Genomic DNA, 57,671 nt, shown 5'->3' with positions numbered 1-57,671 from the left:
CCTTCGTCAACATCTATCGTCTGCTGGGGGTCTACAACCGTCTGCAGTACGGCGATGACGTCCAGGCGCTGCTCAAGGAAATGGTCGCGATCCCGACCGCCAAGGTGGGGGAGAAGCCGCAATTCGAGAACCCGGAAATCGCGCGCTTCGGTGAGTTGATCAAGGCGCGCGCCGAGGCGTTCGGCCTGACATTCCGTAACGTCGACAACCGTGTCTTCGAGGTTGAGCTTGAGGGAACTGGCGATGACGTGTTCGGCATTCTGACCCACGGCGATGTGGTGCCGGCAGGCGAGGAGGGCTGGACACTCGACGACGGCACCCATCTCGACCCGTTCGCGATGACCGAGATCGACGGCAAGCTCTACGGGCGCGGCACCGAAGATGACAAGGCCTCGATTGCCGCGGCGCTGTATGCCATGAAGTCGCTCAAGGAGAATGAGGTGCCGCTCAAGCGCACCATTCGCCTGATGATCGAGACCACGGAAGAGACCGGCGGTGATGGCTTCGAGTACTACAAGGCCAGAAATGACCTGCCGGAATACAACATCGTGCTCGATAGCGGTTATCCGGCGATCACGGCCGAGAATGGTTTCGGCACCATCGATGCGCGCTTCCCCTTGACGCCCAAGGCGGGCGAGGCGTCATCTGATCAGGCAGTCGACGCTCTGCCGACGATCACCGACTTCCAGGGTGGCCTGGCGACCAACCAGATTCCGGAGCGCTCTACCGCCACGCTGCACGCGGCTGACGCAGCGGGCGCCAAGGCGCTCAGCCACAAGCTTGAGACGCTCGGCAGCCGCTACGTCAAGGAGCATGGCCAGGACTTCAGCGTCGCCAGTGAGGTGGAAGGCGAAGAGGTCAGCGTGACGGTGACCGGCAAGTCGGCCCACTCCTCGGCGCCGGCCAACGGCATCAATCCTGTCACACGGCTGGCGGGCCTGCTCGCCACCTCCGGCATCGATTTCCATGACAATGCCTATGAAGATGCCATCCATTACCTGAACGACAACTACGGGCTGGACTATCACGGCAAGCAGCTGGGCATCGCGTATTCCCATGATTTCATGGGGCCGCTCAAGGTGACGCCGACCTTCTTCGCCAAGGAGGACGATGCGCTGCGGGTCGCGGTCAATGTGCGTGCACCCGCCGGAGAGAAATCACCTGAGGAATTGAGCCAGACGATTCAGGACAAGCTGAGCGCCTATGCCATCGAGCAGGGCATGGACATGACGCTGAACGTCGAGATTCGCGACTGGATGCTGCGTGATCCCAGCGGTGCCTGGCTGCAGACTCTGCTCAATATCTTCGGGGATACCACCGGCATGGAGGCTGAGCCGCGCTCCTCCGCGGGCAGCACGACCGCCAAGCTGTTGCCCAATGCGATCAACTTCGGCCCGTCCATGCCGGGCGAGACCTATACCGGGCATACCTCCGAGGAGTTCAAGCGGGTCGATAACCTGATGCTCGACATCCAGATGTTCACCGAGATGATGGCGCGTATCGGCAATCAGGATTCGCTCAAGTAACCGGGGCGGCTCACGGGGCCGCGTTAATGTGAATCGCCTTTTGCAGGGCGTATTGAAATAGCCCTGTGAAATAGCCTCTTGCCTGGACGACAGGCATCACGGCCAACGCCCGCCACCGCCCTGATGAAGGGGCAGTGGCGGGCGTTGTCGCATGTGAAGGCCGCCGGTCAGACAGTGCGGCCGCGCGGCCTCATCTCGGACGGTAGGGCGCGGCGGGATGCGCGGTAGGGTAGGCATCCATATAGGCGGCGGCGGCCCGCAGCAGTCGCACGTCATCGTGCTTGCCGCCTGCCAGCTGAAAGCCGACGGGCAGCCCCTGAGACGTGAAGCCACAGGGCACTGATGCCGCAGGTTGGCCGCTCAGGTTGAAGGGATAGGAGAACGGCGCCCATTCCTCCCAGTCATGCATCTGGCTATCCGGGGGTACCTGGTGATTCAGTGCGAAGGGGGTGACGGCGACGCTGGGTGTCAGCAACAGGTGGAAGTCCTGATTGAATTGCTCCAGCGCCTGAGTGATCCGGTAGCGCTCCTCGAGTGCCTTGAAGAGATCCAGCGACGACCATTCGCGTGCACACATGGCATTCTCGACCAGCCCGGGGTCGAGCTGTTCACGCTGCTGGGCATCGCAGTCATCCCAGAGTCCCAGCGAGGCGGTGAACCAGATCTTGCGAAACGTCTCGAGGCTTGTCGCGACCGGGGGATCGACTGTCACGATGTCCGCGCCAAGGTTCGTCAGACGCTGTGCGGCGCGCTCCACCAGGCTTGCGATCTCGGGGTCGACCTCGACACACCCGAAACATGGCGAGTAGGCGATGCGCAGTCCTGCCAGCGACTTGCCGATATCCGCGCCCCAATCCTCGGGTTGGCCGCGGTTGGCGTAAGGGTCCTGGGCATCGTGACGGCCGATGACATTGAGCATGGCGGCGGCGTCACGGGGGCTGCGGGTCATGGGCCCGATGCTGGACAGAAAGGCAGCCTTGGAGGGTGGCCACTGCGGTGTCCAGCCGAAGGTGGGCTTGAAGCCGAAGATGCCACTGAAGGCGGCAGGGATACGGATCGACCCGCCGGAGTCACCGCCCTGATGCAGCACGCCCAGATTGAGGGCGGCGGCGGTAGCTGCGCCACCGGAAGAGCCGCCGGGCGTCAGTTCGGTATTCCAGGCATTGCTGGTGGTGCCATGCACGAGGTTGTCGGTGACGGCCTTCCAGCCGAACTCGGGGGTGTTGGTCTTGCCCAGTAGAATCGCGCCTGCCTCACGCAAGCGCCTGACCGGCGGCGCATCCTGCTGGCATGGCGTGGCCGGTGTGATCAGGGAGCCTGCTCTCGCCGGCATGCCGGCAACATCGGTCAGGCCTTTCAGTGAGGTCGGAATGCCATCGAGCGAACTCAATGGCTTGCCGGCCTGCCAGCGCTGAGTGGATTCACGCGCCTCCTTCAGCGCCGTGTCATGCGCGACATGCACATAGGCATTGACGAGCGGGTTGAGTCGCTCGATACGATCGAGCACCGCTCGGGTCACCTGTAGCGGGTCGAACTCACCGGATTGATACCCGCGTGCCAGTTGCTCGGCGTCCAGCGCCGTCAGGTCATCCTTGGCAGTATGGGGTGAAAGATGTTGAGGAAATTCGACGTCACGCATGGCGGCTCTCCTGCTGCTGGATGGCGATATTCTTGTTGAGGACAGTCATCTGTCTCTCCTGCATGGCCTTGGGTCAGAGAGGGGAAACTCAAGGCATCGCGAGGCTTGAAAAGGGCGAAGGAGGGCCGCATGGCCTATGGAGAGTGACAGCAAGCGGCATGGTCGAGCTCATGGCAGCCGACCATGGTTCACGATATTTGCCCAGAGGGAGGACAATCATGCCAGCCAAGTCCAAGGCACAGCAGATGGCAGCCGGGGCAGCACTGTCAGCACGTCGTGGCGAGCAGAAGGTCAGCGAACTGGATGGGGCCGCCCGCTCGATGTATGACTCCATGAGTGAGGAGGAGCTCGAGAAGATGGCCTCGACACCACGTGAAGACAAGCCGCGACACGACAATCAGAGCTGAGCCCTGCGGGATGCCCATTGCGGCTTCCTGACGCGATAGCTGAAACGACAAGGCGCCTGGCAATTGATTGCCAGGCGCCTTGTCGTAGATGCATGTCGTGGGCGCGTGTCGTGGCTTGTGTCGCTGATGTGCCGCTGGCCTCAGCGGCTGTCGTTCAGGCTCTCATGCGGCGGCTGGTGGGACTCGCTGTCGGGCGGGGTCGGGCCACCGTTGGCCTTGGGGCTGACATCGGGCAGCGGAATCTCGGCGCGTCTCCGGCGGCGCTCCTCGGTGCTGATGCCCAGGCGCTCATCACGGCGCTTCATCAGCTCCTCGTCGATCTGACCGTCACGGGTGAAGGCCATCATCAGCTGCGGGATACCGTAGGGGAAGTCGTCGCGGTCGATCTGCCAGGTGTGGAAGGTCTTGCCGTAGGTCGTGACGAGGTCCTCGAAGTAGCTGCGCTCCGCCAGTTCCGGAATTCCCGGGGCCACCAGGATGCCGGACTTCACTTCATAGTGATGGCTGTGCCAGAGCGGCTTCTCTTCCTCGGGCAGTTGCTCGTAGCGCTCGGCGCTGATGATGTATTCGATCCCGATCAAGCGGGCATCACTGCGATTGGAATCGAAGATCACGCATTGGTGCAGATCATGTTCCAGGTGGATGCAGAAGTGGCTGGCCTCCACCTGACGCCCCATGTCATCGGCGTAATGGTGGAAGCCGTTGAGATAGGTACTCATCGCTTCCATCGGATACTTGCGCTGCATGACCTGCGAGGCCGCATCGAGCACCTGATGCTTCAGCGGATGGCCGCTACTGACCTTGCGAGCACTGTTGAGGCGCCGGCCCAGAAAGAAGGCAGTCGCCGCGGCGGCGCCGGCCAGAAGGCCCGTGCCGAAGCCGGATGAGTGTGAGGGATGTGAACATGTGCGGGAATGGCGATGTCGCATACTTCCTCCTGCATGGGTGTCTTGATAAGGCAAGAATTCCTGTCATGACGTTGCCATTGCAGTGCATTACCCTTGAGCGCGTCAAGTCACCTACCGACAGACTTGCCTCGGAAAATCCTCGCCCAGGTCTGCTGCAGAATGTCGGGATTGCTTTTCAGGTTTCTGCCCTCATCAATGAGGGATATCACTTCTTGTGGCCGCTCAATGCCTTGCGCGACAAGGTGTCTTGTTCATCACGTGTTTCGGCCATCTTTTCTCGAATTGGAGCTCGCATGAAGCAACTTATCTTTGATTGTGACGGTGTATTGGTGGATAGCGAGATCATCGCTGATGGCGTGCTCAAGGAAAAACTTCCCGTCTGGCTGCCAGACCTGGGGAGTGCAGAGCAGATCGAGCATGAGCTGGACCGCTGTCTGGGCATGATGACGCGCGATATCCTGCTGGACCTGGAAGCCCGCAGTCAGCACACGCTGCCCGTGGATGCGCTCGACCAGGTACGTCATCTCGTCGATGCCCGCCTGGCCGACTCGCTCAAGGCCATGCCCGGGGTGCGCGAGACGCTGGAGTGGATTCGCGATCAGCGTCTGCCGTTGGCGATCGTGTCCAACAGCTCTGAGCAGCGCATGAAGATCAATCTCGAGAGTTCGGGGCTGCGTGGCATTCTCGATGAGATTGCCGCGGCCAATGGCGACGAGCAGCTGCCGATCTTCACCTCCGATGAGGTCATGAATCCCAAGCCGGCGCCGGACCTCTATCTGCTCGCCCTCAAGACGCTGGGACGCTCCGCCGAGGAATGTCTGGTGGTGGAAGACAGCCGCACGGGAATGCAGGCAGCCGTGGCCGCGGGTCTCAAGGTCGTCGGCCATCTGGGCGCCAGCCACATCCCGCCGGGCCACGCCGAGGTGCTGCGGACCACAGGCGCCTGGCAGGTCATGCAACACTGGGATGAATTCAGCCGCCTGTGCGCTGATGCCGGTTTCGTGGCCAATGAAGAAGCCGTCAGCCAGTGAGGTGTTGCACTGATATGTGCGCTGACCGCTCAGCTGGCATGTCTTGAAAGACGAATGCTGCTTACGTGGTTTCCTGATTCTTGTCATCGGTGAACAGCTTCATCGATGACAAGTCTTCATTCTCTGTTGCAAGCCCTGTCACAAGCCTTGTCACAAGCCTTGTCACAAGGCCAGGACTTGTCCTCGACTCATCCGGCCTTGCACATTTCCTCAAGTTTTCCCTTCTGTTAGACAATTTTGCAAACTATCGGTATTTTTACGCGATTCGCGTTATTTATCGTTACCTATGCGCTGTCATGGGTAACTAATACCTGGGTTGCCTGATGATCAATGCATTCATTCGAAGCGATACTTTCGAGAACAAGGGCTATTGGCTGCGTAAGCATGTTGCGTGGTTCAGCCATCGCTACAATGCGCATTATGGAATCGCGCAGCTGTCGCCACAGAGTCCACGTTACCAGGTAGCACGGGATTCACTCGCAGAATTGCAGCGTGCGGCGTCATTGGGGCCCGACCCGGGGGCGGCGACTCAGTCACAAGCCCAGCCCAAGATAATCTGGATGTACTGGGATGCTCCGCTGGAATCAGCACCGGAAGTCGTACGTCTGAGCGTCAGGTCTTGGCAGGCGCTGAATCCAGACTACGAAGTGCGACTGCTCAGTGATGACAATATCCAGCAGTTACTTGGCTTTGATTTCCTTGCTGCCTTCGAGCTGTCGACCGTCAGGTTGAACCCTGCCATCAAGGCGGACGTATTGCGGCTGTATCTATTGAGTCGTTATGGGGGAGTCTGGGCTGACAGCACGACGTTCTGCCTGACGCCATTGTCGGAGTGGTTGCCTGTGGCAATGAGTGAACTGGGCTTTTTCACCTTTCGTCAAAGCAAGGCGCCCGCCAGGCCGATGGAGGTCTGGTTCATTGCGGCGGTGCAAGGGCGGGAAATCGTGACCCATACATTGGGCCTGTTTCTGGAACATCTTTTCTTGCCCCGGCGCAGTGCGATCTTCATTTCCAATCGTGCCAAGAATCACGCGAAGCTGGGGGTCGGGCGTCAGCATCCTGAGCTGCTCTATGCGGATTTTGTCCGCCGTGCCGAGCGCTTTGGCTTCATGCCGTATTTTTCGTTCAGCTATTACCTCAATGACAGCTTGCGGGAATACCTGACCTCGGCGGATATAGAGCGCTTCATGTCGCTCGAGAATCGCTACGTAGGGAATGGAGAGGAGTTTGAAGCATTCCAGGAGGCGCTGGTCTCCAAGCAGACCTATAAAAGAGATTACCAACAGCGTCCCGTATTTCTGAAGCGCAAGGACTACCTTCTGTCCCTGCTGGCTGACACCAAAGAGGCTGAGGCTCGTGTCAGCGTGAGCTCTGCTTCAGCGTGAAACTTGGCTGGTTAAAATTCTGGCTAGAGTGAACTCTGGATAGAGTGAGTACCGAATAGGGTAAAAGAACAAGAGCCTGTGGCCATTGGCTGCAGGCTCTTTTGGCTTGTCATCCACCTCCCCCATCATTTGAAGGCCTTCAGCCTGGTGGTCTCTCGCCAAGGTGCCTGTGTCCGTGAAGTCGCAGGCTCTGGTATCTTCCCTGGCATCGTGAGGCTATTCCTCACTTGAAACAGATACGCGTGCCCCAGGCGAGCAGTTCTTCCTGATTGAGGCTGCGCGATTCGACCCCGATCATTTCATCTCCCCATTGATCCGCCCAGGTCAGCACGCCGTGGCTGATGCCGCGTGCGCCCATCAAGTCGCGTATCTCACCGGTGCCCTTGAACCAGAGCGCGCTGTGATCGTTGCGCGTCAGGTCCGAGATGCCGTGGCAATGATGGATTCTCACCTTGTAGATGCCATCCAGTGACATGACCTCGACCACAGGCACCATGCCGTGCTGCAGTGCGCGTGCCAGCGACTCGAGTGTCATGCTGGTCTCGTCCTGGTGGGCGAGCGGTTGATCGGCGAGCTGGCTTGGGGGTAGTGGGGTAGCAGGCGACGCGTGGGTGGGGGTCACAGCGGTGCGTGGCGGATGTGTTGCAGTGGTATGTGCAGGCATCGGGAATACCCTCAGTGGGATGTCATGTCGGCGGTGAATCGCGTTTTATAACTATCGTACAAGTAATGTAGAGGTTATCTGGCGATCTCGCCATCGTGACTGGCCAGCTTGCCCGGGACTTCCCGTCTCTCTGCTCCTTCGTCACTGTCCTTCCAAGGCCTGCGCTGTCCCTCCAAGGTCTGCACTGTCCTTTCAAAGCCAGCACTGACCTTTCAAAACCGGCTTTCTCCTCCCACGCGGAGGCTGTGGCCTGGTTGGGGCAAACGCTTACCTGTACAGGCGGTGACAAATTTTCCTGTGCTGCTGACGTCGTCTGCCCTTGAAGTTCTGGGGAATCAGGTTCATGTCTAGAAGGCACTGCGAATATTCGTTGGCGATACGCTACTCGTTTCTCGCTGGTGCGCGATCCACCTCACCGCTGTCACAGCTCACAGGGAGTAGCGATTTATGACATCTGGAGGAAAGCGCGTATTCAGCGCGTCGGTCATCATCATTCTGGGGCTGGTCGCATTGGGGGCAGGATTCCCCACCCGTTTCGGTGAATTGGCAGATCAGGCGCTCGGCGCCGTGACCAGCATGTTCGGCTGGTTCTATCTGATATCCGTGTTTGGTTTCGTGATCTTTCTCATCAGTCTCGCGTTGAGCAAGTACGGCAAGATCCGGCTCGGCCCGCAGGATAGCCGGCCTTCCTATACCTTCTTTTCCTGGGTCAGCATGCTGTTGGCAGCAGGGTTTGGCGTCGGGCTGGTGTTCTATGGCATGGCGGAACCCATGCAGCACTATCTGAAGCCGCCGTTCGCCGATATGCCGGGCGAGACGCCCGAGTCCGCGCGCTATGCCATTCAATATGCCTTCTTCAACTGGGGCGTCCATCAGTGGGCTGCCTTCTCGGTGGTCGGCCTGATCATTGCCTATTTCCAGTTCCGCAAGGGACAGGCGGGTCTGGTGTCCTCGGTGCTGTCTTCCGTGACGGCCAAGCATCCCAAGGTGCGCCGCTATGGCCCGGTACTGGATGTCTTTGCGGTAGTGGCGACCGTGATGGGGGTCGCGACATCGCTGGGCCTGGGCGTGTTGCAGATGAACGGGGGGCTGCACTTCGTCTTCGGCGTGGAAGAAGGCTGGCAATGGCAGTTCATCATCATGGGCGTGATGTTCTGTGCCTACATGGCCTCGACCTGGTCCGGGCTCGACAAGGGCATCAAGCGCCTGTCCAACCTCAACATGAGCATCTGCATCGCGCTGATGCTGTATGTGCTGTTCACTGGCCCGACGCTGGACATTCTCAAGACGATCACCCTGGGCATCGGCGATTATCTGCAGAACTTCATCGGCATGAGCCTGCGCATGTCGCCCTATGACGGCAATGACTGGAACAGCTCCTGGACCGTCTTCTATTGGGCATGGGTCATCGCCTGGTCGCCGTTCGTCGGTACCTTCGTCGCGCGTGTCTCGCGTGGCCGCACCATCAAGGAGTATGTGGTGGGCGTGCTGATCGTGCCGCCGCTGCTGGCGTGCCTGTGGATCGGTGTCTTCGGTGGCGCGGCGATCAACATGGAGCTGGCCAGTGATGTCGGTCTGGCGGCCGCGACGGATGCCAACATCACGTCTGCCTTGTTCGAGATGTTCGATCTGATGCCCTTCAGCAGCGTGCTGTCGGTGGTCGCGATCATGCTGATCTTCATCTTCCTGGTGACCTCCGCCGATTCGGCGTCCTACATCGTGGCGCAGATGACCGACGGCGGCTCGATCAACCCGCCACTCTACAAGCGTATCGCCTGGGGCGTGCTGATCGCGGCCATCTGCTTGACGCTGATCTCGACGGGCGGTCTCAAGGGCTTGCAGTCAGCCTCGGTACTCTCGGCCTTGCCGTTCACCTTCATCATCTACGGCATGATCGTGGTACTGGTGAAGGAGCTGCGGGCTGATCGTCGCCAGATGCTCAGTCAGCTGTATCGCCGTCATGGTGAGACACCGGTCGGTGCGGATATCTTCGAGGCTGACAGCCTGGCCGAGGAAGATCGCATCCGCCGTGCGCCGGACGTCAAGAATCGTCGCGTGAACCCGCGCGATCATCATTGAGCCGGCTCGAGGCATGAACTTATCGCCTTGAGCTCATCGCCTTGAGTTCATCGTTTTAAGCTCATCGCCTTCAGCTCATGACGTCAATGCATGGCTTCACGGCAGGCTCAGAACGACAGACGCCGCTCACAGGAGATGTGAGCGGCGTCTTGTCTTGGCAAGCCAGTCAGCGTGAAGGGGCTCACGTCATTGACTAGCGTCCGGCGTCCGGCGCCCGGCGCCCGGCGACCTCGGCGAGTATCTCGTAGCTCTTCAGGCGATCGGCATGCTCATAGAAATCCGAGTTGAACATCAATTCGTCGGCCTGGGTTACCTCCAGCAGATGCTCGAGTTCGCTGCGAATGCGCTCAGGCCCACCGATGATGGCAGCAGCCAGATTCTGGCCGACCATGGCTTCCTCGCGTGCTGACCAGTCCAGTGTCTCGCGTGGGGGCAGGGCGCGCGTGCTCTTGCCGCGGATCAGGTTGAGGAATTTCTGTTGCTGGGTGCTGGCCAGGAAGTGGGCGCGTTCATCACTGTCGGCGGCGATCAGCGGCAGGCCGAGCATCACATAGGGCGCATCCAGCACCTCGGAGGGCGTGAAGTTCTCGCGATAGAGCTTGATGGCCTCCAGCATGTAGCCGGGGGCGAACTGACCGGCGAAGGCGAAGGGCAGACCTTTTTTCGCTGCCAGGCGTGCGCTGTAGTCGCTGGAACCCAATAGCCACAGGGGGACATGAGTGCCTTGCCCTGGCATGGCCTTGACGCGCTGACCGGGTGAGGCTTCGCCCAGATACTGCTCGAGTTCGGCCAGGCGCTGGGGGAAGTCATTCACGCCGGCGGAAGGGTCGCGGCGCATCGCCTGCATGGTGATGCCATCGGAGCCCGGCGCGCGGCCAAGCCCGAGATCGATCCTGTCCGGGTAGAGCGTGGCCAGGGTGCCGAACTGCTCCGCCACCACCAGCGGGGGATGATTGGGCAGCATGATGCCGCCCGAGCCGACCCGCAGGCGGGAGGTCTTGCCCGCCACATGGCCGATCAGCACCGAGGTGGCGGCACTGGCGATGCCATCGATGTTGTGATGCTCGGCCAGCCACAGGCGATGAAAGCCCAGCGCTTCGACATGCTGGGCGAGACTGACGCTATTGTGGAAGGTTTCAGCAACACTGCCGGTATCGCGGATGGGGGCAAGGTCCAGCACCGAGAGCGGGATCGTGCCCAGGCGTGAGGTAGGGGCTGTCGTCATGTGCGCTCCTGATAGCGGATTGGCGTGCAGAGAGCAGCCGGGGCGTGGCCCCTCAACGGCATGTGGCTGGTCTGCTGGATGGCGTCCAGCATAGTGGACAGCCGCGTCTCTGACAGCGCCTCGCCCTTCATTTCACTGTTTCTGATATGGCATATATGAGGCGGTCGATACGTCATGCCATTCACGGTGGTCAGTCACCCTGGGGCAGGTGAAGCCCAGGGCAGGCGAAGCCCGGGGCAGGTAAGGGCCTGCAACGTGTACAGGAGGCGAACATGAACGGTTTGCAGCACAAGCAGCGCCGCAAAGGCATGGGGCTCATGTTGATATGCCTGGTGCTCATCGGCCTGGGCGTTGCGCTCCAGCGCGACATCATCGTGCTGGAGCGCTGGATACCCGCTCACTATCTCCCGTGGGAGCCACTGCAATTGGAGGACCCGCCCGGCATGGTGACCGGCTGGAAGCTCTCACGCTTGAACGAGAACCCGGCCGCCTGTCGCGCATTTCTCGAGCGGGAAGCCCCGCAACGGGTGACCTTCCTGCCGGACCGCCCCAGCGACAACGGCTGTGACCTCATCAACAGCGTACGCATGCATTCGGCGTCAGGCGCGAGTGGCGAGCAGGGTGTTCGCTTCAACCAGTCCTTCATTGCCAGCTGCCCGCTGGCGGTGAGCTGGCTGCGCTTCGAGCGCCATGGGCTCAAGTCAGCGGCGCAGGAAGTCATGGGGAGCGAGGTGACGCAAGTGTCCCATGTGGGCAGCTACGCCTGCCGCAACATCTACGGACGAGAGAACGCACGCCGCAGCGAACACGCCACCGCGGATGCGCTGGATGTCACAGGCTTCACGCTGGCGGACGGCCGTCAGGTTCGTTTGCCGCGCGACTGGACGGCACCCGAGGATGAAGATGCCCCGGGCCGCTTCCTGCGTGCCGTGCAGGACGCCGCCTGTGAGAGTTTCGGTACCGTGCTGGGCCCGGATTACAACGCCGCCCATCGTGATCACTTCCACCTCGGCACGCGGGGCTGGCGATTCTGTCGCTAGACGTCGTGTTGCAGTTCGTGTGTTGCAGTTGCTGCGTCTCAGCCACTGTATCGTCAGTCTCTCACGACATTGAAAAGGTTCTCTTCAAGGCTGCCCATATTCACTAAAGAAAGGCACTGATGCGACCCGCACAGTGCTTTTTTGATTGTCATTTTCCCACTTATCACGTGCATATCTTCAGCATCACGAAAGCCTCGCCTTGCCTTTTCTTGTTCCGGACACCCTTGATGTGACATTTATCGACACATTGGTTTGCAGTTGGATTTCAAAAAAACGATTAGTCTTCAATTCGTGGACAGTAGGTGCAGACAAGTCGCTGCTTGTGGCCACGATCCATTGAACGGGAAAGTGCAGCTGTCGAAGATATCCTCACTGGAGATTCACAGATGAAAAAGACAACCAAGAAGTCCCAGGCAGGTTTCGTGATGACCACCGAGCTGGTGCTGATCCTCTCGGTCATGGTGATCGGTATGGTAGTAGGTCTGGTAACCATGCGCGATTCACTGACTGCTGAGATGGAAGATGTTGCAGAAGCCATCGGTCAGCTTGATCAATCCTACGCTTTTGATGGGTTGGTCAATGCAGAAGGGACCGCCTTCCTGGAAGGATCCGGCTTCGTTGATGCGACTGATGCCAACGCTGGCGATCTCGTCACCTTCGACTTTATCGCAGCGGATTATAGTGAAGCGGCTACCAATTCTGGGGCCAATACCACCGCGGGAAGCGGTGCAGAGAATGCTACCGGTGCGAGTGCCTTCACGCCGTAATAGCCGCTCTTGAGGTCGGGGAAGATCGAAGTTTCTCCGACCTTTTTCCCATGATGAGCAACCGTGTCGTCCATCAAGGAGGTTGACATGAATATACGTCTCAATGGCAGCACGACGGTCGCCATGGTCGTTTTTCTGGTGTCGACCTCGATGGCAAGCCTGTTGGGGTACCGTCAGTACGAGCGTGTGGGAGCAGAAGAGGTGCTGGTGGCCAATGACCTGATCGCGCAGGGGCAGATCATCACGCCTCAGATGCTGGAGCTCAAGATGATGAAAGATGTGGCGGGAGGGCTGCAGGACATGAGCATGGCGATCGGCAAGGTCATGACACGTAATCGTCTACCGGGGGATGTCATTCAGTCTCAGGACCTGAAGCCCGTGAAACGTCAGAGTCTCTCGCAATATATCCCCGAGGATAGGGTGTTGTTCTCACTCCCAATGGCGAGTCATTCCTTCCCTGTTTCACAGATAAAGCCCAGCGATACCTTTGATGTCATCGGTAGCCTCAACGGGCGAGTACGCGTGATTGCGGAACAGGTTCGTCTGATGGGGACGATGAACAACAATCAGCCGGCTCCAGTGGCGGGCGGTCCGCTGGCATCACTGTCGCCGCAAGCCACTGGCAAGCAGACAACCCAGTCATCGGGTCTGGTCATCGCAGCATTACCGAAGGATATCTTTCGCCTTGCAAGCTTGAATTCTCAGGAAATAGTGTCGTTGGTGTTGCATGGCAGAGATGTCAAGCTCCGTCTCCCGATGGCGCCTACCTTGCACACGCGTCAGATCGAGATTTTTCAAGGATTACAGCGCAGAAAGGTGGAGATCGAGTTGTGACTCCTTGGTCGATATTGCGGTGTCATGAGAATGCTTGGCTGGTTTTTAATTTCTGAAAAAGTACCAGAATTTCCCTTTCTTCTGATCGCTTTCCTGGGTCACCCCCCCCGCCGGATCATCATGGCCTGGAGATAATATGAGCAAACCTTCTGCTTTTCTCGCTGAATGCTCTGGCTTCATCCTGTGCCTGTCGCTTGCCTGCGCGAGTGCAGGCCAGTCTGCCGTTGCCGCTGACGTAAGCGTCGACGCGGTTGACGCTGTCAATCCTGCTGCCGGGCTCATCAATGTGGATACCGCCTACAGCAGCGGCAATTCCCGCTCTCGCACTCTGGTGCAGTGGACTCATGCGCGCCTGGCCTTCGGCAAGGACATAGAGCGCATTGCCGTCGGCAAGCAGAGCATCATCGAGGTCGAGGTGATCGGTGGTCGAGAAGTCCTGATGTTGGGCAAGGAAGTCGGGCGAACTACGGTGATGGTCTGGTACGTCGATGGCAGCAATGAGTCCTTCCTGTTCAGTGTCAGTCCCGACCTGAGCGTATTGAGCAGCGCGCTGCGCGAGATTCATCCCTCCATTTCCATTCGTTCCGCGCCGGATCGCCCCGTACTGGTAATGCGCGGCAAGGTGCCCACGGCGGAGTATCGACAGGCTGCTCAGCAGGCGGCAACGGACTATCTGCTCTCCGGGCAGCGCGGTGCGATGCCCTCGATGGCTACCCCCGGCATGCCGGCGGGTGCGAGCACGATGAACATGAATGCGAACATGACGAGCCCGGTGATCAATCTCATCAAGGTGACCCAGAAGCCCAAACCGATTACCGACAAGCTCAAGGAAGCCATTGCGTCCTTGGGCGGGGAGGAGGTCAAGGTAAGGCGGTTGCAGTTCGGTGAGATGCCCAACGACCTCTTCGATACATTCCTGCTCGAAGGCGAAGTGCGCGATCAGGTGGCATTGACGCGGATTCTGAACGTGGCAGCGCGAGTCGTTGGCGGTAGCCCACTGGCCGGAGGAGAAGCCGGGATTGATGTGCTGGCGGATGAATCCGGTGCCTTGATGGGCGATAACGTTCGCTCCAGCAGTTACGGAGGCTCCATCACCTCCGGTAGTGGTGTCGGTGGTGGTGATCTCAGCAACAACATCCGCAACAACATCGCCCGTTCCAAGGTGCTTTCCATCGCTGGCGGACGCCTGATCTCGATGATCGAGGTACGTGATGTGCCCCAGGTGCGAGTGGCGATCCAGATGCATGAGGTCAATCGTTCGCGCATGAAAGCCTGGCGTCCTGACCTGAGCATCATGACTAACGGCTACAACGCCAGTGGGCCGCTGGCACTTGGGGAGACCGGTGCAGCCGGGGCCTCGGGACTCGAGAATGCGCTGCAGATTTTGGACGGGACTCTCATCAACAACCTTCAGATCGGCGGTAGTGACATCGCCTTCGACCTGCTGTTCAGCCTGATGGAGAACGAGGGGATTTCACGCACCCTGTCACGCCCGACATTGACGGTGCTGGCCGGTGAGAGCTCGGTCTTCCAGGTCGGGGGTGAGATTCCCGTACCTTCCGCGTTCGCGCCATCAGGCGTCGGTCAGGATGACACCTTGGGTGCCAATACCAACGGGGTGTTCAGCGGTACGGACTTCAAGTCGTTCGGCGTCCAGCTCAGCGTGCGCGCCCTCGTCGATGAAAATGATCGCATCACGTTGGATGTGTTGCCGACCATCTCGACACCGGACACGCTTCTGACACAACAGATTGCCGACAGCACCGGTTCCGACCTCAACAGCACGGCCTTCAATGTGCGCAGCCTGCGTACCACCACGCGTCTGCGCGATGGCCAGCCGCTGATTCTGGGCGGTCTGGTCTCGCGTGACATGAGCGGCCAGGAAGACCGCGTGCCCGGCGCCAGCGATGTCCCGCTTCTCGGCTGGATGACACGCTCCTTCAATCGTTCCGATGTCGACAAGGAGCTGGTCATCATCGTGACTCCGACCTTGATCCGAGAGCCGATCAACGAAGTCGCCCAGTGGAGTTTTCCGGATGGCGCCAGTCGCCTTGCCGACATGCCGCTGAGCCGCCTGCCATCTTCGCGTTGAGGAGTACGCCATGAACATTCGTGAATCCGTGTGTCGTCTGGGTGTGCTGGGAGTGATGGTGGGCTGGTTGGCCGGCTGCAGCTCCATCGACAGCATGCGGGAATCCCGTCCGGACGCAGGCGATCGCCTCGAGTACCTCAATGAGCGGTACCAACAGTTGATGGTACAGGGTCGGACCTGTCTGGAGCTGGACGATGTGGCAAGTCCGATGGTGGATTGCCAGCGCTTGTTGCGAGAAGCGGAGCGGCTGCATGTCGAGTATCCACGCAACCCGGAAGTCCTGTATTTCAATGCATTGCTGAGTCATGCGGCGGGGCGCGGCGACAAGGCTCAGTTCTTTCTCGATCAGATGAGCATCGGGCCTTCACACCCGCCGGAGGCCTTCGTGCTGCGCAGCCAGTTGGCGCTGGAGGAAGGCAACACGACCTTGGCACGCAACGTGCTCGATCGCGGCATGTTGCTGCATCCCAATTATGCCGGTCTTTATGAAGGATTGGCGGCCGTGGGCTATGTCGAGGGTCGCTATGATGATGCAGAACAGCAGCTGACGTTGGCGTCCCGCCTTGGGGCTCCCGATTGGCGGGTGGACTATCATCGCGGCTTGATCAATGAAGCACAGGGCCACCTGGCAGATGCCTGCCACCAATTTGATACCAGTCTGGCTCGCAAGCAGGACCACCAGCCCGCGCGAGCACACCTGCTGCGCCTGGCGACAGCGGGGCACTGCCGGGGGGATGCCCTGAAGCAACTGGCCAGTGGTGTGAGGGTTTCCTCATGATTGGCCCATTGTCGCGCATGCGCCGTGACCGAGAGCCCTCGCGTCATGACCCGGCCTCTCAGGTGGATACTTGCGGGAGTGAAAATGCGTCGAGCTCACGCCTTTCCATCGCGCCGGAGGTCATGGACCGCCTGAAACGTGTGCTGGTCACCCGTCTGGCAGATGAGCAGGGGCAAGCATTGCGCCGTAGCCACTCGACACCACGACATGAGATGGAGAGGGATGAGCAGGGCGGCATGGCAGACGTTCAGCAACGTCTAGCGGATGCCTTGACCACCGTGTGTGACGAGTACCAGATACCTCTGGACCCTGAGAGTCGCCAGCAATTGCTCGATACGCTGACCAACGACCTCTGTGGCTTCGGACCGCTGACGGAGTTGATGGCCGATGAAGCCGTCAGTGACATCCTGGTCAATGGGGCGGGGCAAATCTGGGCTGATCGTGCCGGAAGTCTGGACCCCACCGAGCTTGCCTTTGATGATGAGGCGCACCTGCAGCGCTTCGTCTCGCGATTGATCGCCCCGCTTGGCAAGCATCTGGATGCCTCCAGCCCGATCGTTGATGCGCGCCTGGCAGATGGTAGTCGTCTACATGCGGTATGCGCGCCATTGACACCGGATGGAACGCTGGTCTCCATTCGAAAGTTTCGACGTCATTACCTTGATCGTCAACGCCTGGTCGCGACGGGCTTCATGAGTGACAGCCTTATCCAATTGCTGGGGGCTGCAGTGGCCGCGCGCGTCAATATCATCATCAGCGGAGGGGCAGGTGTCGGCAAGACGTCATTGCTCAATTATCTGGCAGGGCATATCAGTCATGGCGAGCGCCTGGTCAGCGTCGAAGAGTGTGCGGAGCTCGACTTGCATCATCCGCATGTCGTCAGACTTGAAAGCTATCCGGTGGCAGGGGATTCTCCCCGTCCTCAGGGGCTAGGCGAGTTATTGAGAGCCGCGTTGAGGATGCGGGCCGATCGCATCATCGTCGGCGAAGCACGGGGTGGCGAGGTCTTCGAGATGTTGCAGGCCATGACGGTCGGTCACGATGGCAGTCTGACCACCCTGCATGCCAACAGTGCACTGGACGTCCCTGTGCGAATGCTGTCATTGGCCTTGATGAGCAGCGCTCACCCCGATCGTCAGGTCATCGAGGAGATGGTACGCCTGAGTGGAGCGCTGATCGTACATCTCGAACGCGACGCCGAGGGTCATCGCCAACTTGCCAGCCTGGCCTGGTTGGGGGAAGAGCGCCCTCGTGAGCTGCTGCACCGTCGCGCGACCATGACGCCCGGTGAGCCCTGCGGCGAAGAGGCCTATCAGGCCAACCCCGATGTGCTGGATGCCTTCATCGCTCATCTCGAGGCACGTGGCGCCACTCTGGCGCCTGGCGTCAGGGACGGTTGGTGTGAAGGTGTGTCACGACAGGAGGGCTGACATGCTTATCCTGCTGCTGGTCTGCATCGCGCTGTCTTCGCTGTGGTTGATCATCAGCATGATCAGGGCACAGCGTTTCATGGGAGCGGATATGACCCTGGGGCTGATGCACCGCCGAGAGATGTCGCGTCTCGAACGTCTGCTGGCCTTGTTGGACATCAGCATGCGTCCAGTGCTGTTCGTGGCGGGCGTGTGGGGAAGCAGCGTGATGATCTTCGTGATCTTCCTTGGCTGGTTTCCCGGCAACCTGCTGCTCGCGTCCCTCGCGCTGATGACCAGCCTGTTGCTGGTTGGCTTCCTGCTCCACGAATTCGCCAGTCGGCGCATCTTCCGTTTCGAAGGCGATCTGATTCAGGCGCTGGACATGCTCGAGGCCAGTCTGAAATTGGGCGATAACCTGCGTAATGGGCTACGTCTGGCGGGATCATCCTCTCTCAAGGCCGCACGGCGCGAGTTGATGCAGCTGGTCTATCGGTTGGACATGGGCCTGTCACTGAATGAGGCCTGCGCGCGAATGCTGCGTCTCTATCCCTGTGAGAGCGTCAGACTCTTCACTGCTGCAATGATCAGCGCCGAGCGGCGTGGCATGAGCTTCGCCAGTCTGCTTCCCTCGCTGCTGCCCACCCTGCATGAGCGTTACCAGATGCGGCGTCAGCTGCGTGCCGAACTGTCCGGTGCGCGCTATTCCCTGTTGGTCATCGCTCTGCTGCCTTACGCCATCGTTCCCTTCATCCTCTGGAAGGAGCCTGACTGGTTGATACTGCTGCTGGACCATCCTCTGGGCAGCGTACTGTTGCTGGGAGCCGTGTGCTGTCAGATTCTCGGCTTTGCCTGGTTGCGTCAGATGATGAGGAAGCAGCCATGAGTGTCTTTTCCGGTATCCCGTCATGGACGTTCCCCGAGGCTTATCTGCCGGACATCATCATTCTGTGCATGCTTGGCGCTCTGCTGGCGCTCTATCTGGCCTTGCACAGTACTTTCAAGGTGCGCCTGGAGGAAAGCGGAATTGCGGATGTATTGCAGGAGCTGTTGCGTAACCCCGATAACATCAGCCAGAACAGATCACTCACTCCGCGTCGGCGCATGCGTCAGGCTGGCCTGAACCCGCGGCGCGTGATCTGGTGGTGGGGGCTCCAGCTGTTGCTGCCTGCCATCCTGGCCTTGCTGATCCTGCGCATGACGGGGGCAAACCTCGGGGGGCTTGCGGGCATGCTGCTCGGCATCGTAGTGCCGCATCTATGGCTGGGACAGCGCAGGCGCGAACGCCAGATACACATCGCGGCTGCTCTGGGACACCTGCTGGCCGTATCGCTGGCGTACCAGCGCCATGGCCTGTCTCTTGCCGCTTCACTGCGGGAGGCCGCGCGTCAGGCGCTGCCACCTCGGCATCCGCTGGCCTTTGAGCTTGAGCTGTTCAGCGCTGAGCTGGGAGGCGGATTGTCGCTCCAGGAAGCTGCCACGCGCATTTCCAGACGAACCGGAAGCCGTGAATTGCATCAGTTCGCCATGTTGCTGGTCGCCGGCAACAGGATGGGCAATCCCTTGCACGATGTGCTGGAAGCCTTCGCGGCCCAGCTGGCGCGTCAACAGAATGAGCGGCAGCGCAAGGCCATGCAGCAACGCAGCGTCAAGGCACTGTTTCCGATGTTGCTCGTCGGTGGCCCATTGTTCTTCGTGCTGGTGATCTTTCCGGCCAGCCTGCGCGTTCAGGAGGTGCTGATCCTGATGAGGGAGCTGTGGTGAGGCGTCAAGGTGGGCATCTTCGCAAGTGCAATCGTCTCGGGAGAAGGCATATGGTGGCAGGACATGATTCGGTCACTCACGCGTGTCGCACACGTCGCAGGCAGGGCGGTTTCATCATTACCATCGAGTTGATCCTGATCACCTCGATTCTGATCATCGGCTCGCTGGTCGGGCTGGCGGCGATACGTGATGCACTCTTCAAGCATTACATGACCCAGCAGTCCCGCGAGCTCGTTGTCGAGGACGCCAATGGACGAGCACTGGGAGAAGTCTTCGATGTCGATGAACATGACGCCCCGCGCATTCTCTATTTCGATCGCAGCCCTCCATCCGGCATCAACCGTGCCTTGATCGGGATTCGCGATGACCGCTTCTCCAGTCGAGAACCACTTTATTACGCCACTCCCAATTGCAGTGGCGATCCTTGCATCAAGTCTGCCAGTGATGAAGCGACGGACAGTCGCGACATAGCCGGTGATGTGAATGCTGGCAGTGTCAGCTACCTGCATGCACTGCAGGGCGGACCTGTCTATGCCATCGGGCCTGGCGATCCTGCTGCCTTGCCGGGCTTTCTCTATCGCGGGACACCCCAGCAGTGTCCTTTCGATGGCGTTGATGTGCAGTCGCGCTGGATATCGCAGAAAGTGATCGCGGGGGCTCCTTGCGAGCAATTCACCCTGGATGACCCGCAATCCGTCAAGGCTGATACCACCTGTCTGTTGAGCACCGGGATTGTAGATCTATGTACTCCACCCCCCGGCACGGTCGCTCAAGACGATATATTGAGCAACTATATCGGGCCGGTGGATGCTTTGGTGGATACTACCCTGGGTACCGTCAATGCCTTGCCCACCTGCGCATTGCTGGGGGTTTGCGTTCCTGAAGTGGAAGTGGGGACATTGTATTGCCCCGCTGGCACGTCGCTGGATGAGGATGGCGATCTTGTCACAGCGCTGGTGCGTACACTGTTTGATCAGTTGCGTGCCACGACGGACCTGGGGTTGATCGAGCCGCTGCTGGGGGCGGTAACGAACACCTTGCCCGGCGAGTTGACCTGCTCGGCAGTGGAAGATTTCCAGCTGGCAGAAAGTGTTCCATCTGCTGATGACCCGACACGCAATGCACTCGACGCGCTGGTGGCCCCATTCCAGCTACGTGCTCCGACGACGGCCTCCAGCAACTGGATTCGTACGCCGCCCGATGGAGAAGGGCTGTGAGTCGGTACTGTCGAAAGGCACAACCAAGGAGAGGGGAGGATGTCGTGCTACGTATTGAGGCGTATTGAGGCGTCTTGAGGAGTAGTCACGCCATTGCCCTGATGATGGAGATGTTTGCCATAGAGCGAACCGAGAGTAGGGCGTGCAATAAGGACTAACAATCGTCGATTTCATGATGCATAAATTCTCTCCATTACCCTGAATCAGAATGACTGGCAGATTCCTCGCATTTATTTGTTTTCACTAATACCCTGCGGGCAAGCATACCTTCCATGGCATATCTCGCGATAAAGCCTCTTGTTCAATGACAGGGAGTCAAGAATGACAGGGATGACGAAGGCGTTATTGGCAGCTTCCATCACCTTCGTGATGGCCGGCTGTACCTCGGTGCAGGTTCAGCCTCTGGAACGCATGTCCTATCTGGATACCGTGTGCATCGAGCGCAATGAGGCCGTGATCGTGCCCGGCTTCCTGAGTGTGATCAAACGGGGCTTCAGTCGCAATGGCTTGAATACGCGAGTCTATGACGCTCCGGTCCCCGGCCATTGTGAAGTGATATTGACGTATACCGCTTTGCGCTCCTGGGACGTCACGACTTATCTGTCACACGCAGAACTCTGGCTCAATGATCCGTATGGCGATGAAATCGCCTATGCGCAATATCATCTTGTCGCAGGAGGTGGCCTGACGTTCTCCAAGTTTGCCGGAGTCGAAACCAAGATGAACCCGGTCATCGATGACTTGCTGGTCAACTACTGACGCCTCAGCCGTGATGGGCATCCAAGCCTTTTCCTTGCACGCCTCACCGGAACGTCATCTCTCGCCATGATGGCGCACTTGATAGCGGGGCCGGCGCTTGTGTCATGCGCCGGCCCCAGCGGAGACTCTCGATCCATCTGGTGTGCTGGAATCTCAGGGTGCCATGCCCATGCCACGGCTGATCGTCGGGGCGCAGCGCTCGGGGTTGATGCTGACCACGCGTAGGCGATGTCCATCGGGGAGCACGCAATCGAGCACCTGCCAGGCACAGCCGGGGGCGCTGCTGCCGTGACTCTCGATCAGATGCGCTCCCTGGGCCTGCCATTGGTCGCGGAAGCGGGCAAAGTCCGTTCGCTCGATCTCAAGCGTCAGCTGGCGGCTGTCGGGTTGCTCGGCACTGCGCTGCAACAGCAATACGCTGGTCTGCTTGTCTCGGCGATGGTTCAGCTCCAGGGTCGCGCTGGTGGCGTTGCGCAACAGGATGGGCAGGGCGAGTGTTTCGGTGAAGAAACGGCAAGCGGCATCGAGGTCGCGCACTTCAAGGATGGCTGGGTGCAGGGAAAGGCGCTGAATCATGGCGAAGCCTCATGGCGTGAGGGGAAGAAGGGGTTGGGGGCTGGCTCAATTGCGTGAGCATGGAGACAGTGTCGTGTCCGTCCGGGTGGGACGCACTTTGAATCTGATGATGGTGGTGATGGCTTTACGCTATCTGGGGCCTTGTTGCGCTCGCGAAGGCCCGGGGAAATCGCTGTGGCAACTTGTCGCATTAGTGGTTTCACGGGTGTGAATGGTTAGCATCCCTGTCATCGATCCTGCTGCCTTTACCTTCTCTGCACGCCACGCTGGAGTGTTCATGTCGCCGCGCAAGCTGATCCTGATGGGACTCAGTGCTTTTGCCCTCGTCGTTATCGCGTTGATCACGGGGCTTTCTGCCTCGCATCAACCGCGTGATGCGTGGCCGACGACGCTCGAGCTGCCTTCCACGCGGGGACTGCTGCACGCGGACACCCTGTCTCGGGGGGAAGCGGGTCACCTGAGCGTGCTGATTCCCGGCTTTACGCATTGCCCGGACATCTGTCCGTTGTCGCTTGCCCGGCTGCAGATGGCCTGGCAACGCCTTGACGAGACTTCACGTGCGCATCTGCATCCGATGTTTCTGACGCTGGATCCGGCGCGCGACACCCTGCCCGTGCTGTCACGTTATCTGTCTGCCTTCAGCCTGCCGGTGACCGGCCTTCGCCTCCCGTCACAGGACGACACGCGTCTGGAGGAATTCACCCAGCGCCTCGGTATCCAGTTTCAGCGGCGAGAACCCGAGCAGAGTCATCCCCCTGAACACGCGCAAGCGCAGGCGTTGGCCGGTGAGGCAGATTACATGATCGACCACAGCGTGGCGATCTTCGTGATCGATGAGCAGGGCCGGCTGCGTGACACCCTGCCGCTCAGTCAGACGCCTGCGCAGCTGGCCGACCGCCTGACGTTCCTGCTCCAGTCCGTGGCCGCAGCGCCGTCTTCTGCCGATGTTGCGACCGTCAACACGAGCGCAGATACGAACGCTGATGCTCCGGCCATGGGGGGCGCATGACAGCGACTTGCCCCTCGACTCGCCACGCCAGGCGTCAATCCGTCTCCTATCATCGCGCCCTGTCGCGACTGACCGCGGCCAATGGACATGTCGTCTTCGTGATGCTGATCGCGTTGGCCGCCATGCTGGTCATGCCGCTGGCGGCCCCGCGAGTGGTGATGGTCAACGACCATGCCGTCTTCGAGAGTGTCGGTACCGGGCGTTGGGTGAGTGCCGATAGCGACTGGATAACGCGTGCCGCTCGCGAAAGCGGTTCGCAGGCGCAGATCACCCATAGTTCCGCTGCCTCGGATTGTCCGTTGGCCAGCATGGCGGCCTTCACGCTGGCATTGGTCGCCGTTGCCCTGTTGCTGGCATTGGGGCGGTTGTCTCGCGACGCGGCCCCGCGTCCCTGCCTTGTCGCGTTCCGCGACATCAATGTCTATCTGCGTCCGCCCGGGCGCGCGCCACCCCACGATTCCCTCGCGCCATGAATTGCTGGGCCACCTCGCGGTGGCTCTCCATAGTGTTCGGTGACCTCACGTTGACCGGCGGACAAAGTATCCGTCGCGCGTCGTGGCACCTGTCGATGGGTAATCGAGATGAGTTCAACGACCAATACCGACACCGCGGGTCGCGCCGCTCGCGGTTTCAGCGATATCTACCGTGCCGTGTGGCGCTGGCATTTCTATGCCGGCCTGCTGGTGCTGCCTTTCCTGACCTTGCTGGCCGTCACCGGCGGTCTCTATCTGTTCCGTGAAGAGATCGACCACTTCGTGCATGCCGACCTGATGAAGGTCAACACGCCGGTGGTGCAACAGGCCAATGGCCAGGCACAGGCGAGTGTCCCGCTGAGCGAGCAGGTGCGTGTCGCCGTGCAAAGTCTGCCCGGCAAGGCCGTGCGTGTCGTGCCGCCTGCGGCCAGTGACTTGACCACGGAAGTCGATATCGTGGCAGCCGATGGCAGTGGCAAGCAGGCGGTCTACGTCAACCCCTACAGCGGTGAAGTGCAGGGGCAGATGGCCTACCGTGACAGCATCATGTGGACGGTGCGCAATCTGCACAGCCTCGCGATCACCGGCCCCATCGGCAATGCCGCGATCGAGATCGCCGCCGGCTGGAGCATTCTGCTGGTACTCAGCGGCCTGTATCTGTGGTGGCCGCGGGGCCAGAAGGGTGGCGTCGTCACGCTGCGTACCACGCCTGCGCGTCGTCTGTGGTGGCGTGACCTGCATGCCGTGTGTGGCATCTTCGCCGCTGGTTTCATCCTGTTTCTCGCCGTGACTGGCATGCCGTGGTCAATGGTGTGGGGTGCCAAGGTCAACGAGTTGGCCAACGGGCATAACTTCGGGTATCCCGATGGCGTGCGCGTGAATACGCCGATGTCGGATACCCGTCTGGTGGACCAGGAGCGGACGACCTGGTCGCTCGAACAGGCCGTTATCCCGTTATCTTCCTTGCCGGCTGCAGCGACAAGCCCCGTTGTGGACGAGGGGGAGCATGCCGGGCATGGCGGTGGGGGCACCAAGTCTGGTGCCGAGCAGGCCTCCGCCGCCGCGGCCGTGCCGCTGAGTGCCGCCGCGATTGCCCATGCCGATATCGGCCTCGATCAGGCTGAGCGCATCTTCGCTCGCGAAGGCCTGGCGCCGGGCTATGCCATCAATCTGCCGGGCACGCCTCAGGGCGTCTACACCGGCTCCATCTATCCGGATGCGCTGGAGCGCCAGCAGGTGGTGCATGTGGATCGCTATTCCGGCGATGTGCTGCTGGACATGCATTACGCCGATTATGGCCCGCTGGGTCGAGCGCTGGAGTGGGGCATCAATGTTCACCTGGGGCAGCAGTACGGGCTGATCAACCAGCTGGTGCTGGTACTGGCCTGTATCGCGATGGTGATGATGAGCGTCGGTGCGGGCGTGATGTGGTGGAAGCGTCGTCCGGTGGGCGGTATCGGTATCCCGCCGCTGCCCAAGGAGCGCAAGCGTATCGCCGGTGTCTGGGGTTTGATGATGATCATCGGTGTCATCTTCCCGCTGGTCGGCCTCTCGCTGGTCGTGATGGGGCTGCTGGACTGGCTGTGGATTCGCGCCACGCACAAGCGTGGGGATGACCTGCAGGAGGCCAAGGTGTAAACGAGCACACCTCTCCACTGGCAGGCACGTTTACCGTCTTCGCCAGTGGATCTGCCATGCTCGTACCGGACGTTCGACAAGGCCTACGCCTACCACGTCAATCGCTTCGACGATGATCCGTTCCAGGGTAGTGGGCAGGGCAATGTACAGGTCAATGAGCCGGAGCGTATCTTCTGGACGCATGCCAGCTGGAGCTTCTGAGACCCGTATCCTCTCAATAGTGAGCGCTGGTCGCCGCTATTCGTTAGAACGCAAGAAGCCCGCCATCGGTCATGTCACCGGTGGCGGGCTTCTTTTTACGCCAACAGGCGTCAGTGTCGTTCAGTCAGGCGCTTGGGTTGCTGTTGGGTAATGCAGTGGATGTTGCCGCCCCCCAGCAGAATTTCACGAGCATTGACGCCAAGAATCTGCCGAGTCGGGAAGATGGCTTGCAGTTTCTCGCGCGCGACATCATCCAGCGCCGGGTCAAGCAATGGCATGACGATGGCTTCGTTGGCGATGTAGAAGTTCACGTAGGACCCTGCCATGCGGTCGCCGGGACGTCTCGGGTGTGAGCTACCCAGGCGGTCCAGACCATTGGCTTCATCTTCCTGGATATACAGAGGGCCGGGCTGTGGTAGCAGATGCACCTTGAAGGCACGCCCTCTGGCATCCACGGAGTTCTCGAGAACTTCAAGCGCCGCCTTGGAGATCGCATGCTGTGGGTCCTGGGGATCATCGCTCCAATTGAGGGCGACTTCTGCAGGCCCGACGAAGCAGCACAGGTTATCCACGTGGCCATCGGTCTCATCCAGGTGGCAGCCATTGGGAAGCCAGATGATGGTGGTGACACCGAGATGGTCCTTGAGGATCTGCTCTATCTGCTCGCGACTCAGATCAGGGTTGCGATTGGCGTTGAGCAGGCACTCTTCGGTCGTGATCAGCGTCCCTTCGCCGTCGACATGAATGGCGCCGCCTTCCAGCATGATCGAGGCATCAAAGCGCGGAACATCCAGAATCTGCGAGATCTTGGTGCGGATTCTGCGGTCCTTGTCCCAGGGGAAATAGAGTCCTCCATTCAGGCCGCCCCAGGCATTGAACTCCCAGTCGATCATGGCAATACGACCATCCGGATGAGTCAGGAAGGTCGGGCCGACATCGCGCATCCAGGCGTCGTTGCTGGATATCTCGACGACACGCACATGCGCGGGCAGTTCATTGCGTGCGTTTTCGTACTGCTCATCATTGACGCCGACGATGACGGTCTCGCTGCCGGCGATGGCCGTGGCGACATCCACGAAAGCCTGTTGGGCGGGCTTGGCACCGTAACGCCAGGTGTCCGGCCGCTGTGGCCATAGCATCCAGCAGGCATCATGTCTGGCATATTCGGCAGGCATGAAGAAGCCCTTGGCAGCAGGTGAGCCTGGAGTGAAGACATCAAGAGAATGAGAGGGGGAGGAGCGGGTCATGATGTTCGTCTCACAGGTAGCCGGCGGCAAGGAAGATAAGCGCGGATATCGATGCCGCGGTCAAGACGTAAGGCAGTTGGGTCAAGGCATGCGACATGGGAGAGCAGCCACTGCCCTGTGCCGAGAGCACTGTGGAGTCACCATAGAAGCAGGCGTGACTGCCGAAGGCGCTGGCCGAGATCAGTGCGCCTACGACCAGTGGCATGTTGGCATCCATGCTCATGGCGAGCGGCAAGACGATCGGCATTGCCACCGCAAAGAGGCCCCAGAAAGAGGCGGTTGCAAAGGCCAGCAAGGCCATGGTCAGGAAGATGACCATCGGCAGCAGCCCCGGCGTCATGATGGGTTGCACATGAGTGATGACGAATGTGGTCAGCCCCAGGGTGTCATTGACCTCTTTCAGGAAGAAGCCGGCAACCAGTGTTCCCAGAGGCAGCAGCATCGATTTGAAACCTTCCAGTGCCGTGTCGAAGGTGTCATTGAAGCTGAGCAGACGCTGCGCAAAGATCATCACGAACAGTACCAGCAGTGCCACTATCACGCCGCGTAGAATGTCAGTGTCGAAATACCAGGTGAAGAAGACCAGCGCGAACATCGGCACCAGGAAGTTGAGCAGGTGTGGCGGTGTCTTGCCGGTATCTTCGACTTCCAGTGTCGTGTCAGTGCTGTCATCGGGGATGGTCTGCCCAGAGGCGGCACGCAGTTCGGCGGCTTTCATCGGGCCGATATTGGGAATCCAGCCCATGGCGACCATCGGTACGATAGCTGCCGCTACCCAGGCGTAGAACATGTAAGGAATGGCTTCGATATACATGGATATGCCATTTCCCGGGATGCCATTTTCTTCCAGCAGGCCCGAAAAGAAGACTGCCCAGGTCGAGAAGGGTACCAATACACAGACTGGTGCAGCGGTGGAGTCGACGATGTAGGCGAGTTTTTCGCGTGAGATGTTGAATCTATCGGTAATCTTCTTCATCGAGGCGCTGATGGTCAGCGCATTCAGATAGTCATCGACGAAGATCACCAGGCCCAGCACCCAGGTTGCCAGCAAGCTTTGATTCCTGGTCCGGATTCGGCTGCCAAGTGCTGCCCCGAAGCTGAGTACACCGCCTGTCTTTACCAACAAGGCGATGAAGCTGCCAAATAGACCACATACGAGAATGATCCAGGTGACGGTATCGTTGGCCAGCACCGTCAGCATGGTATCTGCGCCATCTGAAATGGCATTGTAAGGGTCAATCATCAACAAGCCGACGATTGCCCCTGTCATGAGTGATTCGATTGTCCTGCGTGTAATGAGCGCCATGATGAGCACGATGCCTGTGGGGATCAGGCTCATGTATCCAAAATTGTCCATAACATACCTTTTGTCATTATAATTTTTTATACATATGTGACGGCCGATGCCGCTGGCGCAGCGAAGTTCAAGGGCCAGCGGCAATGTCGGCAACACGCGATAACCTGGGCGAGGCCGCGTCACATCAATCCATTTTCTGGACTGTTACAGATAACCGTCTTGCGTGAGTGATTCGGTGACTGCCGAGAATGAGGCATCGAGGATGGCCACGACCTGATCGATCACGGCTTCATCCCAGATCAACGGCGGAGAGATGATGTTGAGGTGGCCGACAGGGCGAATGATCAAGCCTCGCTTCTGTGCTTCTGCAGCGACCCTATCCCCGACACGTGCTTCCAGTGGCAAGAGCTCGCCGGTTGTCTTGTCTGCCACATTTTCCAAGCACATCATGAAGTTACTGCCGCGAACGTCGCCAACGGTAGCGTGATGCTTCAGGGTTTTCAACTGCGCCTCAAGATAGGGGCCGACTCGCTGGATGTTTTCGCACAGCGCTTCTCTTTCCATGATCTCGATGTTCTTGAGCGCGGCGGCACAGCTGACCGGGTGGCCTGAATAGGTAAACCCTGTGCTCAATACACCACCTTTACCCTGGGGAGTACCCAGCACCTCATAGAGGGAGTCTGAAATCAGCGTTGCACCAAGCGGCACATAGCCAGAGGAAAGTCCCTTGGCGCAGGTAATGATGTCCGGGCTGAGACCGAAGACCTTTTCACTGCTGAAGAAGTGGCCGAGACGTCCGAAGGCTGTCACGACTTCATCGACGATCAACAGGATGTCGTGCTGGCGGCAGAGGGCCTGCATGCGAGTGTGGTAACCCTCGGGAGCGACGAGAACACCGCCTGCGCCCATGATGGGCTCCATGATGAAAGCGGCGATATTGTCAGCGCCCAGTGTTTCGATTCTGTTCTCGAATTCATTCACCAGTTGGTCGCAATAGTCAGCTTCACTCATGCCCTTCGGACGACGATAACAGTTGGCTTCGCTGAGATAGCTGACATGGGAGTCCAGGGTATCGAACATCCAGTTGTTGCTTTCGATGCCTGTCAGGGTGGCCGCCATGTAGGTGGTACCGTGATAGGCATTCTTGCGGGAGATGATCTTCTTCTTCTGCGGCTTTCCGATACGGTTGTAGTAGTAATGCACCAGACGAATGGCGACATCATTCGCGGTGGAGCCTCCACAGGTATAGAAGACGTGGTTGAGGTGTGCCGGTGCCAGACTGGCAAGCTTGGCCGATAATTCCGCTGCCGGAATATTGGTCAGATTGTTGAAGGTAGAGAAGTAGGCCATGCGTGTGGCCTGTTCCGCCATCGCGTCACCGATTTCCTTGCGACCATGCCCCACGTTCACGCACCACAGCCCCGCAATACCATCGATGAAACGGTTGCCTTCGATATCTGACACGTAGATACCGTCGCTATCACTGATGATGTCGCAACCCTGCTCGTGGAAGGTCGAGAAGTCAGTGAAGGGGTGGATGAAGTGATCTCTGTCCTTCTCCCAGACAGCTTGAGCATCGCCGCTCAGGCCATGGGCAGAATGTTCGGATGGTGCATCGATAGATGAGGTGTGATCCAGAGTGTTGGTGGTCATCAGTGTTGTCTCTTGTTGTTGGTGATGGCGAAGAGCCAGCGATTGTCTGGGGTCTGGTGTCATGCAGCGTGCCAAGCGCTCTTCACTGTCGCTCTCGCTGCAATCGTTCACTGGAACCAGCGTATCCAGATCGGATAGCCGCTCGGTATATCCCAATGGGGGTATTCCGCTCCGGGTGCGTGAGTTTCTAAGGTGACGGTCTACTCGATGTGACGGCGGGGTGCTGAGTGATAGGTCGGTACACGCCCATCGACATACGGACACAAGAACAAGAGGACGCAAGCATGCAGGCAGTTGCACAAGAGATTCAGCCGCTCAGGATCGACCAGCAACGTCTCTGGGATAGCCTGATGGATATGGCGAAGATCGGGGCCACGGCCAAGGGCGGCTCCTGTCGCCTTGCGTTCAGCGAAGAGGATACCCAGGGGCGCCGCCTGCTGATGCAGTGGTGCGAGGCACTTGGTTGCGAGATGCGTGTCGATGAGGTCGGAAACCTGTTCATTCGTCGTGAGGGCAGCGAGCCGTCGCTGGCCCCGGTCTCGACCGGCAGTCACCTGGACACTCAGCCCAAGGGCGGACGTTTTGATGGCATTCTCGGTGTGCTGGCGGGACTTGAGGTCTTTCGAGTGCTGGATGCGCAGGGCATTGTCACGCGCCGGCCGCTGGAATTGATCGTATGGGGCAATGAAGAAGGCAGTCGCTTCTCCCCGGCGATGGTAGCGTCCGGCACCTACGCGGGCGTCTTTGAGCCGACTTATACCCTGGCGCGTGAAGACAGCGCAGGCATTACCTATGGTGAAGCGCTGGCGAGCACCGGACTGCGCACGCCAGATTTCAAGACGGGCCCCAGGTTGGACAGTTATTTTGAGCTTCACATTGAACAGGGGCCGGTGCTGGAACAGGAAGGCAAGTCACTGGGGGTTGTCACCGGCGTTCAGGGAATTCGCTGGTTTGATGTCACGATTTCTGGTGTCGCGGCGCATGCAGGGCCGACGCCGATGCGTTATCGCCGTGATGCGATGATGGCGGCTGCGCGCTTGATGGATCAGATCCACCAGCATGTGCAATCAGACCCGACGGGGAATGCACGTGTCACGGTGGGCACCCTGAATATTCCCTCCGCCTCGCGCAACGTCATTCCGGGCGAGGTCAGCATGACGGTGGACCTGCGCCACGTGAAAGAAGCCGAGCTTGAGACACTGGAAGCCACGTTCATGGCGATGCTTGAGAAGGTGTCAGAGGAATATGGTGTCAGTGTGACGCAGGAGCGCATCTGGAAGTCAGAAGTCGTCGACTTCGATGAGGCATGCATCGAGGTCGTCAGGCAGGCCGTCGCCAAGCAGGATGCGCCCTCACGAGAGATGATGAGCGGTGCTGGCCATGACGCCGTCTATGTTTCGCGCGTGGCGCCGACGGCAATGATCTTCGTGCCGTGTCTCGATGGCATCAGCCACAACGAGGCGGAATATGCTTCACCTGAAGACTGTGCCCTCGGCTGCCAGGTACTGCTGGAATCCGTGCTGGCGCGTGCGGGTCGCTGATTTCTCCACCGTTGCCATCTCGTTCTCACGTCTTTTCCGCCGCAGTCATCCCTCGGAGCCATACCATGCCACTCACTCATGCCCAATGGCAGCAACGTGCCAGCCAGCTGTCCTTTGAAACTCGCGCCTATCTCGATGGCGAGTTCACCCACGCCGCCAGTGGCAAGACCTTTCCCTCTCTCAATCCTGCGACGGGCGACACTCTGGCGCAGGTGGCCTGCTGCGAGGCGCCCGAGGCAGAACGCGCCGTGGCGTGTGCCAGAGCTGCCTTCGACAAGGGCGATTGGTCGCGGCTGGCACCGGCAGCCCGCAAGCGCACCTTGCTGCATCTGGCAGAACTCATCGCCGAGCATCAGCAGGAGCTCGCACTGCTCGATACACTCGACATGGGCAAGCCGATCACCAGTGCGCTGGGTGATGTGGCCTCTGCCATTGAATGTCTACGCTATACCGCTGAGTCCCTGGACAAGCTCTATGGTCAGGTCGCGCCGACCGGCGAAGAAGCGTTGGGACTGATCGTGCGTGAACCCCTGGGCGTGGTCGTCTCCATCGTGCCCTGGAACTTCCCGCTGATGATGACGATCTGGAAGATTGCTCCAGCCCTGGCGACTGGCAACAGTGTCATTCTCAAACCCTCCGAGAAGTCATCGCTCTCGGCGCTGCGCCTGGCGCAACTGATCGCGCTGACGGAGATACCCAAGGGAGTCTTTCAGGTACTGCCAGGCTTCGGCGCAGATGTCGGTAAGGCCCTGGCGCTTTCGATGCAGGTCGATGCCATTGCCTTTACTGGCTCGACTCAGGTGGGCAAGCTTCTGACGCAATATGCGGGTCAGTCGAACCTGAAGCGGACTTTCCTCGAGTGTGGTGGCAAGAGCCCGAATATCGTGTTCGAAGACTGTGCTGATATCCCGGGCGTCGCACGTCAGGCCGCTGCCGCCATCTTCCACAATCAGGGAGAGGTTTGCATCGCAGGTTCTCGCCTGTTGGTGCACAACCGTATTCGCGAGCCATTCGTTCGTGCGCTGTGTGAAGCTGCCAGGAGCATGCAGCCGGGTGACCCGTTGGACCCGCAAAGCTTCATGGGCGCCATCGTCGATCAGGAGCAGTACGACAAGATTGCCAGCTACATCGCGCTCGGTGAGCAGCAAGGGGCAAGACGTGAGGCGATCATCACGGACGACAATCGCCAGGTTGAGGGCTGTTTCATAGCGCCGACCATCTTCACTGGCGTGACGGCAGACATGGCCATCGCCAACGAGGAGATCTTTGGCCCGGTTCTCGCCGTCATGGGGTTTGATGATGAGGAAGACGCGATTGCGATCGCCAATGACTCTGACTATGGGCTGGCAGCAGGGCTCTGGAGTCAGGACGTCAACCGGGTGATTCGTGTCGCGCGCCGATTGCAGTCAGGACAGGTCTATATCAACAACTGGGCAGGGCCGGACATGACGATGCCCTTTGGTGGTGTGAAGCAGTCCGGCAATGGCCGCGACAAGTCACTGCAGACACTCGGTGAATATACCGAGACGAAGTCCATCTGGTTGGCCATTACCTGAATGGTGGTGGCGGGAATGAGCCGTGCTGGACGTTCTGACACGAACAAGCGTCTTGCAATGAAAGCGCCAGGCTCATGCCTGGCGCTTTCATTGGCGTTCGGGGCGTGATGGCTCCGGATGCGCCAGCGTTATACCTTCGTTGGCTATGCTAGGATGTCTCGATACGTCACCAGGGTCGGCTCATGATTCACAAAGAGTTGTTGTGCGCTCCAGAACTATCGAGCTGGCATTGCGTGCTGGCGAAGCTGATGACATCGGCTTCTTCGGCGGAATTCCCTCGCTTGCTGCAGGACGTCTTCCACGACATTCTGCCTTTTGACACGATACTGGTCAGCACCTACAAGCAAGGGTGCGCACCCATCCTGATCTACGACAATTATCCTCCTGAGCGTCGGCAGCAGGGGGTAGAGCGTTATATTGGCGATGCCTACATATTGGATCCCTTCTATACCTCGACCCAGCAAAGCTTTCGTCCCGGCGTCTACCGCCTGAGTGAGCTGGCGCCTGATTGCTTCGAGGACAGTGAGTACTACAAGCATTATTACGGCGCGTTGGGGCTCAAGGATGAAATTGGCATCTTCATACAACTGCCCGGCGACATCGTGATGGTATTTTCGCTGGGATTGCATGGGACCTCTCTGCCGCTGACTCGAAAATCACTGCTGGCGCTCAAGAACCTGCAACCGATCATCGAGCCCCTCGCGCGCGAGTATTGGAAGTGGCAGGGCGTCAGTTTCGTGGATCGCCTGGAGCATCATGAGCCGGTAGAGGCCGCCTTCGATAGCTTTGGTGATGGTCTTCTGACGCAGCGTGAGCAGGACATCGTCAAGTTGTTGCTGGCCGGACACTCCACCAAATCTGCCGCGCGTGAACTCGCAATCAGCGATGGCACCGTCAAGGTACATCGCAAGCATATCTATCAGCGTCTGGCCGTTTCGAGCCAGGCCCAGATGTTCCGCCTGTTTCTGGATCACGTCTCGCTCGTCTCTCGCCAGAGCGGGGCACTGAGCCAGGTCGGGCCTTGATCTGTGTGCTCGAGCGCCGGATTATCGCTACATGATGGCTGAATGACGGCTACTCAACGACGAAAGGCTGCCCATGGCAGCCTTTCGTGTATTCGGAGTCTTGTTGGATGCGTTCTCAGTGCAGCTGACGTGACACTAAAGCCTTCAGGCGCGGCCGACGTGCTCGCGCAGGTGCGTGCGGTAGGCCTGGGTGTAGGCTGCCAGGTCAGGATTCTTGATCACATCAGTGGCCAGGTAGGTCGGCAAGGCCGTCATGCCGAGGAATTCCATCGCCTTGTGCACCGGGAAGTAGACACCATCGATGCCCTTGCCCTCGAAGAAGTTGCCTTCTTCATCAAAGGCTTCAAGTGGCGCATTCCAGGTCAGTGACAGCATGTACTGGCGGCCCTGCATCAAGCCGCCAGTGCCGTAGCCCTGGGTCGGGCTGGTGCGATGACGTCCATCGCTGGCGTACAGCGCACCGTGGCCCTCAGTCAGGATGTCATCGAGGTACTTCTTCACGGTCCACGGCAGACCCATCCACCAACCGGGGGTCTGATAGATGATCAGGTCCGCCCACAGCTGCTTCTCGATTTCCGCCTTGGCCTCGAAGCCTTCCTCGATGACGGTTTCACGCACCTCATGACCCAGCTCGGCCAGCTCACCGCGCGCCAGTTCATGCAGCGTCGCGTTCAGCTCGCCATTGGAATGGGCAAAGGCCTTGCCGCCGTTGATCAGTAGAATCTTCATGCCGGGTACTCCACAACTGTTGGCTTTTCAGCAATGGCGCACAGCATGAGCGTTCGCAAGTCATTGATAAAGCGGCGCTGGAGTAAAACACCTTTGCTGTGGGTGCAACAATCCGATCAGGTTGCGCGCGATATCTACGCATTCACTCCCTTCATGCCTTCTGCGGTATGAGCGCCGAGGAAAGGGATTGTATTGCTGATGGTTGTGGCGGTCGAAATTGCGCTCAGAGCTTTCGGCCAAGCCCACTAACGCAACCGCTTCAATTCCTGCCAGTTGGTGGTGTAGCGGGCGCTGCGGTGGGCGCAGCGCAGTTGCCAGGCGGCGTCGGGGCGTGCGACGCCCAGGCGCACGGTGCCGCGGCCCATCTTCTGATTCATGGCGTCCAGTGTCGCCATCAGCTGCTGACTGCGTTCACGCCTGGCGATATCCGCTTCGTCGTCGAGCAGCGAGAGTTGCTCGCGTGGCTGGTCGATGAGATCGAGTAGCATCACGCCAGCCTTCATGAAGCGATAGCCGCGCAGGTAGATATGCTCCAGCGCCTGTTGCGCGGCGGCGAGTATCTCGCGGCTGTCATTGGTGGGGGCGGGCAGTTCGACGATGGTGCTGGGTGAGTATTGCGGCAGGTCGGGTCGGTGGCGATTGCTCTTGAGGAAGACCAGCACGGCGCGTGTCAGGCTGCCTTGATGGCGCAGCTTCTCGGCGCCGCGCTGGGCATGCTGGCGGATGGCGTCCCTGAGTTCATTCAAGTCACCGGTCATGCGCCCGAAGGAGCGCGAGGTCATGATGCGCTGGCGGGCGTCATCGGCATCATTCATCTCGAAGCAGGGCGTGCCTTGCAGTTCGCGTGCGGTGCGTTCCAGTACCACGGAGTACCGCTGGCCGATGGCGCGCGGGTCGGCGCAGCGCAGGTCCCAGGCAGTGTGCAGGCCTTGCAGTGCCAGGCGTTCGACCAGTCGTCGGCCCACGCCCCAGACATCGCCCAGTGGCGTGTCGGCCAGCAGGCGCTGGGTGCCGACTTCATCAGGTTCCAGCACGCAGACACCGCCGAATTCCGGACGCTTCTTGGCAGCGCGATTGGCCAGCTTGGCCAGCGTTCGAGTCGGCGCGACCCCGACACATACGGGAATGCCGGTGAACTTGCGGACATTGCGGTGCAGGGTGCGGCTCAACGTCAGCATCGAGTTGCGATCAAAGCCATCGAAAAGCACGAACATCTCATCGATGGAGTAGGGCTCGACCCCGGCGGAATATTCCTCCAGCACCTCACGCACGCGCGCCGACATGTCGCCATACAACTCATAGTTGGAGGAGAGCAGGTGGATGCGCCCCTCACGGACGAGTGGCTGTAGCTGGAAGGCGGGGGTGCCCATCTCCACGCCCAGCGCCTTGAGTTCGTTGGAGCGCGCGATCACGCAGCCGTCATTATTGGACATCACGCCGACAGGGCGGCCCTCCAGGCGCGGGTCGAACACTCGCTCGCAGCTGGCGTAGAAGTTGTTGCAGTCGACCAGTCCGATCATCGGCGTATTCATACCGCGTATTCGTGGATGACGGAACGCACCACCCCCCAGACCTGGCATTCGAGGTCGAAGATCGCGACCGGCGGATACAGAGCATTGCCGGAGCTCAGATAGGGGCGCTGACCGATCAGCTCATAACGCTTGACCACCACCTCACCCTCGACCAGTGCCACCACGATATGCCCGGGGCGGGCATCGATGGAGCGGTCTACCACCAGGGTGTCGCCCTCATAGATGCCGAAGCCTTCCATGCTGTCACCCGCCACCGTCATGAAGAAGGTCGCTGCCGGACGCTTGATCAGCCGCTCGTTGAGGTCCAGCGTGCGCCCCGCGTAATCCTCGGCCGGCGAGGGGAAGCCGGAAATGCCAGCGCGCCCCGTGATGTGAGGGTGCGGCAGCGCACAGGGCTCCGGCGCTGGATGAGGGCGAGCCAGCGAGGCGTGGGACGGTTGAGCGGCAGATACGGTCATGGGTGGGGTCTCCTTTCGATACTGTATTCATATACAGTATCGGCGCTGAGAAGCCCTCAGGCAACCGATAATCCCTGCGAGTGCTGCACATTCACGAGACGCAGATCAGATGAGGTGCACCTGTGTTCAATGGTGGACGGCAGGTAAAGCTGCTAGCGGAAAAAATTTCCCGGTAGGCCTCGCGTTTGCGTTTGCCTGATATCCGCCTTACCTTCGTTATTCCTTATATAACAATATTAGAGGTGGAAAATGCGGCTTCCGATGTTGGCGGTGGGTTTGGCATACGGTATGTGCAGTGTCGGTGCGCAAGCGGCGGACTATCAGGATGTGCAGGATGCCGTCGAGCAACAGCGAGCGCCTCTGCTGGAGACGCTGGAAACACTGGTCAACGTGGATTCGGGAACGGACTACCGTGAAGGCTTGAATGACGTTGAGGCAATGCTGACCCAGCATCTCGAAGCGCTTGGCGCACAGGTGGAAACGCACCCTGCCAAGACCTATGGCGGCAATACGATTGTCGGTCGCCTGCAGGGAGATGGCAGTCGCAAGATCATGTTGATGATTCACTACGACACCGTCTTCGATGAAGGCGCCGCCACGGAGCGTGCCTTCCGTATCGAGGATGGGCGTGCCTATGGCCCGGGCGTGGGCGATGCCAAGGGTGGCGCAGCCGTTATTCTGCACAGTCTCGAGGCGCTGAAGTCGCTCGGGTTTGATGACTATGGCCAGGTGACGGTTGTCTTCAATCCTGATGAGGAGAAGGGCTCGCCGGGCTCGCATGACCTGATTCATGAGCTATCGGCAGATCAGGATGCCGTGCTGGTATTCGAGCCTACCTTCGCTGACCCGGGAGTCGATGCCGTCACCGTCGTCACCAAGGGCATCAACTATGCGTTTCTCGAGGTGAAGGGCCGTGCCTCCCATGCCGGTGGCGCACCAGAGGAAGGGCGCAACGCCATCATGGAGCTGTCTCATCAGCTGCTGCAGTTGAATGAGCTTGATGATGCGGACAAGGAGACGACGCTCAACTGGACGATCGTCGAGGGCGGCGTCAAACGCAACGTGATTCCGGAGCATGCCAGGGCGGAAGGTGATATGCGCTACTTCGATAGCAGCGAGTATCAGCGTGTCCTGGAAGAAGCGCAGGCCATCACGAAGAACCAGTTGATCGATGATACCGAAGTGGAGTTCCACCTCGAGAAGGGGCGTCCGCCGCTGCCTGACAATCCGCAGAGTCAGCAGCTGGCCGAGCAGGCCCAGAAGATCTATCAGGAGTTGGGGCAGACACTGCAAGCGGTCGAGATCGGTGGCGGCACCGATGCAGCCTACGCCTATCATGCAGATTCCGATAAACCGGCAGTGCTCGAATCCCTGGGTCTCGTCGGCGGCGGCTACCACAGCGATCAGGAGTTCGTGCTGGTCGATAGCGTCGTGCCACGCCTTTACCTGACGACACGCATGATCATGCAGTTGTCCGAGGATCAGCCGCAGGAGTGAAACCGGGATTGCAGCGGTAAATGATATGCCGTCATGACAGCAAACCCGATAAAAAAGCCCGGCCTCCGGGAGGCCGGGCTTTTTTGGGTCTTTCCCAATGCTGTTCTGGCTATCAGCCCGCCGGGCTCAGGATGCGAATATCGCCATCGGCGATCCAGTCACCGGCGTTGTCGCGGAAGCGCTGCATGTGTTCGGTCTCACGGTGGGCCTGCAGCGCATCGTGGGACTCCCAGGCTTCCACCACCGTGATGGTATCGGGGCGTGGGTCGTTGTCCTTGTCGGCGGCGCGTTCGGAGTCCAGGCACGGGTGGTAGGCGTGGCAGCCATCTTCCTCGCGCACGGTGGGCGCGACGGCGCAGAGTTCATTGAAGACATCCTGAACGTGGCCTTCCTTGGCGGTAACGGTGGCGATTACCCAGATCATCTTGGCTCCTTGTGACGGTGCTGACCGCCGGTGTGGTCGGGATTCTCGTGATGAGATGTCCTGACTATGTGGAGCCGTTTCTGGCCACTGCAAGGGGCAGGGGCTGACTGCCGGCATGACCCTGCATGATGAGCACACGAAAGCGCCGGACAGCAGGGCTGTCCGGCGCAGTTGTCATCAGGCGATGATCCGCGTTCGTGATGGGTCAGAAAGCGAAGGCGATGGATCAGGACGGGAAGGCGAACTGGGCGCCTTCACGCAGACCGGCGGAAGGCCAGCGCTGGGTGATGGTCTTGCGGCGGGTGTAGAAGCGCACCGCATCCGGGCCGTAGGCGGACAGATCGCCGAACAGCGAGCGCTTCCAGCCGCCGAAGCTGTGATAGGCGACCGGTACCGGCAGCGGCACGTTGATGCCGACCATGCCGACCTGGATGTGATCACTGAAGTAGCGGGCGGCTTCGCCATCACGGGTGTAGATGCAGGTGCCGTTGCCGTATTCGTGATCATTGATCAGCTGCATGGCGGCTTCCATCGAATCGGCGCGCACGACCAGCAGCACCGGGCCGAAGATCTCTTCCTGGTAGCAGGTCATCTCCGGGGTGACGCCATCGATCAGGGTGCCGCCGACGAAGAAGCCGTTCTCGCCGCCTTCGACCTGCGGATTGCGGCCATCGACCACCACCGTCGCGCCTTGCTGCTCGGCGCTGTCGATGTAGCCGACCACCTTGTCACGATGGGCCGCGGTGATCAGCGGGCCGAAATCATTGCCCTTGTCGCTGTAGATGCCGACCTTGAGGCCTTCCATCTGCTGCTTCATCTGCGCGATCAGCTTGTCGGCGGCGTCATCGCCCACGGCCACCGCGACGGACAGTGCCATGCAGCGCTCACCGGAGGAGCCGAAGGCGGCGCCATTCAGTGAGTTGGCCACGTATTCCATGTCGGCGTCCGGCATCACGATGGCGTGGTTCTTGGCGCCACCGAGGGCCTGGCAGCGCTTGCCGTTGGCCGCGGCGCGGCTGTAGATGTATTCAGCGATCGGGGTGGAACCGACGAAGCTGACCGCCTGGATGCGCGGGTCGTCCAGCAGCGTATCGACGGCTTCCTTGTCGCCATTGACGACATTCATGACGCCGGCCGGCAGTCCGGCCTCCATCAGCAGCTCGGCGATGAACAGCGTGGAGGTCGGGTCGCGCTCGGAGGGCTTGAGGACGAAGGTGTTGCCGCAGGCGATCGCCATCGGGTACATCCACAGCGGCACCATGGCCGGGAAGTTGAACGGCGTGATGCCGGCAACCACGCCCAGCGGCTGGAATTCGCTCCAGGAATCGATGCCCGGGCCGGTATTGCGGCTGTGCTCGCCCTTGAGCAGTTCAGGGGCGCTGCAGGCATATTCGACATTCTCGATGCCGCGCTGCAATTCGCCCAGCGCATCGTGACAGATCTTGCCGTGCTCCTGACCGATCAGGCGGGCGATCTCGTCGGCGTGTTCTTCCAGCAGCTGCTTGAAGCGGAACATCACGCGGGCGCGCTTGATCGGCGGCGTGTTGCGCCACTCCGGGAAGGCGGCCTCGGCGGCCGCGATGGCTTCCTCGACCGTCGCCTTGCTGGCCAGGCGCACCTGACCGCCGACTTCGCCGGTGGAGGGATTGAAGATGTCCTGGGTACGGCCTTCGCTGTGATCGATGTTGCCGTTGATGAGGTGTCCGAGCGTCTTCATTGGGTGGGTCTCCCTGAGATGACTTGTGAAATGAATGGCGATGAATGAAGTGGTGTTGATCGTCAGTTCTGAACGTTGATGGTCAGTCTTGAACGTCGATGGTCAGCCTTGAGCGTCGAGCGTCAGTCCTGGGCGGCGAAGGCATCGCCGAGGGCATTGATCAGGCGGTCCAGCTCGTCGTGTTCGGTGATGAACGGCAGGCCCAGCTGGATGGTGTCGCCGCCGTAACGGACATAGAAACCGGCCTTCCAGCAGTGCATGGCAATCTCATACGGGCGCCGCGCCGGCTCGCCGGGATAGGCCTCGACCTGCAGGGCACCGGCCAGGCCGTAGTTGCGGATGTCGCTGATGTAGCGCGTACCCTTGAGCTCGTGCAGCTTCTTCTCGAATACCGGACTCAGCTCGCGGACGCGGGAGATGAGCTGGTCGTTCTCGAGCACGTCGAGGGCTGCCAGCGCCGCGGCACACGCCACCGGGTGACCGGAGTAGGTGTAGCCGTGGGGAATCTCCATCATGTAGTCGGGGCCGCCGTTGTCCATGAAGGTCTGGTAGATGTCGCCCTTGACGACCACGGCGCCCATCGGCACCGCGCCATTGGTGATCTGCTTGGCGACGTTGAGGATGTCCGGCGTGACCCCGAATTCCTCGGCGCCGCTCATGGCGCCCATGCGTCCGAAGCCGGTGATGACCTCATCGAAGATCAACAGGATGTCGTGCTGGTCGCATATCTCGCGCAGGCGCTTGAGATAGCCTACTGGCGGCGGCAGCACGCCGGCGGAGCCTGCCATCGGCTCGACGATGACAGCGGCGATGTTGGAGGCATCATGCAGCGCGATCAGCTCCAGCAGCTCATCGGCGCGCTCGGCACCGGTTCTGGGCATGCCGGGCGTGAAGACATTTTCCTTGAGCAGGGTATGCGGCAGGTGATCGGCATCGACCCCCTGACCGTAGAGCGAGCGGTTGGCCCCGATGCCGCCAACGCTGAAGCCCCCGAAATTGACGCCGTGATAGCCCTTGCTGCGCCCGATCAGCTTGGTCTTGGTCGGCTTGCCTTTCTTGCGCCAGTAGGCACGCGCGATCTTCAGCGAGGTGTCGGCACTCTCGGAGCCGGAGCCGGTGAAGAAGACGTGATCCAGCCCCTCAGGCATCAGCGTCTTGATGCGATGCGCCAGCTCGAAGGCCTTGGGATGGCCGTACTGGAAGGCGGGTGCGTAATCCAGCTCACGCAGCTGCGCGCTGACCGCCTCGGCGATTTCCGGGCGGCAATGGCCGGCACCGCAGGTCCAGAGGCCTGACAGGCCATCGAAGATCTGACGGCCCTGGGAGTCCGTGAAGTAGGCCCCCTGCGCCTTGGTGATGATGCGCGGGTCCTGCTTGAACTGGCGGTTGGCCGTGTAGGGCATCCAGTAGGCATCGAGCTGCTCCTGGCTCAAGCCTGCCTGGGCGGAAGGGGATGTATCGAAGGCGGTCATGATGTCTCCCACAGAGTGTGTTGTTGTTGGTTCTCAGCTCCTGTCCAACTAGATTAGGAAGTCCTTTTGGTAAGATAAATGCCATTGTCTTTATCTTCAGGAAAGCATTTACTTAACTTTCCGCTGGCGTTCGCTACGCCATCTCGGCGCAGTCAGGCGCCGTGTGGCGCGGAACCGTTCAACAACAGGAGGCGCGGGCCTATGCGAGGCGAGGTCATGCGGGGGCAGCTCGGCGATACCGACCTGCGTCTGCTGCGTATCTTTCGCAAGGTAGTGGAGTGCGGCGGCTTCTCGGCGGCCGAGATCGAGCTCAACATCAGTCGCTCCGCCATCAGCATGGCGATGAGTGACCTGGAGACGCGGCTGGGCCTCAAGCTCTGTCAGCGCGGGCGCAGCGGGTTTGCTCTCACCAATGAGGGGCGGGAAGTCCACGAGGCCGCGATGCAGATGTTGGCCGCGGCAGAGGGCTTTCGCACACGCATCAATGGTCTGCATGCCTGGCTCAAGGGCGAGCTGAACATCGGCATCACCGACAATCTGGTCACCATGCCCGAGATGCACATCACGGATGCGCTGAGTGCGCTGAAGGGCCACGGCCCGGAGGTGATGATCAACATCCGCATGATTCCCCCCAACGAGATCGAGCGCGCCGTGCTGGATGGCCGTCTGCATACCGGGGTGATCCCGACGCTCAAGACGCTGCCGGGGCTCGAGTATCGCTCGCTCTACGAGGAAACCTCCTGCCTTTACTGCGCGCGGGGCCATGTGCTGTTTCGAGAACCCCGGGCGGGCGATACCCTCGCGCGGGGGCGTCCGGTGGGCGAGGAAGAGATTCGCCAGCATGATGCGGTGCTGCCGGCCTACGCCCAGACGCCTGCGATCAAGGCGCTGCATGAGCCGCTCAAGGCCGCCGCTTCCGCGACTGACCGCGAGGGCATCGCCTTCCTGGTGCTTTCCGGGCGCTATCTCGGCTATCTGCCTACCCACTATGCCGAGCGCTGGGTGCGCGATGGCCAGATGCAGGCGCTCAGCCCGGTGGCCAACTCCTATGTCACCTATTACAGCGCCATCACGCGCAAGAGCCGCCCACCCAATCTGGTGCTGGAGCGTTATCTGACGGAGCTGGATGCCCTGCGCCAGGCGAAACCGGCCCGAAGAACGCAGCTGGCGAGGGAGAGCAAGCCATGAACAAGCCCAGGCGTGCCGGGGTCAGGGAAGTCGCCCAGCTGGCGGGGGTGTCGGTCGCGACGGTCTCGCGGGTGCTCAACAATCCCGAAAAGGTGGTGAAGAAGACCGCCGACAAGGTGCTGGCGGCGGCCGACGCGCTCGATTTTCTGCCCAACAATGCCGCGCGTGTGCTGTCTCAGCATCAGTCGCGCACCTTGGGAATCGTGATCCCGACCTTCGAGAACCCGATCTACGCCAAGTTCATCGATACATTGGAGGGCGCGCTGGCGCGGGCGCACTACAGCCTGCTGGTGACGACCACCCAGAAGGGGCGGGTGACGGAATTCGACAAGGTACGCGAGCTGGTCAACATGGGGGTGGACGCCGTGATTCTGCCCGGTGGCAGTCATGCCGCCGAGACACTGGACTACCTGACACGCTTCTCGGTGCCGGTGGTCTTCAACAGCATCTATCTGCCGGACTCGCCGTTGATCACGGTGGGCTATGACAACTACGGGCTGGCCAAGGCACTGGCGGAGTATCTGATGTCCTTGGGTCATCAGCGTATCGTCATCCTCTCCGAGCCGCTGGCGCACAACGACCGCGCGCGCCTGCGCTACGACGGCGCCGTTGCCGCGCTGCAGGCGCTGGAGAGTGCCAGCGCCGATCGCGAGCATGATCAGTTCGTTGATGTCACCACCGCCGGGGCGAGCGCCGCGATAGGCGAGTTTTCTTGTGAGCCTTGGGGGGCGCTCGATGGCGAAGGGCAAGGCGGCCTGCGGGATGGCATCACCGCCGTGATGTGTCTCAATGACGTGCTGGCCAGTGGTGCCATGCTGGCGCTGCAGCGGCGGGGAATCCGTGTGCCGCAACAGGTCTCGGTGGTGGGATTCGATGACCTGGAAATGGCGGAGTTCCTCAATCCACCGCTGACGACGGTAGACCTGCCGGTGGAAGAGATGGGCGAGGTGATCGCCCAGGCGTTGATCCGCCATCTCGAGGACGACGCGCCCTTGACGTCACGCCTGCTGGACGCGTCGCTGGCGATTCGTGGCAGTGCAGGCCCGGCGCCCAGCCAGGGCTGAGCACCTGTTCACGGGGCCTGATTCTCGGGTCCTCACTTACGGGGCCTGACTGATAGCGCCTGACTCACAGCGTCTTGTAGTCGACCCAGCCCGGGCCATAGATCGGCTGCAACCAGGCGCGATGCAGGGAGTTGTCCAGTGACTCGGCCTGAAAGCGCACGTACTTCCAGTCGCCGTCCAGTTCCAGCTCCCACTCTGCAGCAGCGGTGGGGGCCGTGATCTCGATCAGCTGCGGCGCGTCTGGCTCGCCCGGGCCTGTAGGGTCCGCGCCTCGCTGCACCATCGCCTTCCACTTCACCTTGTCCTGTGCGCTGACGCGCAAGGTGTAGCGTCCCTGCTGTTCAGACATTGCCAGTGGCGTATCGGCCAGCATCACCCCGGTACTGGCATAGAAGCGGTTGCGCTTCACGTTGCGCAGGATATCGGCCTCGTTGAGCGCCGCGGCCACCATGATGAAGCCCAGTGGCGCGTAGTTCTCGTAGACATATTGTTCGCGATAGAACTCGTCGTTGCCGGCAAAGCCTGCGCAGCGCACTCCCTCACACAGAAGATCATCCCAGCAGGGCTCTGCCAGGTGTGGCGCGTAGGGCCTGGCCCCCATGTGTTCTTCCAGGATGGAAAGGCCGTTGTAGACCTCCATGCCCATGATGTTCATCTCCGCGAGGCGCGCACAGGGGTTGAGGAGTGTCTTCTTGATCTGTGTCCATTCGCCGCCTTCGCGCGGGCGGGTGGTCTCGAAGAAGTTGGGATGGGCGCAGATCGACAGGCCGCCGACCTTGCCCATGCTCAGCACATGCAGATATTTCGAATGCTCGCCGGCGAAATAGCCGTCGAGATAGCCGCCATCGTCGATGGTGTCGTTCTGGATCTCGCGTCCCGGAATCACCACGAAGTCATCACGCTGCTCGCCGCGTGAGAACAGCTCGATGTTGTTGAGGTAGGGGTGAACCGAGGTGCACACGAAATCGAAATGGAAGGGAGCGGCCTGTGAGCGCCGGATCACTTCGTCATGATCCTCGCCATGAATCCGGTCCATCGAAATGCTCTCATCGAGCGCTTCGCGGGTATGCACATGGATATTGCCCTTGAGCCAGCGCGTGCCGGGCTGAGGCTCTGACTCGCTCAGCGGGGCGTAGGGATTATGGACACGATGGGCGGCTGGCCTGGCGGCGCTGGGGGAAGTCGGTACTGCTCGGGTCATGTGAGTCATCCTTGTCATGACGGCGTGCCAGAGAATCCTGCTGATCAGTCAGCGGGTGAAGAGATCACAAGCAAACGGCAAGCCAGGCACCAGGGGCGGTGAAGTGGCTCGTGGCGATGACAAGCCCCGAGCCACTTCCTGTCTTTACGATCCTGGTGATCCGGTGTCGCTCAGATAGCCTTCGAGGCCAGCGCGATATCCGGCTTGGCGGCGTCCGGGAGAGCGCTTGCGGCGTGTGACTCGGCACCATCCCAGTAATAGGCCGCGACATCCTCGCTGGGGCTATGGCGGGTCAGCTTGCTGACGACCACCAGCACGACCAGCGAGGTCAGGAAGCCCGGATAGGCGGGGTCGATGCCAGTCGACAGCAGTGGCCAGAGGGCGGTGACACTCAGGGCGCTTGCCATGCTGCTGATGCAGCCGCGGGACGTCGCATGCTTCCAGAACATCACCGCGAAGAACGGGAAGATCAGCGTGGTGGCCGAGATGCGCAGCGCCCATTGATAGGCCGAGATGATGTCGGTCATCAGGAAGGTGACGCCCAGTCCCAGCACGCTGATGATGACGACACTCAGGCGCGCCGAGGCCATCTTCTGCTTCTCGTTGGCGTGACGATTGATGAAGTTGCCGTAGAGATCATGCGCCAGGTTGGAGCTGCCCTGCAGGATGTAGGAATCCGCCGAGGTCATCAGGGCGGCCAGCAGGCCGACGATGACCAGACCGCCGATGGCCGGGTGCAGCAACTGCATGGTGACGTAGGAAAAGACGAGATCGGCCGAGGTATCCAGCGGCACGAATTGGCGTGCCAGTACGCCGATGCAGTAGGGCAAGAAGGAAATCAGCATCACGATGGAGAAGCCTGACACGCCGGCCTTGATGGCCACGTCTTCGCTCTCGGAGGCGAAGATGCGTTGCCAGGTGCACTGCCAGACGAGGTAGAACGGCGCCACCGTCAGCGCGAAGGTCACCACTTCCATCGTCTTGCCCTCGGGCAGCGGGGCGAGGAACTCGATCGGCGTATTGAGCAGTGCATGTTCCAGTCCCCCGGCATAACTCAGGGCAGTGAAGCCCAGCACCATGATGCCGGCGATCAACAGGATGCTCTGCAGGGCATCGGTGACGATGGCCGCTTCAAGGCCGCCCAGAATGGTGAAGCCGAGAATCAGCGCAAAGGACACGAAGATGGCGGTATTGAACTCCAGCCCCAGCACCACGGTGAGAATGGTGCTCATGCCGATGATCTGGATCGCGGTGGCAGGCACCGAGTAGACGAAGGCCGAGAAGAAGGAGGGAAACAGACTGGCCTTGCGGCCGAAGCGGCGCCCGAACAGATCCGCCAGGGTATAGAGCTTCTTGCGACGCAGCGGGCGACTGAAGAAGATGACCAGCATCAGGCTCGCGATGATGCCGGGCAGGGCAAACATGAAGTAGCCGGAGAGCCCCTTGGAAAAGCCCATACCCATCCAGCCGATGAAGGCTGCCGCACCACACCAGGTGCTGATGGTGGTGCCGGTGATCTTCCAGTAGCCCATGTTCCAGCCGGCAATCAGATAGCTGTCAGAGGTCTTCACCTTGCGGAAGTAGTAGTAGCCGATCGCGAACATGATCACGAAATAGCCAATGATATAGGAGTAGTACCAAGCCATTGTCGAGTCTCCGTTTATTGTTGATTGTTCTATGAAGGTCATGCATGGAGCAGGGCGTACGTGGCGTAGCAGGGACTGAAGCGACCCTCTGATTGTCGGGGATGATGCAGTGGGGCAGGTAGCGGACATGGCCGGGGCAACCATGTCTTGTCTTCGAATGTAACCCGTTACATCGACTCAATCTAGCCGAGAAAAAGGCGCTGTCAAAAACAAATTTCACCGGCGGACGAAAGTCTCATGTCGGCGCGATGGCAAGATTCTCGTGGGGAGGGAAGTCATGCAAGAGGCGTCATCCTCATGCCTCGGCGCGCAGAAAACAGGTGGCGTAGCTGGAGGAAACGACGACAACTCTGCCGCCATTCAGGCGATACGACTGCCAGAGGAATGAAGGACTGTGCTGGTCGCGTCTCGCAACGCTGTCATGGCAGGCGATTTTTTCTTCGGCCTGCGGGGCATGGCAGGGCATGAAATCGGGGCGTGCTCAGTCAGGAAGGCGAGCTCGATCAGGAAGGCGTACAGAATCACGGGGTCATCTGAAAGACGCACTGTGTCTTGGCCAGCGTAAAGCCGCAGGCGGCATAGAATTTCCTGGCGACATCGCGCGCCTCATGGGTGCGAACCCGCAGGGTCAGCGCCTCGTCGGTTGCCCAGGCAATGGCCTGCCTGGCCAATGCCCGTCCTGCGCCTTGCCGTTGCGCCTCCTGTGCGACGGACAGGCCCAGTATCTCGATGAAATCGGCCGAAGCGACACGAAAGACATGCTGGGCATGCAGCCAGCCAATCACTTCGCCCGCCTGTTCCGCCACCCAGATGCGGTCATGGCGTGACGCCAACAGGTGCTTCAGTCGCTGCAGGATCAACGCATCATCGTCGTGGGGCAGATAGCCCAGTGCGGACGCGACGCGTGAAATTCCCTGAGCATCCTTGGGTGTGGCAAGGCGAATCTTCATTGATGTTGTCCAGTCCCCATGACGATGATGATGGATGTTCGAGGGTCTCATTCGTCAGAGAGGCTCATTCATCGTCGTAGTGAATGATCGACAGCAGCTGAATCGGCACCTCGTTCAATTTCTCGGGACCATGCGGCACACCGGCATCGAAGGCCAGGCTGTCACCGGGCCCCATGTCATAGAACTTGTCACCATGACGGTAGGTGAGGTTGCCGGAAAGCAGGTAGATGAATTCATGCCCGGCATGACAGAAGTTGGGGAAGACTTCGCTGGCGTCATCCATGGTGATCAGGAAGGGTTCGTAGCGCTTCTTGGGGCCTTGTTTGTAGCTCAACAGTTGATAGGCATGGCCGACTTCCGTGCCGGTGCGCACCACCTGCATACCTTGCCCGGCCTTGATGTGCTGGGCACCACGCCCATTGACATCGTAATCGCTGAACAGCTTCGAGATCGGCAGGCTCAAGGCATTGCACAGCTTGTTGAGGGTATCGAGGCTGGTGGACACCTGGGCGTTCTCCACCTTGCTGATCATGCCCTGGCTGACACCGGCGATACGCGAGACGTCGGAAATCTTGTAGCCCTGTGAGACTCGCTGTTGCTTGAGCGCGCGCGCGATGTGCTGCTCGAGTCCCAGGCGTGTCTCGTCGGCTGCCGCGGTGATGGTCTCCTTCACCTCGGACTGCGCGGCAGGTTCCGCGGCCAGCGAAGGCGCTTTCGTGTCAGGCACTTTCGTGTCAGGCGCTGTCGGTTGAGGTGTATCGGAGGAATGGGAGGATTCTCGCGGCATGGATAACTCCTGTGGCGGAGGTGAATGCGATAGGGATGGGCAGGCGGGATGAGAATACGCGTCCTTGTGGGAGTCGTTGTGCGTCACCCGCGTGCGGATATCGGGTGACATTATCAAGTTTACCGCCAACCCTCATCCACGTTTGTGGCCAGTCCTCGCGGCAAGTACGCCCCGGCCTGACTCCATGGCGTGTGATGCAAGAGGCCTCCTCGACGCCATGCCGAGGAGGCCTCTCAGGTTTCACGCTATCCAGCATCACGCGATTCGCACTGTTGCCGCGGGGCTTGAGCTGTTGCCTCGCGGCTGTGGCGTGCGATCAGCCGCGAGCCAGTCGCTTGGCCTTTTCCGGGTCATCGAAGGGTAGGGAATGGCTGATGGCCGAGAGGCTGGTCTCGCCGTCAGTGCCAGTCTTGAGGGTCAGCGGGGTGCCATGCTCGGCATAGCCGGGTTCGAGACGTGCCAGCGCCATGGAACGATCGCTCAGGCGCGAGTACATGCCCTGGGTGATGACACCGACACACTTGCCGTCGGCGTAGATCTTGTCACCGATCTGGGCGACGTCTTTCGAATCCAGCAGCACGCCATAGACCTTGACGCGCTCCTTGCCCTGCAGCGCGAAGTGTTCGCTGGCGCCACGGAATTCAGTCTTGCCCGGCGAGACGGTGAAGTCCAGGCCCAGTTCCCACAGGGTGTCGCCCACGGGCTGGTCGGGGTACGGGTAGGTTTCGGAATTGTCCGCCGGGTAGAACAGCAGGTGACTCTCGACCCGCAGCCAGTCAAGGGTACCGAAGCTGCACGGCTTGATGCCCATGTCGGCACCCTCCGCGAGGATCTGTTCCCACAGAGAGGGGGCGTCCTTGGCCTTGCAGAAGATCTCGTAGCCACGCTCGCCGGTGTAGCCGGTGCGCGAGATCATCACGTGGCAGCCGAACAGCTGGGTCTGCAGATGGTGGAAGTAACGCAGCTCACGGATGCCCGGCACGTGACGCTCCAGGAAATCCACCGCGACCGGCCCCTGCAGTGACATGTCGTGCATGTCGTCATCGAAGGTCAGGCTGACGGCGCGCCCCAGGGCACTCTTGGCCAGCATTTCATTCGCGGTACCTGTGCCGTGCACCACGAGGTAGGAGTTCGGCGCCAGGCAATAGACGATGCAGTCGTCGACGAACTTGCCGGCCTCATTCAAGACGCTGGCGTACACCGACTTGCCCGGATACAGCTTGGACATGTCCCGCGTGGTGACGTAATCCAGCACGGCCTGAGCATGCGGGCCATTGCAGTGGATCTTCTTGAGCCCCGAGACATCCATCAGACCGGCGCGGGTGCGAATGGTCTCGTGGTCATCGGCCGTGTCCGAGACGGCGTAATTCCAGGCGGTGCCCATGCCATTCCAGTCTTCAAGCTCCGCGCCCAGCTTGCGGTGTTGTTCGGCCAGTGCCGAGATGCGCCATGAATTCGCCATGCGTCCCTTTCTCCTGTGAGTCGTGCTGCCTAGCGTAAATGGGGGGGTGCCGTAGTCCTGCTGATGCTGGCGAAGATGGCGCGCAAGACGCGCATCCGCCGCAGGAGGTGTTGTTGTTCTTTCGCCTTTTCAGGCGCCTCTTCAGGCGCTTCACAACGGCTTGTGCCTGCTGCTTGCCTTGCCTGATCGCACGAGGGTCGATTCTTGGAAGGAAAGAAACATTCCTCATGGTTAAGCAAGGGGCTTGCCAATTCCGTCAAAGGCCATGGCCACGGCAGCCCTTGAGCGAGTCAGGCGCCGATTGGCAGCACGAATCAGGGCGTGAATATTAGCGCTTTGCGTCATGATGGTGCGAAGAGAGGGCTTTGGGCACCGAAATGATGCCTATTTCGAGAAACGGGCAGGAATTCACTCAGGGTCACCTGGCGTTTCCTGTGGGGTGAAATGAACTTGGAAAATAAATTTCCATGAAAAACAGGAGGTTGGTGAAAAGTTCTGGGCGGCAGCTGGCGAAATGGCATGCTGCATGCTTTTCTTTGGGGGAAATAAAGTTGACCAGCAGGAATCACAAAAACTCGTTTCATCCGCTATCTTGACGTGGCGAGTCACCACAAGGGGTCAGGTTTCCCGGGGTGGCAGACAGTGTCGAGGGAGATGGAACCCGGTCCGCTCTCAGAGGAAACCCAGATGTCACCCGAAAACGCGCAACAGTTCATCAAGGATCACGACATTCGCTATCTGCTGGCGCAGTTCGTGGATATTCATGGCGCTGCCAAGACGAAGTCCGTGCCGGCCAATTGCCTGATGGATGTGGTCGAGAAGGGCGCTGGCTTTGCCGGCTTCGCCGTCAGTGGTCTCGGCATGTCGCCGGAGGGGCCGGACTTCATGGCGCGGGGTGATCTGAGCTCGTTGTCGTTGGTGCCGTGGCAGCCGGGTTATGCACGCATGGCCTGTGATGGCTACGTCAATGGTCAGCCGTTCGCCAACGACAGCCGCGTGGTGTTGCTCAAGCAGCTGGAGCGCCTGAAGGAGAAGGGCTGGACGCTCAATAGCGGACTGGAGCCGGAATTCTCGCTGTTCCGCCGGGGGGAAGCGGGTGAGCTGTTGCCGGTGGACGAGAGCGATACCCTCGCCAAGCCCTGCTACGACTACAAGGGCCTGTCGCGTTCGCGTGAATTCCTCGAACGTCTGGTCGAATCGCTGCAGGCAGTGGACTTCGACGTCTATCAGATCGATCACGAGGACGCCAACGGCCAGTTCGAGATCAACTACACCTACAGCGATGCGCTGACCTCGGCAGACCGCTTCACCTTCGTGCGCATGGCCGCCGGCGAGATCGCCAATGACCTGGGCATGGTGTGCTCCTTCATGCCCAAGCCGCTGGCGGACCGCCCGGGCAATGGCATGCACTTCCACCTGTCCGTGTGCGATGACACCGGCCGCAACCTGTTCGGCGATGATTCCGACGCCCAGGGCATGGGCCTGTCGCCGCTGGCGTACCACTTCCTCGGCGGTTTGCTGGCACATGCTCCGGCGCTGTGTGCCTTTGCCGCGCCGACCGTCAATTCCTACAAGCGTCTGGTCGGTGGTGGCAGCACCAGCGGCGCGACCTGGGCGCCGGTCTTCATCGCCTACGGTGACAACAACCGCTCGGCCATGGTGCGTGTGCCCTATGGTCGCCTCGAGTTCCGCCTGCCGGATGCCGGCTGCAACCCCTATCTCGTGCACGCCGCCATCATCGCGGCGGGGCTGGATGGCGTGGCGCGCAAGCTGGACCCGGGCACGCCCCACAATATCAATCTCTACTCGCTGACCCCGAGCGAATGCGCCGAGAAGGGCATCGAGAAGCTGCCGCAGAATCTTTCGCTGGCCATCGATGCGCTCGAGGCGGACAGCATTCTGCGCGAGAGCCTGGGCGAGGGGATCTGCGCCGAGTTCATGCGCCTCAAGCGCGAGGAATGGCTGGATTACAACGCGCAGGTCAGTGCCTGGGAAGTCCAGCGCTACGCCGAATTCTTCTGATCTCATCCGGCGGCGCTCGCGGATCTCGCGGGGCATGCCAGACGAGGGTCGCCACTGTCACCACCACGCTCAAGACATCAGGCAGGAGACGCCTCCTGCCCGTGAGAGGACATCACCATGTGTGGAATCGTAGGGCTTTATCTCAAGAACCCGGCGCTGGAATCGCGCCTGGGGGAGCTGTTCGAGCCGATGTTGATCGCGATGACCGATCGCGGCCCGGACAGCGCTGGCTTCGCCATCTATGGCGACGAATTTGACGCTGGCATCAAGCTGACGCTGCAAAGCGATGGTGCCGATGAGGATTGGGAGGCGATCGCCAAGGGCCTGGGCGAGCAGGTCGGCACGGTGGCGGACTGGTTCAGCAATGCCAGTGTCGCGGTATTCAAGATCGCCGGGGAAGAGAGCGCCGTGCGCAGCTGGCTTGCCGACAGCGCCCCGCAGATTCGCGTGCTGAGCGTGGGGCAGAGCATCGAGATCCTCAAGGCGGTGGGCCTGCCGGCCCATATCGCCAGCCTCTATGGCCTCAAGGGCATGCAGGGCAGCCACATCATCGGCCATACCCGCATGGCGACCGAAAGCGCCGTGACCCTGCAGGGCAGCCACCCGTTCTCCACCGGGCGTGATCTGTGCCTGGTCCACAACGGCTCGCTGTCCAACCACAACTGGCTGCGCACCAAGCTCAAGCGTGAGGGCATCAGCTTCGAGACCGACAACGATTCCGAAGTCGCCGCCGGCTACCTGACCTGGCGTCTGGAGCAGGGCGACAGCCTGGAAGCCGCGATCACCGGCGCCCTGAAGGACCTTGATGGCTTCTTCACCTTCACCATCGGCACGCGTGATGGCTTCGCCGTGGTACGAGACCCGATCGCCTGCAAGCCAGCCGTGATCGCCGAGACCGATGACTACGTGGCCATGGCCTCGGAATACCGTGCCCTGGCCAGTCTGCCGGGCATCAAGGATGCCCGCGTGTGGGAGCCGGAACCCGGCCGCCTGTATCTGTGGGAAAAAGACACCGCCCGTTCGGAGGCCGCGTAATGATGAAGACACACGATCTGGCCGTTGAAGGGCTGCGCGAATTGAACCAGGCCCTGCACGATGCCGACACCCTGAAGGACGCGCGTGAGTGGCGAGTGGTCAATTCCGACGGCGCCCACAACATCGCCTGCGGCATCAATGACGACATCAGTGTCGATATCGATGGCCATGCGGGCTACTACTGCGCGGGCATGAACCAGAAGGCCAGCGTCACCATCCACGGCAACACCGGGGTCGGGGTGGCGGAAAACATGATGTCCGGCTGCGTGCGGGTCAAGGGCGATGCTTCCCAGTCCGCGGGCGCGACCGCCCACGGCGGCCTGCTGATCATCGAAGGCAATGCCTCGGCGCGCTGCGGCATCTCGATGAAGGGCGTGGATATCGTCGTCAAGGGCAACATCGGGGCCATGAGTGCCTTCATGGGCCAGGCGGGACGCATGGTGGTCTGCGGCGATGCCGGTGAAGGGCTCGGCGATTCGCTCTATGAAGCGCGAATCTACGTGAAGGGTACGGTCGCATCGCTGGGCGCGGACTGCATCGCCAAGGACATGCGTGCCGAGCACCTGGAAGAACTGGCGGAGTTGCTGGCGAGTGCCGGAATCGAGGAAGACCCGGCCAGCTTCACGCGTTATGGATCTGCGCGTCAGCTCTATCACTTCAAGGTCGACAACGCCTCAGCCTACTGATCAGGATGCTCAACATGACCGACGAGACTCAAACACAGCCCTACAACCCGGCACTGCGGGAATCTGCCACCTTCGGCCGCGATGTCATCCATGAGATCCAGCGGGCGGCGGAGACGGGAATCTACGATATCCGTGGCTGGGGCGCCAAGCGCAAGGTGCCGCATTTCGATGACCTGCTGTTCCTCGGCGCCAGCATGTCGCGCTATCCGCTGGAAGGCTATCGCGAGAAGTGCGAGACCGAAGTCGTGCTCGGCACGCGACATGCCAGGAAGCCGGTCGTGATCAGCACGCCGGTGACCATCGCCGGCATGAGCTTCGGTGCCCTGTCCGCCCAGGCCAAGGAAGCGCTGGGGCGTGGTGCCTCGGAAATCGGCACCTCCACCACCACCGGCGATGGCGGCATGACCCCGGAAGAGCGCGGCCAGTCCTCGCGCCTCGTCTATCAGTATCTGCCGTCACGTTATGGCATGAACCCGGACGACCTGCGCAAGGCCGATGCGATTGAAGTCGTGCTCGGCCAGGGCGCCAAGCCCGGCGGTGGCGGCATGCTGCTGGGGCAGAAGATTTCCGAGCGGGTCGCGGGCATGCGCACGCTGCCGCAGGGCATCGACCAGCGCAGCGCCTGTCGCCACCCGGACTGGACCGGCCCGGATGACCTGGCGATCAAGATTGCCGAACTGCGCGAGATCACCGACTGGCAGGTGCCGATCTACGTCAAGATCGGCGCGACCCGCACCTACTACGACGTCAAGCTGGCGGTGAAGGCGGGTGCGGATGTCATCGTGCTGGATGGCATGCAGGGCGGCACGGCCGCCACCCAGGATGTCTTCATCGAACACGTCGGCATCCCGACCATGGCCGCCATCCCCCAGGCCACGCAGGCACTGCAGGAGATGGGCCTGCACCGTGAGGTGCAGCTGATCGTCTCCGGCGGGATTCGCAACGGCGCCGATGTGGCCAAGGCGATCGCGCTGGGTGCCGACGCCGTGGCCATCGGTACCGCCGCCTTGATTGCGCTGGGCGACAACCATCCGCGCTACGCCGATGAGTATCAGAAGCTGGGGTCCGCCGCCGGTTTCTATGACGACTTCCAGGATGGCAAGTGTCCGGCCGGTATCTCCACCCAGGACCCGGAGCTGAGCCAGCGACTGGACCCGGTCGCAGCCGGCAAGCGTCTGGCCAACTACCTGCGCGTGCTGACGCTGGAAGCCCAGACTCTGGCACGTGCCTGTGGCAAGTCGCACCTGCACCACCTGGAACCGGAAGATCTGGTCGCCCTGAACGTGGAAGCCGCGGCCATGGCCCGGGTGCCGCTGGCGGGCACCAACTGGGTGCCGGGACAGGGCGGTTACTGATGGCACGATCTTTGTTGTGAGTGTTCCATTGCGCATGAGCGCGATCGTGCATGGCTAGCATTGCGCATGATTGTCATGGCAAAGCTTCGAAGCCTTTTGTCAGCAAGCTCGCCGCAATGTTGTCCAGGCAAGCTGTCCCAATGACAGAGCTCTGCTCCGGTTGATGTAGAAAGATTTGACCTGATTGCATCGAGTCATTAGAGCGCCTCACCCCTTCGGTGAGGCGCTTTCTTTTGTGCTGAGTAAAGTCAAGGAATCCGGCCACTATCATGCAAGCGAAAGCGCGTCAGAATGCTGATGATGGAGAAGCCCGTAGTGTCGTTATGATTGAAAGGTCGTGATTTTCTCGAGGCAGAATTTTTCCATTATTTCAGGATCTTGTGGTTATTTCATGAGAAAGATGTCAGGCGTAGAGGTTGGCTTGTGGGGTGAGATTGAATCAGGGCAATAATGGTGAATACAAGCCGTTTTTTCTGAGCGTGATGTTCTGTTTTGGTGCGTGAATGTCTCGATTGATGGTTCATATATGAAGCAGGATTTTCAGGCAATTTTGTCGGGTGTGTGGGGCAATGATTTTGCCGTCAATGGCACGAAATATGCTCAAGAAATGGAGTGGTAGTCGGATGCACGTCATCGTCAAGACGGCGGCATTACAACAAGGACAATTTCTCAGAGCAGGGTCGTGTCATGAAAAGCCCGCAATCATCCTCTGTCACTGCCGGGATTCGAAGTCGGCAACACTATCCACGCATCGAGGCGCTGCCCGATGCCCAACGCTATCTGGTGGCATGCCAGTCTCCCGAGAGCCTGCCAGGCACTGGTGAGGCGGCGGGCAACGCCCGTCAGCAGCTGCAGATGCATTGTCAGCTGATCAGTACGCTGCTCGATCAGCTCGGCAGCCACGAGGTGGGAGGCGCCGTGCAATCCGCCCCGGCAACAGAGGCGTTGCCCACGGGGCCCGCCGACAACGCCCGCCTGCATCGCTGGTACGACGTCGATGACCGCCCGAAGGCCTGCGACGCACTGGTCGGCGCCATCAGCGAGATCGGTGTCGCGGGGTGCCTGGTCATCATCGGCAGTGAGCATTTCGTGTGGCAGGTCGCCAATCTGGCTCAGCAGCAGGGGCTGCTGCTGGATGACATGGTGATGTTGCCGGTCGCTGCCCTGGGGCGGCATGTGTTCTGCGTGCACTGTCAGCAGGTCAGTGAGCATGTCATCCACTCGCCGGCAGCCTGTGATGGCTGTGGTTTGATGCTGGAAGTGCGTGATCATTTTTCCAAGCGTCTCGGCGCCTACATGGGCGTGCGAATCGATGCGGAAGCCCCGGGAGAGATTCCCCCACAGGAGGAGGTGGCACCATGTCTCGCTTCATGAAGGCGCGGGTCGCCGCGGTCGATCAGCTCAGCAGCAGCGTGCGCCGTCTCACTCTGGTGCCTGCCGATGAGGCGTCCCCCTTCACGCCGTTCTCGCCGGGCAGTCATGTGGTGCTGGGCATTCCGGGAGAGGGGCGGGTGTGTCGCAACGCCTACTCATTGATCAGCCCGCCGGATGATCCCTCGCATTACTGCATCGCGGTGCGTCGTCAGCCGGTCTCGCGTGGTGGCTCCGAAGCCATCCATTCCCGCGTGCAGGTCGGCGACGAGCTGGAACTCAGCCCGCCGGCCAACCTGTTTCTGCCGCACTGGCAGGCGCGCCACCACCTGATGCTGGCAGGCGGCATCGGCATCACGCCATTTCTCTCCTACCTGCCGGAGCTTGAGCGGCGTGGCGCCAGCTGGGAGCTGCACCTGCGCAGCCAGGACCTCGACGTCGCCCGCTTCCCGGAGGCCGCGCCCTATCTGGCGAGTGGCAACATCACCCAGCATCGTCTCGAACGCCCGAACCTGAAGGCCTTGCTGGCGCGTCAGCCCGCCGGCACGCACGTCTATCTCTGCGGCCCGCAAGCCATGATCGATGCCGTGAAGGAAGCGGCACGCGAGCTGCACTGGAGTCTCGCGCGCATCCACCACGAGGTCTTTGCCGCCCCGGAACCGGGGACTCCCTTCACGGCCGTGGCGCGCGCCAGCGGTGTGGAAGTGGCGGTCGGCGCCCAGGAATCGATGCTGGAAGCGCTGGAGCGCAGCGGTGTCGAGGTGACGAGCCTGTGTCGTGGCGGCGTCTGCGGGCAGTGTCGGGTCGAGATGCTGGAGGGGGAGGCGGAGCACCGTGATGCCTTCCTCGATGAACAGGAGCGGGCCAGTCAGCGCTGCGTGATGCCCTGCGTTTCCCGGGCACGCAGCCAGCGGCTGGTGCTGGATCTCTGAATACGTCTTTCGCGAGATGGACCCCCAAGGAGCAGGAACATGCAATTTTCCCCGCGAGATGACCAGGCGTTTCATGGTCTGTTCACCTTCAAGAATTCCGATCACGCCATCCAGCGTTTTCCCTTCCCGTTCCCGGAAGATGAGTACCGTTACTCGGTCAATATCGAGCCGCATACCTTGCCCGGCAAGCCGGGTTCCATCACCGAGCACATGCTGGATATCGATGAGCACTATCTGAGCGAGATCGCCGAGCGTGAGCGGGTGCTGGCCAAGGACCCCAGGCGTTGCCTGGTGATGCCGCACATGCAGCCGGCCGCCTGGGACTTCCTGGAATTCGTGATGACGCATTACGCCCGGGACTATCCCGAGGCCTTCAGTTTCGAGCGCGACGGCGATGACTGCG

Annotated in this window: 51 protein-coding genes (2 of these 51 running past the window's edge); 32 read left to right on the top strand and 19 right to left on the bottom strand. The window is 60.5% G+C overall.

Annotated features, from left to right (window positions below):
- Positions 1–1,526: the 3' portion of a dipeptidase gene (locus MSG32_RS06850; protein WP_248378894.1), read on the top strand. The gene continues 316 nt to the left of window position 1, outside the view; 1,526 of the gene's 1,842 nt are visible here — the last part of the coding sequence; the start codon falls outside the window, past its left edge; it ends in the stop codon at positions 1,524–1,526.
- A 190-nt stretch (positions 1,527–1,716) separates the two neighbouring features.
- Here MSG32_RS06850 and MSG32_RS06845 read toward each other — a convergent pair whose 3' ends face one another.
- A complete protein-coding gene (locus MSG32_RS06845) occupies positions 1,717–3,165 on the bottom strand; it encodes an amidase (protein ID WP_248378892.1) in 1,449 nt (482 codons plus the stop codon).
- Between the two features lie 218 nt (positions 3,166–3,383).
- On the opposite strand from MSG32_RS06845, the gene MSG32_RS06840 reads away from it, so the two are divergent.
- Entirely contained in the window at positions 3,384–3,572 is a 189-nt protein-coding gene (locus MSG32_RS06840) for a DUF3008 family protein (RefSeq protein WP_131431876.1), read from the top strand.
- Between the two features lie 140 nt (positions 3,573–3,712).
- Here the strand turns inward: MSG32_RS06840 and MSG32_RS06835 are convergent, their stop codons facing one another.
- Complete coding sequence (locus MSG32_RS06835; RefSeq protein ID WP_248378890.1) at positions 3,713–4,501, bottom strand: OBAP family protein; 789 nt, start codon at positions 4,499–4,501, stop codon at positions 3,713–3,715.
- A 272-nt stretch (positions 4,502–4,773) separates the two neighbouring features.
- Here MSG32_RS06835 and MSG32_RS06830 point away from each other — a divergent pair, with 272 nt between their 5' ends.
- Positions 4,774–5,511 carry an HAD family phosphatase gene (locus MSG32_RS06830; protein ID WP_248378888.1) on the top strand — a complete coding sequence of 246 codons (738 nt, stop codon included), beginning with the start codon at positions 4,774–4,776 and terminating at the stop codon, positions 5,509–5,511.
- A gap of 323 nt (positions 5,512–5,834) precedes the next feature.
- Positions 5,835–6,896, top strand: a complete 1,062-nt coding sequence (locus MSG32_RS06825; protein WP_248378886.1) for a capsular polysaccharide synthesis protein — start codon at positions 5,835–5,837, stop codon at positions 6,894–6,896.
- A 223-nt stretch (positions 6,897–7,119) separates the two neighbouring features.
- On the opposite strand, the gene MSG32_RS06820 is transcribed toward MSG32_RS06825, so the two are convergent.
- On the bottom strand, positions 7,120–7,431 hold the full coding sequence (locus tag MSG32_RS06820; RefSeq protein WP_043332181.1) for a hypothetical protein: 312 nt from the start codon (positions 7,429–7,431) through the stop codon (positions 7,120–7,122).
- A gap of 576 nt (positions 7,432–8,007) precedes the next feature.
- On the opposite strand from MSG32_RS06820, the gene MSG32_RS06815 reads away from it, so the two are divergent.
- The gene (locus tag MSG32_RS06815; RefSeq protein ID WP_054555939.1) at positions 8,008–9,639 is read left to right on the top strand and encodes a BCCT family transporter; all 1,632 of its coding nucleotides are present in this window, start codon (positions 8,008–8,010) and stop codon (positions 9,637–9,639) included.
- A gap of 193 nt (positions 9,640–9,832) precedes the next feature.
- Here the strand turns inward: MSG32_RS06815 and MSG32_RS06810 are convergent, their stop codons facing one another.
- Positions 9,833–10,864 (bottom strand): LLM class flavin-dependent oxidoreductase, encoded by a 1,032-nt coding sequence (locus tag MSG32_RS06810; protein ID WP_248378884.1) that lies wholly within the window; start codon positions 10,862–10,864, stop codon positions 9,833–9,835.
- A 272-nt stretch (positions 10,865–11,136) separates the two neighbouring features.
- Between MSG32_RS06810 and MSG32_RS06805 the strand changes: the two genes are divergently transcribed.
- From MSG32_RS06805 to MSG32_RS06760, 10 genes are all read left to right on the top strand, one after another.
- Entirely contained in the window at positions 11,137–11,904 is a 768-nt protein-coding gene (locus MSG32_RS06805) for an extensin family protein (protein ID WP_248378882.1), read from the top strand.
- A gap of 386 nt (positions 11,905–12,290) precedes the next feature.
- Entirely contained in the window at positions 12,291–12,671 is a 381-nt protein-coding gene (locus MSG32_RS06800) for a hypothetical protein (RefSeq protein WP_248378880.1), read from the top strand.
- Between the two features lie 87 nt (positions 12,672–12,758).
- Positions 12,759–13,505 (top strand): SAF domain-containing protein, encoded by a 747-nt coding sequence (locus tag MSG32_RS06795; RefSeq protein WP_248378878.1) that lies wholly within the window; start codon positions 12,759–12,761, stop codon positions 13,503–13,505.
- Between the two features lie 136 nt (positions 13,506–13,641).
- Positions 13,642–15,597 (top strand): pilus assembly protein N-terminal domain-containing protein, encoded by a 1,956-nt coding sequence (locus MSG32_RS06790; RefSeq protein WP_248378876.1) that lies wholly within the window; start codon positions 13,642–13,644, stop codon positions 15,595–15,597.
- Between the two features lie 10 nt (positions 15,598–15,607).
- Complete coding sequence (locus MSG32_RS06785) at positions 15,608–16,375, top strand: hypothetical protein (protein WP_248378874.1); 768 nt, start codon at positions 15,608–15,610, stop codon at positions 16,373–16,375.
- Between the two features lie 122 nt (positions 16,376–16,497).
- Positions 16,498–17,805 carry an ATPase, T2SS/T4P/T4SS family gene (locus MSG32_RS06780; protein ID WP_159055744.1) on the top strand — a complete coding sequence of 436 codons (1,308 nt, stop codon included), beginning with the start codon at positions 16,498–16,500 and terminating at the stop codon, positions 17,803–17,805.
- A 1-nt stretch (position 17,806) separates the two neighbouring features.
- Positions 17,807–18,670 (top strand): type II secretion system F family protein, encoded by an 864-nt coding sequence (locus tag MSG32_RS06775; RefSeq protein WP_159055743.1) that lies wholly within the window; start codon positions 17,807–17,809, stop codon positions 18,668–18,670.
- On the top strand, positions 18,667–19,548 hold the full coding sequence (locus MSG32_RS06770; RefSeq protein ID WP_248378872.1) for a type II secretion system F family protein: 882 nt from the start codon (positions 18,667–18,669) through the stop codon (positions 19,546–19,548). Before MSG32_RS06775 ends, MSG32_RS06770 begins: the two co-directional genes overlap by 4 nt.
- A 50-nt stretch (positions 19,549–19,598) precedes the next feature.
- Positions 19,599–20,765 (top strand): hypothetical protein, encoded by a 1,167-nt coding sequence (locus tag MSG32_RS06765; RefSeq protein WP_248378870.1) that lies wholly within the window; start codon positions 19,599–19,601, stop codon positions 20,763–20,765.
- 321 nt (positions 20,766–21,086) lie between these two features.
- Positions 21,087–21,524 carry an Sbal_3080 family lipoprotein gene (locus tag MSG32_RS06760; RefSeq protein ID WP_131431883.1) on the top strand — a complete coding sequence of 146 codons (438 nt, stop codon included), beginning with the start codon at positions 21,087–21,089 and terminating at the stop codon, positions 21,522–21,524.
- A 153-nt stretch (positions 21,525–21,677) separates the two neighbouring features.
- Here MSG32_RS06760 and MSG32_RS06755 read toward each other — a convergent pair whose 3' ends face one another.
- Positions 21,678–22,100, bottom strand: coding sequence for a hypothetical protein (locus tag MSG32_RS06755; protein ID WP_153635572.1), 423 nt, complete (start codon positions 22,098–22,100; stop codon positions 21,678–21,680).
- Positions 22,101–22,377: 277 nt separating this feature from the next.
- On the opposite strand from MSG32_RS06755, the gene MSG32_RS06750 reads away from it, so the two are divergent.
- The 4 genes from MSG32_RS06750 (at position 22,378) to MSG32_RS06735 (ending at position 25,421) form a co-directional block, all read left to right on the top strand.
- Positions 22,378–23,109 carry an SCO family protein gene (locus MSG32_RS06750; protein WP_248378868.1) on the top strand — a complete coding sequence of 244 codons (732 nt, stop codon included), beginning with the start codon at positions 22,378–22,380 and terminating at the stop codon, positions 23,107–23,109.
- Positions 23,106–23,582: a hypothetical protein gene (locus MSG32_RS06745; protein WP_248378866.1), complete on the top strand. Its 477-nt coding sequence runs from the start codon at positions 23,106–23,108 to the stop codon at positions 23,580–23,582. Before MSG32_RS06750 ends, MSG32_RS06745 begins: the two co-directional genes overlap by 4 nt.
- Positions 23,583–23,690: 108 nt before the next feature.
- Positions 23,691–25,220, top strand: a complete 1,530-nt coding sequence (locus MSG32_RS06740) for a PepSY domain-containing protein (RefSeq protein ID WP_248378864.1) — start codon at positions 23,691–23,693, stop codon at positions 25,218–25,220.
- A gap of 45 nt (positions 25,221–25,265) precedes the next feature.
- Entirely contained in the window at positions 25,266–25,421 is a 156-nt protein-coding gene (locus tag MSG32_RS06735) for a hypothetical protein (RefSeq protein WP_248378862.1), read from the top strand.
- A 110-nt stretch (positions 25,422–25,531) separates the two neighbouring features.
- Here the strand turns inward: MSG32_RS06735 and aguA are convergent, their stop codons facing one another.
- From aguA to MSG32_RS06720, 3 genes are all read right to left on the bottom strand, one after another.
- On the bottom strand, positions 25,532–26,668 hold the full coding sequence (aguA, locus tag MSG32_RS06730; protein ID WP_054555945.1) for an agmatine deiminase: 1,137 nt from the start codon (positions 26,666–26,668) through the stop codon (positions 25,532–25,534).
- A gap of 10 nt (positions 26,669–26,678) precedes the next feature.
- Positions 26,679–28,007: a Na+/H+ antiporter NhaC family protein gene (locus MSG32_RS06725; RefSeq protein WP_242007771.1), complete on the bottom strand. Its 1,329-nt coding sequence runs from the start codon at positions 28,005–28,007 to the stop codon at positions 26,679–26,681.
- A 162-nt stretch (positions 28,008–28,169) separates the two neighbouring features.
- On the bottom strand, positions 28,170–29,618 hold the full coding sequence (locus MSG32_RS06720) for an aminotransferase (protein WP_082388492.1): 1,449 nt from the start codon (positions 29,616–29,618) through the stop codon (positions 28,170–28,172).
- Between the two features lie 284 nt (positions 29,619–29,902).
- Between MSG32_RS06720 and MSG32_RS06715 the strand changes: the two genes are divergently transcribed.
- The 3 genes from MSG32_RS06715 to MSG32_RS06705 all read left to right on the top strand — a co-directional run bounded on the left by MSG32_RS06715 (position 29,903) and on the right by MSG32_RS06705 (position 33,740).
- A complete protein-coding gene (locus MSG32_RS06715) occupies positions 29,903–31,159 on the top strand; it encodes a Zn-dependent hydrolase (protein ID WP_248378853.1) in 1,257 nt (418 codons plus the stop codon).
- Positions 31,160–31,224: 65 nt separating this feature from the next.
- Positions 31,225–32,715 carry an aldehyde dehydrogenase gene (locus tag MSG32_RS06710; RefSeq protein WP_248378852.1) on the top strand — a complete coding sequence of 497 codons (1,491 nt, stop codon included), beginning with the start codon at positions 31,225–31,227 and terminating at the stop codon, positions 32,713–32,715.
- Between the two features lie 248 nt (positions 32,716–32,963).
- Positions 32,964–33,740 (top strand): helix-turn-helix transcriptional regulator, encoded by a 777-nt coding sequence (locus tag MSG32_RS06705; protein ID WP_248378851.1) that lies wholly within the window; start codon positions 32,964–32,966, stop codon positions 33,738–33,740.
- A gap of 144 nt (positions 33,741–33,884) precedes the next feature.
- Here MSG32_RS06705 and MSG32_RS06700 read toward each other — a convergent pair whose 3' ends face one another.
- The 3 genes from MSG32_RS06700 to umuD all read right to left on the bottom strand — a co-directional run bounded on the left by MSG32_RS06700 (position 33,885) and on the right by umuD (position 36,459).
- Positions 33,885–34,469, bottom strand: coding sequence for an NAD(P)H-dependent oxidoreductase (locus MSG32_RS06700; RefSeq protein ID WP_216060996.1), 585 nt, complete (start codon positions 34,467–34,469; stop codon positions 33,885–33,887).
- A gap of 245 nt (positions 34,470–34,714) precedes the next feature.
- Entirely contained in the window at positions 34,715–35,989 is a 1,275-nt protein-coding gene (locus tag MSG32_RS06695) for a Y-family DNA polymerase (RefSeq protein ID WP_248379657.1), read from the bottom strand.
- An 8-nt stretch (positions 35,990–35,997) separates the two neighbouring features.
- Positions 35,998–36,459, bottom strand: coding sequence for a translesion error-prone DNA polymerase V autoproteolytic subunit (gene umuD / locus MSG32_RS06690; RefSeq protein ID WP_043332158.1), 462 nt, complete (start codon positions 36,457–36,459; stop codon positions 35,998–36,000).
- 261 nt (positions 36,460–36,720) lie between these two features.
- On the opposite strand from umuD, the gene MSG32_RS06685 reads away from it, so the two are divergent.
- Positions 36,721–37,956 (top strand): glutamate carboxypeptidase, encoded by a 1,236-nt coding sequence (locus tag MSG32_RS06685; protein WP_248378850.1) that lies wholly within the window; start codon positions 36,721–36,723, stop codon positions 37,954–37,956.
- 112 nt (positions 37,957–38,068) lie between these two features.
- Here MSG32_RS06685 and MSG32_RS06680 read toward each other — a convergent pair whose 3' ends face one another.
- The 3 genes from MSG32_RS06680 to MSG32_RS06670 all read right to left on the bottom strand — a co-directional run bounded on the left by MSG32_RS06680 (position 38,069) and on the right by MSG32_RS06670 (position 41,569).
- Entirely contained in the window at positions 38,069–38,380 is a 312-nt protein-coding gene (locus MSG32_RS06680) for a putative quinol monooxygenase (protein WP_043332154.1), read from the bottom strand.
- Positions 38,381–38,606: 226 nt separating this feature from the next.
- A complete protein-coding gene (locus MSG32_RS06675; protein WP_043332153.1) occupies positions 38,607–40,097 on the bottom strand; it encodes a CoA-acylating methylmalonate-semialdehyde dehydrogenase in 1,491 nt (496 codons plus the stop codon).
- Between the two features lie 122 nt (positions 40,098–40,219).
- Complete coding sequence (locus MSG32_RS06670) at positions 40,220–41,569, bottom strand: aspartate aminotransferase family protein (protein ID WP_043332339.1); 1,350 nt, start codon at positions 41,567–41,569, stop codon at positions 40,220–40,222.
- A 201-nt stretch (positions 41,570–41,770) separates the two neighbouring features.
- Between MSG32_RS06670 and MSG32_RS06665 the strand changes: the two genes are divergently transcribed.
- A complete protein-coding gene (locus MSG32_RS06665) occupies positions 41,771–42,757 on the top strand; it encodes a LysR family transcriptional regulator (RefSeq protein ID WP_248378849.1) in 987 nt (328 codons plus the stop codon).
- Entirely contained in the window at positions 42,754–43,821 is a 1,068-nt protein-coding gene (locus MSG32_RS06660; RefSeq protein WP_248378848.1) for a LacI family DNA-binding transcriptional regulator, read from the top strand. Before MSG32_RS06665 ends, MSG32_RS06660 begins: the two co-directional genes overlap by 4 nt.
- Positions 43,822–43,885: 64 nt before the next feature.
- Here the strand turns inward: MSG32_RS06660 and MSG32_RS06655 are convergent, their stop codons facing one another.
- The 5 genes from MSG32_RS06655 to MSG32_RS06635 form a co-directional block, all read right to left on the bottom strand.
- Positions 43,886–45,022 (bottom strand): hypothetical protein, encoded by a 1,137-nt coding sequence (locus tag MSG32_RS06655; RefSeq protein WP_248378847.1) that lies wholly within the window; start codon positions 45,020–45,022, stop codon positions 43,886–43,888.
- Between the two features lie 170 nt (positions 45,023–45,192).
- Positions 45,193–46,668: a sodium:solute symporter family protein gene (locus MSG32_RS06650; RefSeq protein WP_248378846.1), complete on the bottom strand. Its 1,476-nt coding sequence runs from the start codon at positions 46,666–46,668 to the stop codon at positions 45,193–45,195.
- A 521-nt stretch (positions 46,669–47,189) separates the two neighbouring features.
- A complete protein-coding gene (locus MSG32_RS06645) occupies positions 47,190–47,618 on the bottom strand; it encodes a GNAT family N-acetyltransferase (RefSeq protein WP_248378845.1) in 429 nt (142 codons plus the stop codon).
- Between the two features lie 64 nt (positions 47,619–47,682).
- Positions 47,683–48,405: an XRE family transcriptional regulator gene (locus MSG32_RS06640; protein WP_248378844.1), complete on the bottom strand. Its 723-nt coding sequence runs from the start codon at positions 48,403–48,405 to the stop codon at positions 47,683–47,685.
- Positions 48,406–48,721: 316 nt separating this feature from the next.
- Positions 48,722–49,867 (bottom strand): aminomethyltransferase family protein, encoded by a 1,146-nt coding sequence (locus MSG32_RS06635; RefSeq protein ID WP_153635589.1) that lies wholly within the window; start codon positions 49,865–49,867, stop codon positions 48,722–48,724.
- Between the two features lie 687 nt (positions 49,868–50,554).
- Between MSG32_RS06635 and glnT the strand changes: the two genes are divergently transcribed.
- The 7 genes from glnT to MSG32_RS06600 form a co-directional block, all read left to right on the top strand.
- Complete coding sequence (glnT, locus tag MSG32_RS06630; protein WP_054555957.1) at positions 50,555–51,889, top strand: type III glutamate--ammonia ligase; 1,335 nt, start codon at positions 50,555–50,557, stop codon at positions 51,887–51,889.
- A 117-nt stretch (positions 51,890–52,006) separates the two neighbouring features.
- Entirely contained in the window at positions 52,007–52,924 is a 918-nt protein-coding gene (locus MSG32_RS06625; protein WP_054555958.1) for a glutamine amidotransferase family protein, read from the top strand.
- Positions 52,924–53,610 (top strand): protein glxC, encoded by a 687-nt coding sequence (locus MSG32_RS06620; RefSeq protein WP_235506987.1) that lies wholly within the window; start codon positions 52,924–52,926, stop codon positions 53,608–53,610. The genes MSG32_RS06625 and MSG32_RS06620 overlap by 1 nt, the downstream gene beginning before the upstream one ends.
- Before the next feature lie 14 nt (positions 53,611–53,624).
- A complete protein-coding gene (locus MSG32_RS06615) occupies positions 53,625–54,965 on the top strand; it encodes an FMN-binding glutamate synthase family protein (RefSeq protein ID WP_213114087.1) in 1,341 nt (446 codons plus the stop codon).
- Positions 54,966–55,652: 687 nt separating this feature from the next.
- Positions 55,653–56,339 (top strand): dimethylamine monooxygenase subunit DmmA family protein, encoded by a 687-nt coding sequence (locus MSG32_RS06610; RefSeq protein WP_213114088.1) that lies wholly within the window; start codon positions 55,653–55,655, stop codon positions 56,337–56,339.
- Positions 56,324–57,268 carry a PDR/VanB family oxidoreductase gene (locus MSG32_RS06605; RefSeq protein WP_248378843.1) on the top strand — a complete coding sequence of 315 codons (945 nt, stop codon included), beginning with the start codon at positions 56,324–56,326 and terminating at the stop codon, positions 57,266–57,268. The genes MSG32_RS06610 and MSG32_RS06605 overlap by 16 nt, the downstream gene beginning before the upstream one ends.
- A gap of 39 nt (positions 57,269–57,307) precedes the next feature.
- Positions 57,308–57,671: the beginning of a DUF3445 domain-containing protein gene (locus MSG32_RS06600; protein WP_248378842.1), read on the top strand. It continues 692 nt past the right edge of the window; only the first 364 of its 1,056 coding nucleotides appear in the window; the start codon lies at positions 57,308–57,310; the stop codon falls past the right edge of the window.

Source organism: Cobetia sp. 1CM21F, assembly GCF_023161745.1.
In the GTDB taxonomy this organism is placed as follows: domain Bacteria; phylum Pseudomonadota; class Gammaproteobacteria; order Pseudomonadales; family Halomonadaceae; genus Cobetia; species Cobetia amphilecti.
Note: the sequence above shows the minus strand (reverse complement) of the source record. Positions and strands in the feature narration are given on the sequence as shown.

Coding starts and splice junctions, on each gene's coding strand:
- MSG32_RS06655 (WP_248378847.1), bottom strand. CDS start 45,022: ATGACCCGAGCAGTACCGACTTCCCCCAGCGCCGCCAGGCCAGCCGCC.
- MSG32_RS06680 (WP_043332154.1), bottom strand. CDS start 38,380: ATGATCTGGGTAATCGCCACCGTTACCGCCAAGGAAGGCCACGTTCAG.
- MSG32_RS06660 (WP_248378848.1), top strand. CDS start 42,754: ATGAACAAGCCCAGGCGTGCCGGGGTCAGGGAAGTCGCCCAGCTGGCG.
- MSG32_RS06640 (WP_248378844.1), bottom strand. CDS start 48,405: ATGCCGCGAGAATCCTCCCATTCCTCCGATACACCTCAACCGACAGCG.
- MSG32_RS06740 (WP_248378864.1), top strand. CDS start 23,691: ATGAGTTCAACGACCAATACCGACACCGCGGGTCGCGCCGCTCGCGGT.
- glnT (WP_054555957.1), top strand. CDS start 50,555: ATGTCACCCGAAAACGCGCAACAGTTCATCAAGGATCACGACATTCGC.
- MSG32_RS06805 (WP_248378882.1), top strand. CDS start 11,137: ATGAACGGTTTGCAGCACAAGCAGCGCCGCAAAGGCATGGGGCTCATG.
- MSG32_RS06635 (WP_153635589.1), bottom strand. CDS start 49,867: ATGGCGAATTCATGGCGCATCTCGGCACTGGCCGAACAACACCGCAAG.
- MSG32_RS06835 (WP_248378890.1), bottom strand. CDS start 4,501: ATGCGACATCGCCATTCCCGCACATGTTCACATCCCTCACACTCATCC.
- aguA (WP_054555945.1), bottom strand. CDS start 26,668: ATGACCCGCTCCTCCCCCTCTCATTCTCTTGATGTCTTCACTCCAGGC.
- MSG32_RS06810 (WP_248378884.1), bottom strand. CDS start 10,864: ATGACGACAGCCCCTACCTCACGCCTGGGCACGATCCCGCTCTCGGTG.
- MSG32_RS06800 (WP_248378880.1), top strand. CDS start 12,291: ATGAAAAAGACAACCAAGAAGTCCCAGGCAGGTTTCGTGATGACCACC.
- MSG32_RS06830 (WP_248378888.1), top strand. CDS start 4,774: ATGAAGCAACTTATCTTTGATTGTGACGGTGTATTGGTGGATAGCGAG.
- MSG32_RS06815 (WP_054555939.1), top strand. CDS start 8,008: ATGACATCTGGAGGAAAGCGCGTATTCAGCGCGTCGGTCATCATCATT.
- MSG32_RS06625 (WP_054555958.1), top strand. CDS start 52,007: ATGTGTGGAATCGTAGGGCTTTATCTCAAGAACCCGGCGCTGGAATCG.
- MSG32_RS06620 (WP_235506987.1), top strand. CDS start 52,924: ATGATGAAGACACACGATCTGGCCGTTGAAGGGCTGCGCGAATTGAAC.
- MSG32_RS06705 (WP_248378851.1), top strand. CDS start 32,964: ATGACATCGGCTTCTTCGGCGGAATTCCCTCGCTTGCTGCAGGACGTC.
- MSG32_RS06615 (WP_213114087.1), top strand. CDS start 53,625: ATGACCGACGAGACTCAAACACAGCCCTACAACCCGGCACTGCGGGAA.
- MSG32_RS06710 (WP_248378852.1), top strand. CDS start 31,225: ATGCCACTCACTCATGCCCAATGGCAGCAACGTGCCAGCCAGCTGTCC.
- MSG32_RS06755 (WP_153635572.1), bottom strand. CDS start 22,100: ATGATTCAGCGCCTTTCCCTGCACCCAGCCATCCTTGAAGTGCGCGAC.
- MSG32_RS06840 (WP_131431876.1), top strand. CDS start 3,384: ATGCCAGCCAAGTCCAAGGCACAGCAGATGGCAGCCGGGGCAGCACTG.
- umuD (WP_043332158.1), bottom strand. CDS start 36,459: ATGACCGTATCTGCCGCTCAACCGTCCCACGCCTCGCTGGCTCGCCCT.
- MSG32_RS06675 (WP_043332153.1), bottom strand. CDS start 40,097: ATGAAGACGCTCGGACACCTCATCAACGGCAACATCGATCACAGCGAA.
- MSG32_RS06770 (WP_248378872.1), top strand. CDS start 18,667: ATGAGTGTCTTTTCCGGTATCCCGTCATGGACGTTCCCCGAGGCTTAT.
- MSG32_RS06695 (WP_248379657.1), bottom strand. CDS start 35,989: ATGATCGGACTGGTCGACTGCAACAACTTCTACGCCAGCTGCGAGCGA.
- MSG32_RS06820 (WP_043332181.1), bottom strand. CDS start 7,431: ATGACACTCGAGTCGCTGGCACGCGCACTGCAGCACGGCATGGTGCCT.
- MSG32_RS06795 (WP_248378878.1), top strand. CDS start 12,759: ATGAATATACGTCTCAATGGCAGCACGACGGTCGCCATGGTCGTTTTT.
- MSG32_RS06605 (WP_248378843.1), top strand. CDS start 56,324: ATGTCTCGCTTCATGAAGGCGCGGGTCGCCGCGGTCGATCAGCTCAGC.
- MSG32_RS06790 (WP_248378876.1), top strand. CDS start 13,642: ATGAGCAAACCTTCTGCTTTTCTCGCTGAATGCTCTGGCTTCATCCTG.
- MSG32_RS06715 (WP_248378853.1), top strand. CDS start 29,903: ATGCAGGCAGTTGCACAAGAGATTCAGCCGCTCAGGATCGACCAGCAA.
- MSG32_RS06700 (WP_216060996.1), bottom strand. CDS start 34,469: ATGAAGATTCTACTGATCAACGGCGGCAAGGCCTTTGCCCATTCCAAT.
- MSG32_RS06610 (WP_213114088.1), top strand. CDS start 55,653: ATGAAAAGCCCGCAATCATCCTCTGTCACTGCCGGGATTCGAAGTCGG.
- MSG32_RS06775 (WP_159055743.1), top strand. CDS start 17,807: ATGCTTATCCTGCTGCTGGTCTGCATCGCGCTGTCTTCGCTGTGGTTG.
- MSG32_RS06760 (WP_131431883.1), top strand. CDS start 21,087: ATGACAGGGATGACGAAGGCGTTATTGGCAGCTTCCATCACCTTCGTG.
- MSG32_RS06645 (WP_248378845.1), bottom strand. CDS start 47,618: ATGAAGATTCGCCTTGCCACACCCAAGGATGCTCAGGGAATTTCACGC.
- MSG32_RS06665 (WP_248378849.1), top strand. CDS start 41,771: ATGCGAGGCGAGGTCATGCGGGGGCAGCTCGGCGATACCGACCTGCGT.
- MSG32_RS06750 (WP_248378868.1), top strand. CDS start 22,378: ATGTCGCCGCGCAAGCTGATCCTGATGGGACTCAGTGCTTTTGCCCTC.
- MSG32_RS06845 (WP_248378892.1), bottom strand. CDS start 3,165: ATGCGTGACGTCGAATTTCCTCAACATCTTTCACCCCATACTGCCAAG.
- MSG32_RS06825 (WP_248378886.1), top strand. CDS start 5,835: ATGATCAATGCATTCATTCGAAGCGATACTTTCGAGAACAAGGGCTAT.
- MSG32_RS06765 (WP_248378870.1), top strand. CDS start 19,599: ATGGTGGCAGGACATGATTCGGTCACTCACGCGTGTCGCACACGTCGC.
- MSG32_RS06670 (WP_043332339.1), bottom strand. CDS start 41,569: ATGACCGCCTTCGATACATCCCCTTCCGCCCAGGCAGGCTTGAGCCAG.
- MSG32_RS06745 (WP_248378866.1), top strand. CDS start 23,106: ATGACAGCGACTTGCCCCTCGACTCGCCACGCCAGGCGTCAATCCGTC.
- MSG32_RS06780 (WP_159055744.1), top strand. CDS start 16,498: ATGGACCGCCTGAAACGTGTGCTGGTCACCCGTCTGGCAGATGAGCAG.
- MSG32_RS06685 (WP_248378850.1), top strand. CDS start 36,721: ATGTTGGCGGTGGGTTTGGCATACGGTATGTGCAGTGTCGGTGCGCAA.
- MSG32_RS06720 (WP_082388492.1), bottom strand. CDS start 29,618: ATGACCACCAACACTCTGGATCACACCTCATCTATCGATGCACCATCC.
- MSG32_RS06650 (WP_248378846.1), bottom strand. CDS start 46,668: ATGGCTTGGTACTACTCCTATATCATTGGCTATTTCGTGATCATGTTC.
- MSG32_RS06785 (WP_248378874.1), top strand. CDS start 15,608: ATGAACATTCGTGAATCCGTGTGTCGTCTGGGTGTGCTGGGAGTGATG.
- MSG32_RS06725 (WP_242007771.1), bottom strand. CDS start 28,007: ATGAGCCTGATCCCCACAGGCATCGTGCTCATCATGGCGCTCATTACA.